At 51.6% G+C, this 57,671-nt stretch carries 49 protein-coding genes and 1 pseudogene (2 of these 50 only partly in view); 3 read left to right on the forward strand and 47 right to left on the reverse strand.

Annotated features, from left to right (window positions below; genetic code table 11):
• The 5 genes from CXIVA_RS01290 to CXIVA_RS01315 all read right to left on the reverse strand — a co-directional run.
• On the reverse strand, positions 1 to 499 hold the 5' portion of the coding sequence (locus CXIVA_RS01290; RefSeq protein WP_013976196.1) for an ATP-binding cassette domain-containing protein. The gene continues 302 nt to the left of window position 1, outside the view; the window shows 499 of its 801 coding nt (coding positions 1–499); it begins with the start codon at positions 497 to 499; its stop codon lies beyond the left edge, outside the window.
• Positions 493 to 1,434, reverse strand: coding sequence for an ABC transporter permease (locus CXIVA_RS01295; RefSeq protein WP_013976197.1), 942 nt, complete (start codon positions 1,432 to 1,434; stop codon positions 493 to 495). The genes CXIVA_RS01290 and CXIVA_RS01295 overlap by 7 nt, the downstream gene beginning before the upstream one ends.
• A 298-nt stretch (positions 1,435 to 1,732) precedes the next feature.
• Complete coding sequence (locus CXIVA_RS01305; RefSeq protein ID WP_013976198.1) at positions 1,733 to 2,779, reverse strand: ABC transporter substrate-binding protein; 1,047 nt, start codon at positions 2,777 to 2,779, stop codon at positions 1,733 to 1,735.
• Positions 2,780 to 2,798: 19 nt separating this feature from the next.
• Positions 2,799 to 3,743, reverse strand: a complete 945-nt coding sequence (locus CXIVA_RS01310; protein ID WP_013976199.1) for a GTP-binding protein — start codon at positions 3,741 to 3,743, stop codon at positions 2,799 to 2,801.
• Positions 3,744 to 3,776: 33 nt separating this feature from the next.
• The gene (locus CXIVA_RS01315) at positions 3,777 to 4,859 is read right to left on the reverse strand and encodes a CobW family GTP-binding protein (protein WP_013976200.1); all 1,083 of its coding nucleotides are present in this window, start codon (positions 4,857 to 4,859) and stop codon (positions 3,777 to 3,779) included.
• A 219-nt stretch (positions 4,860 to 5,078) separates the two neighbouring features.
• On the opposite strand from CXIVA_RS01315, the gene CXIVA_RS01320 reads away from it, so the two are divergent.
• On the forward strand, positions 5,079 to 5,717 hold the full coding sequence (locus tag CXIVA_RS01320; RefSeq protein ID WP_013976201.1) for a lactate utilization protein: 639 nt from the start codon (positions 5,079 to 5,081) through the stop codon (positions 5,715 to 5,717).
• 105 nt (positions 5,718 to 5,822) lie between these two features.
• Here CXIVA_RS01320 and argS read toward each other — a convergent pair whose 3' ends face one another.
• The 14 genes from argS to CXIVA_RS01390 all read right to left on the reverse strand — a co-directional run bounded on the left by argS (position 5,823) and on the right by CXIVA_RS01390 (position 22,941).
• Positions 5,823 to 7,589, reverse strand: a complete 1,767-nt coding sequence (gene argS, locus CXIVA_RS01325; protein ID WP_013976202.1) for an arginine--tRNA ligase — start codon at positions 7,587 to 7,589, stop codon at positions 5,823 to 5,825.
• A gap of 177 nt (positions 7,590 to 7,766) precedes the next feature.
• The gene (gene ftsZ, locus CXIVA_RS01330) at positions 7,767 to 8,900 is read right to left on the reverse strand and encodes a cell division protein FtsZ (protein WP_013976203.1); all 1,134 of its coding nucleotides are present in this window, start codon (positions 8,898 to 8,900) and stop codon (positions 7,767 to 7,769) included.
• 243 nt (positions 8,901 to 9,143) lie between these two features.
• Positions 9,144 to 10,073: a hypothetical protein gene (locus CXIVA_RS01335; protein ID WP_013976204.1), complete on the reverse strand. Its 930-nt coding sequence runs from the start codon at positions 10,071 to 10,073 to the stop codon at positions 9,144 to 9,146.
• Positions 10,063 to 11,220, reverse strand: coding sequence for a putative peptidoglycan glycosyltransferase FtsW (locus CXIVA_RS01340; protein ID WP_013976205.1), 1,158 nt, complete (start codon positions 11,218 to 11,220; stop codon positions 10,063 to 10,065). The genes CXIVA_RS01335 and CXIVA_RS01340 overlap by 11 nt, the downstream gene beginning before the upstream one ends.
• A 6-nt stretch (positions 11,221 to 11,226) precedes the next feature.
• A complete protein-coding gene (gene murD, locus CXIVA_RS01345) occupies positions 11,227 to 12,585 on the reverse strand; it encodes a UDP-N-acetylmuramoyl-L-alanine--D-glutamate ligase (protein ID WP_013976206.1) in 1,359 nt (452 codons plus the stop codon).
• A gap of 87 nt (positions 12,586 to 12,672) precedes the next feature.
• A complete protein-coding gene (mraY, locus tag CXIVA_RS01350; protein ID WP_148267832.1) occupies positions 12,673 to 13,623 on the reverse strand; it encodes a phospho-N-acetylmuramoyl-pentapeptide-transferase in 951 nt (316 codons plus the stop codon).
• 38 nt (positions 13,624 to 13,661) lie between these two features.
• Complete coding sequence (locus tag CXIVA_RS01355; protein WP_242822903.1) at positions 13,662 to 15,452, reverse strand: penicillin-binding protein 2; 1,791 nt, start codon at positions 15,450 to 15,452, stop codon at positions 13,662 to 13,664.
• 103 nt (positions 15,453 to 15,555) lie between these two features.
• Positions 15,556 to 16,050 (reverse strand): hypothetical protein, encoded by a 495-nt coding sequence (locus CXIVA_RS01360; RefSeq protein WP_013976209.1) that lies wholly within the window; start codon positions 16,048 to 16,050, stop codon positions 15,556 to 15,558.
• A gap of 63 nt (positions 16,051 to 16,113) precedes the next feature.
• Complete coding sequence (gene rsmH / locus CXIVA_RS01365; RefSeq protein ID WP_013976210.1) at positions 16,114 to 17,058, reverse strand: 16S rRNA (cytosine(1402)-N(4))-methyltransferase RsmH; 945 nt, start codon at positions 17,056 to 17,058, stop codon at positions 16,114 to 16,116.
• Between the two features lie 47 nt (positions 17,059 to 17,105).
• The gene (mraZ, locus tag CXIVA_RS01370) at positions 17,106 to 17,537 is read right to left on the reverse strand and encodes a division/cell wall cluster transcriptional repressor MraZ (protein WP_013976211.1); all 432 of its coding nucleotides are present in this window, start codon (positions 17,535 to 17,537) and stop codon (positions 17,106 to 17,108) included.
• 446 nt (positions 17,538 to 17,983) lie between these two features.
• Complete coding sequence (locus tag CXIVA_RS01375) at positions 17,984 to 19,327, reverse strand: acetyl-CoA hydrolase/transferase C-terminal domain-containing protein (protein ID WP_013976212.1); 1,344 nt, start codon at positions 19,325 to 19,327, stop codon at positions 17,984 to 17,986.
• A gap of 203 nt (positions 19,328 to 19,530) precedes the next feature.
• Entirely contained in the window at positions 19,531 to 20,409 is an 879-nt protein-coding gene (gene lgt, locus CXIVA_RS01380; RefSeq protein WP_013976213.1) for a prolipoprotein diacylglyceryl transferase, read from the reverse strand.
• 2 nt (positions 20,410 to 20,411) lie between these two features.
• Positions 20,412 to 22,370 carry a threonine--tRNA ligase gene (gene thrS / locus CXIVA_RS01385; RefSeq protein ID WP_013976214.1) on the reverse strand — a complete coding sequence of 653 codons (1,959 nt, stop codon included), beginning with the start codon at positions 22,368 to 22,370 and terminating at the stop codon, positions 20,412 to 20,414.
• 64 nt (positions 22,371 to 22,434) lie between these two features.
• Entirely contained in the window at positions 22,435 to 22,941 is a 507-nt protein-coding gene (locus tag CXIVA_RS01390) for an SEC-C metal-binding domain-containing protein (protein WP_013976215.1), read from the reverse strand.
• Between the two features lie 190 nt (positions 22,942 to 23,131).
• Here CXIVA_RS01390 and CXIVA_RS13990 point away from each other — a divergent pair, with 190 nt between their 5' ends.
• On the forward strand, positions 23,132 to 23,413 hold the full coding sequence (locus CXIVA_RS13990) for a hypothetical protein (protein ID WP_013976216.1): 282 nt from the start codon (positions 23,132 to 23,134) through the stop codon (positions 23,411 to 23,413).
• Between the two features lie 125 nt (positions 23,414 to 23,538).
• On the opposite strand, the gene CXIVA_RS01400 is transcribed toward CXIVA_RS13990, so the two are convergent.
• From CXIVA_RS01400 to CXIVA_RS01495, 20 genes and pseudogenes are all read right to left on the reverse strand, one after another.
• Complete coding sequence (locus tag CXIVA_RS01400; RefSeq protein ID WP_013976217.1) at positions 23,539 to 24,819, reverse strand: adenylosuccinate synthase; 1,281 nt, start codon at positions 24,817 to 24,819, stop codon at positions 23,539 to 23,541.
• A 153-nt stretch (positions 24,820 to 24,972) separates the two neighbouring features.
• Entirely contained in the window at positions 24,973 to 25,401 is a 429-nt protein-coding gene (locus CXIVA_RS01405; protein WP_013976218.1) for a PaaI family thioesterase, read from the reverse strand.
• A 21-nt stretch (positions 25,402 to 25,422) separates the two neighbouring features.
• Positions 25,423 to 26,460 (reverse strand): DegV family protein, encoded by a 1,038-nt coding sequence (locus CXIVA_RS01410; RefSeq protein WP_083835045.1) that lies wholly within the window; start codon positions 26,458 to 26,460, stop codon positions 25,423 to 25,425.
• A gap of 241 nt (positions 26,461 to 26,701) precedes the next feature.
• Positions 26,702 to 28,333: a chaperonin GroEL gene (gene groL, locus CXIVA_RS01415; RefSeq protein WP_013976220.1), complete on the reverse strand. Its 1,632-nt coding sequence runs from the start codon at positions 28,331 to 28,333 to the stop codon at positions 26,702 to 26,704.
• A 51-nt stretch (positions 28,334 to 28,384) separates the two neighbouring features.
• Positions 28,385 to 28,657: a co-chaperone GroES gene (locus CXIVA_RS01420; protein ID WP_013976221.1), complete on the reverse strand. Its 273-nt coding sequence runs from the start codon at positions 28,655 to 28,657 to the stop codon at positions 28,385 to 28,387.
• Positions 28,658 to 28,893: 236 nt separating this feature from the next.
• Entirely contained in the window at positions 28,894 to 29,673 is a 780-nt protein-coding gene (locus CXIVA_RS01425) for a Cof-type HAD-IIB family hydrolase (protein ID WP_013976222.1), read from the reverse strand.
• A 30-nt stretch (positions 29,674 to 29,703) separates the two neighbouring features.
• Positions 29,704 to 31,029 carry a folylpolyglutamate synthase/dihydrofolate synthase family protein gene (locus CXIVA_RS01430; RefSeq protein WP_013976223.1) on the reverse strand — a complete coding sequence of 442 codons (1,326 nt, stop codon included), beginning with the start codon at positions 31,027 to 31,029 and terminating at the stop codon, positions 29,704 to 29,706.
• 150 nt (positions 31,030 to 31,179) lie between these two features.
• Positions 31,180 to 33,198 carry a sodium-translocating pyrophosphatase gene (locus CXIVA_RS01435; protein WP_013976224.1) on the reverse strand — a complete coding sequence of 673 codons (2,019 nt, stop codon included), beginning with the start codon at positions 33,196 to 33,198 and terminating at the stop codon, positions 31,180 to 31,182.
• A gap of 129 nt (positions 33,199 to 33,327) precedes the next feature.
• Positions 33,328 to 35,567 (reverse strand): annotated as a pseudogene (locus tag CXIVA_RS01440) (DNA topoisomerase (ATP-hydrolyzing)).
• 17 nt (positions 35,568 to 35,584) lie between these two features.
• Complete coding sequence (locus CXIVA_RS01445; RefSeq protein WP_013976227.1) at positions 35,585 to 37,504, reverse strand: DNA gyrase subunit B; 1,920 nt, start codon at positions 37,502 to 37,504, stop codon at positions 35,585 to 35,587.
• A 22-nt stretch (positions 37,505 to 37,526) separates the two neighbouring features.
• Positions 37,527 to 38,201, reverse strand: coding sequence for a uracil-DNA glycosylase (gene ung / locus CXIVA_RS01450; RefSeq protein WP_041727536.1), 675 nt, complete (start codon positions 38,199 to 38,201; stop codon positions 37,527 to 37,529).
• 117 nt (positions 38,202 to 38,318) lie between these two features.
• Entirely contained in the window at positions 38,319 to 39,089 is a 771-nt protein-coding gene (gene hisF, locus CXIVA_RS01455) for an imidazole glycerol phosphate synthase subunit HisF (protein WP_013976229.1), read from the reverse strand.
• 10 nt (positions 39,090 to 39,099) lie between these two features.
• The gene (gene hisH / locus CXIVA_RS01460; protein ID WP_013976230.1) at positions 39,100 to 39,705 is read right to left on the reverse strand and encodes an imidazole glycerol phosphate synthase subunit HisH; all 606 of its coding nucleotides are present in this window, start codon (positions 39,703 to 39,705) and stop codon (positions 39,100 to 39,102) included.
• A 44-nt stretch (positions 39,706 to 39,749) separates the two neighbouring features.
• Positions 39,750 to 41,441, reverse strand: coding sequence for a HAMP domain-containing sensor histidine kinase (locus tag CXIVA_RS01465; protein WP_013976231.1), 1,692 nt, complete (start codon positions 41,439 to 41,441; stop codon positions 39,750 to 39,752).
• Positions 41,428 to 42,123: a response regulator transcription factor gene (locus tag CXIVA_RS01470; protein ID WP_013976232.1), complete on the reverse strand. Its 696-nt coding sequence runs from the start codon at positions 42,121 to 42,123 to the stop codon at positions 41,428 to 41,430. Before CXIVA_RS01470 ends, CXIVA_RS01465 begins: the two co-directional genes overlap by 14 nt.
• Positions 42,124 to 42,209: 86 nt before the next feature.
• Positions 42,210 to 44,597 (reverse strand): HAD-IC family P-type ATPase, encoded by a 2,388-nt coding sequence (locus CXIVA_RS01475; RefSeq protein ID WP_013976233.1) that lies wholly within the window; start codon positions 44,595 to 44,597, stop codon positions 42,210 to 42,212.
• Positions 44,598 to 44,749: 152 nt separating this feature from the next.
• Positions 44,750 to 45,271: a nitroreductase family protein gene (locus CXIVA_RS01480; protein WP_013976234.1), complete on the reverse strand. Its 522-nt coding sequence runs from the start codon at positions 45,269 to 45,271 to the stop codon at positions 44,750 to 44,752.
• Positions 45,272 to 45,311: 40 nt separating this feature from the next.
• Entirely contained in the window at positions 45,312 to 45,680 is a 369-nt protein-coding gene (locus CXIVA_RS01485; protein WP_013976235.1) for a nuclear transport factor 2 family protein, read from the reverse strand.
• Between the two features lie 17 nt (positions 45,681 to 45,697).
• Positions 45,698 to 46,393, reverse strand: a complete 696-nt coding sequence (locus CXIVA_RS01490; RefSeq protein ID WP_013976236.1) for an Ig-like domain-containing protein — start codon at positions 46,391 to 46,393, stop codon at positions 45,698 to 45,700.
• An 86-nt stretch (positions 46,394 to 46,479) separates the two neighbouring features.
• Positions 46,480 to 47,760, reverse strand: a complete 1,281-nt coding sequence (locus CXIVA_RS01495) for a glutamate-5-semialdehyde dehydrogenase (RefSeq protein ID WP_013976237.1) — start codon at positions 47,758 to 47,760, stop codon at positions 46,480 to 46,482.
• Positions 47,761 to 48,056: 296 nt separating this feature from the next.
• On the opposite strand from CXIVA_RS01495, the gene CXIVA_RS01500 reads away from it, so the two are divergent.
• Positions 48,057 to 49,601, forward strand: coding sequence for a sodium/proline symporter (locus CXIVA_RS01500; RefSeq protein ID WP_013976238.1), 1,545 nt, complete (start codon positions 48,057 to 48,059; stop codon positions 49,599 to 49,601).
• 95 nt (positions 49,602 to 49,696) lie between these two features.
• Here the strand turns inward: CXIVA_RS01500 and CXIVA_RS01505 are convergent, their stop codons facing one another.
• The 8 genes from CXIVA_RS01505 to rpoC form a co-directional block, all read right to left on the reverse strand.
• Positions 49,697 to 50,644: an NYN domain-containing protein gene (locus CXIVA_RS01505; RefSeq protein ID WP_013976239.1), complete on the reverse strand. Its 948-nt coding sequence runs from the start codon at positions 50,642 to 50,644 to the stop codon at positions 49,697 to 49,699.
• An 80-nt stretch (positions 50,645 to 50,724) separates the two neighbouring features.
• On the reverse strand, positions 50,725 to 52,221 hold the full coding sequence (locus CXIVA_RS01510) for a L,D-transpeptidase family protein (protein ID WP_013976240.1): 1,497 nt from the start codon (positions 52,219 to 52,221) through the stop codon (positions 50,725 to 50,727).
• Between the two features lie 156 nt (positions 52,222 to 52,377).
• Positions 52,378 to 52,671 (reverse strand): DUF202 domain-containing protein, encoded by a 294-nt coding sequence (locus CXIVA_RS01515; RefSeq protein WP_013976241.1) that lies wholly within the window; start codon positions 52,669 to 52,671, stop codon positions 52,378 to 52,380.
• 122 nt (positions 52,672 to 52,793) lie between these two features.
• Positions 52,794 to 53,981, reverse strand: coding sequence for an elongation factor Tu (tuf, locus tag CXIVA_RS01520; protein ID WP_013976242.1), 1,188 nt, complete (start codon positions 53,979 to 53,981; stop codon positions 52,794 to 52,796).
• A 121-nt stretch (positions 53,982 to 54,102) separates the two neighbouring features.
• Entirely contained in the window at positions 54,103 to 56,220 is a 2,118-nt protein-coding gene (fusA, locus tag CXIVA_RS01525) for an elongation factor G (RefSeq protein ID WP_013976243.1), read from the reverse strand.
• A gap of 16 nt (positions 56,221 to 56,236) precedes the next feature.
• On the reverse strand, positions 56,237 to 56,707 hold the full coding sequence (rpsG, locus tag CXIVA_RS01530) for a 30S ribosomal protein S7 (RefSeq protein WP_013976244.1): 471 nt from the start codon (positions 56,705 to 56,707) through the stop codon (positions 56,237 to 56,239).
• Between the two features lie 221 nt (positions 56,708 to 56,928).
• A complete protein-coding gene (gene rpsL, locus CXIVA_RS01535; protein WP_013976245.1) occupies positions 56,929 to 57,348 on the reverse strand; it encodes a 30S ribosomal protein S12 in 420 nt (139 codons plus the stop codon).
• 196 nt (positions 57,349 to 57,544) lie between these two features.
• On the reverse strand, positions 57,545 to 57,671 hold the 3' portion of the coding sequence (gene rpoC / locus CXIVA_RS01540) for a DNA-directed RNA polymerase subunit beta' (RefSeq protein WP_013976247.1). The gene runs 3,671 nt beyond the window's last position; the window shows 127 of its 3,798 coding nt (coding positions 3,672–3,798); its start codon lies off the right edge, out of view; it ends in the stop codon at positions 57,545 to 57,547.

The raw sequence follows: 57,671 nt of genomic DNA on the forward strand, positions 1-57,671 counted from the left end.
CCAGCGTAGCCATCAGCAGTGTCAGGGCCTGACGCTGTCCGCCGGACAGCAGACCCACCGGCTGTTTCATCCGGTCCTCCAGTCCCATATTCAGTTCCGCCAGGCGCTCCCGGAACATCTCTTTCTCTTTTCTGCCGACTCTGGAAAAATAGGCCCGGCTGGATTTGGCCGTGCGGAGGTAGGAAAGGGCCAGGTTTTCCTCTATGGTCATATGGGGCGCCGTGCCCTTCATGGGATCCTGAAACATGCGTCCGATCATTTTAGCCCGTTTGTGTTCGGACAGAAAGGTAATGTCCTGTCCGTCCAGCAGCACATATCCGCCGTCCGGAATAAAGCTTCCGGAAATGGCATTGAACATGGTGCTTTTTCCGGCGCCGTTGCTGCCCACAATCGTGGCAAATTCTCCGTTGTCCAGCTTCAGGCTGATGTCCCGCAGTGCCACCTTCTCGTTTACCGTGCCGGCATTAAAGGTTTTTTTGATATGGATCAGTTCTAGCATCTTTCTTCCCCTCCTTCTCTGCGGGCCCGGACCGACTGCACTTTTCTCCGGTGCAGCGCCATGGATTTTCTGATTGCAGGGACGGCAATGGCTGCCGCTACAATAATCGCGGAAATCAGTTTCAGGCTTTCTGCCGGCACATTGAACCGCAGGGCAATGGCGATAATGAACCGGTAAATCACAGATCCGATAATGACCCCTGTAATCCAGCGCACTCTTCCTCTTTTTCCAAACAGCGTTTCTCCGATAATCAGGCTGGCCAGACCGATGACCACCATGCCGGTGCCCAGGTTGACATCGGCGGATTTCTGGTACTGGGCCAGCATTCCGCCGGAAAGCGCAGTCATTGCGTTGGCCAGGCACAGACCTACCGTAATGGTCATTTTCGGGTTAATGGAAGAAGCGCGCACCATATCTTCATTATCCCCGGTTGCCCGGATGGACATGCCGAGCCGGGTTGCCATAAACAGAATCAGCAGAACCGCCACAACCGCCACGATAATAATCACTTCGATAAACTTATACCATTCCGATAAAAACGGGCTGGCAGCCACCCACTCCTTGGCTGTGCTGAAAATCGTAGGGGAATGGAACAGGCTGATGTTGGTCGTAAAGCCCATGGCCATAATATTGATTGTATACAGGCCTGTATTGGTGATAATTCCTGCCAGAATCGAAGGCACACCCAGCCTGGTCTGCAGAAAAGCCGTCACGAAGCCGGCGGCAAGCCCGGACACAATCGCCGCCAGGAGCGCAAGAAACGGATGGCCTGCCAGACACACCGTCGCGCTGACCGCGCAGCCCAGCGTAAAGCAGCCGTCTGTGGTCAGATCGGCAATATTCAGAATACTGAAACTCAGAAACAGCGCCAGGGCAACCAGGGAATAAATCAGTCCCACTTCCAGGGCGCCCTGCACAATCGCTACAGTGATCATTATTTTTTCCTCTCAATCTCTTTCATGGTTTTTTGATGATACTACAAAAGGATAACTCGCATTTCTTTCTCAGGCAAGTGCGTTTCTGAAATCCGGAGTGATTATTTCCCCGCCGGAACCTTCCTGCCGGGACATTTTCCTCCTGGAATTTTTCTCCGGGAAATCCGCAAACCAAAAAAATCCCGGAAACTTCCGCTCTGTCCGGTCTGATGCAGACCGGGCGGAGCGAAAGTTTCCGGGAGAACGGATTCCCATCAAATGCAGGCAGTCCGCCGAAACCGTTCCGGCAGTTTTCCTGTTATTCTTTCGATGTTTTTACTGTCACTACCTTTTTCCCTTTGATGGATTTGAATACCGAATAATCCAGTCCCAGGGCCTTAGCCGTATCCGTGTTTACCGTGATGATATTTCCATCCATTACAGATACCGGAAGCTCCGCCGGATCCTGGCCTTTCAGCACTTTGACCGCCATGTCAGCAGTTTTGGTGCCCAGTTCCGTGTAATCCACGCCGCAGGTCGCGTAGGCGCCGTTCCGTACAAAGGAATCCGCGCCGGCGTAATGGGGCACTTTGTGTTTGATAAACTTGTCGGCAATGGCCAGTTCCGCCTGTGCCACGGTATTGTCTGTCGGTGTGAATACCGCGTCCACTTTGTCCACCATGCTGTCCACAGCCGCAGACACCTCGTCACTGGTGGTACCTGTCTTTTCGATATACTTCACGCCTTTTTTATCCAGGTACTTCTTGGCCTCCTTAATCGGCACTTCACTGGAGTCTTCGGACTTATTGTACAGCAGGCCGATGGTCTTCGCTTTCGGATTCTGTTCAAAAATCATGTCCAGAAGCTGAGAAGCGTCCAGATAATCGCTGGTTCCGGTCACATTGCCGCCCGGTTTTTTCAGGGACTGTACCAGTCCTGCGCCCACCGGATCGGAAATGGCCGCAAACACAATGGGTGTTTTGCTGTCTTCCGCGGCATTCTGCATGCACTGGGCAGCCAGTGTGGCAATCGGAATGATGCAGTCGTAGCCGTCACTTACCACATCGGAACCGATGGTGTTCAGTGTGGATGTGTCATTCTGGCCGTTGAATTCGGTATATTTTATGGTAATCCCCTCTGCCTTGGACTTGGCATCCAGCTCCGATTCCACCGCTTTGCGGATCTGATCCAGTGACGCGTGATCCATCGTCTGCACAATGGCTACTTTGTAGGTTTTTCCTGATGTTTCCGCCGCAGCGCTTCCGTCGGACGCAGCCGATTTCTTTGATGATGCTCCGCCGCAGCCCGCCAGCAGAACTGCTGCCATGGCGCCCGCCAGTCCCAGCGCAATGATTCGTTTCTTCATTTTCCTTCCTCCTGAACTGTTAGTTAAAATAGCATACTGCTTCCTCCGGTTCCTTCGCCGGAATCACTTCCTCGGCGTAAAGCACCGGTCCTTTTCCCCTGTATTCCTTGGCAAACTCATGATGGATCTCCGCCGTCAGGTAGACCCATGATTTGTGCGGAATGGAAGAGGCGTCTTTATATTTTACCTTAAATCCGATAAACTGTATATCCTCCACACAGCAGGTCATGGCAAAACGGCCGCCCACAAACAGCGGCTTTTTCCCGAATTTTTCCTCCGGTCGGTAGACCAGGGCAAGGAAACGCACTTTCTTTCCTTCGTATTTCTTCGGATTATCCTGAATATCCAGATAAAATATGCCGTAATCCATATCCGTGATCTCAATCAGGTCCTGATTCAGATCATAGGGCAGCTCCTCCATCTCACTGTCGTCGATGGTGCCGTCTTCCCGTTCATATACGATCTGGGCCTTCCGATTGCGGGCCTTGACGGTGCGTCTGAATTTTGCCTTGGGCGTCGCATCGGTACACCGATTAAAAATGACCACATCCGCGCTGAAGAGCTGTTCCATCATCATGGTACGCATATTGTTCAGCATTACTTCAAACGTGGACGCGTCCACAGTGGCCAGCTGCTGAATGATCTCCCAGCCTTTCGGCAGTTCCATCTCGAGAATCCGGGCCGCTTCCCAGGTGCCGTTGTATTCAATAAACACGGCATCCGGCTGATACATCTGATCCAGCTTTTTCAGTGTCTCTGTGTTAAACTCCTCCGGAGATTCCAGAAGCACCACCGCCGCATTCACATTTTTGAACTTTTCTTCGTCATATTCCACTTCACCGTCTTCGCAGGCGATCACCAGACTGTTGCCTTCCGCAAAATCGGCATCTACCACCGTTTCCGTAATCAGCGTCGTCTTGCCGCTGTCCATGAAGCCGGTAAACAGATAGACTGCTGCTTCCATGTCAGTTCCTCTCTGTCCATTCGTCCAAACGACCTATGCCAGTTCGAACAATTCTTCCAGTTTCTGCTCCTCCAGATCCGTGCCGATCACTACCAGGCGTCCGGTATATTCCGGGGCGCCCTCCCGGATCTCATAATCTCCGGATACCATGTCAAAATACAGCCAGGTACCGTCTTCTGCCGGCACCATGCCCTTGGAACGAAGTACGGTGCCGTAGTCTTCGGTGTCTACAAAGGCTTTCAGGATCTTTTCTATTTTCTCTTTTGTATATTTGTGCGGCGTCTCTCTGCCCCAGCTGGTGAAAATCTCATCCGCATGATGGTGATGATGGTCATGATCATGATGATGTTCGTGCTCATGCTCGTGATCGTGGTCATGATCATGATGATGTTCATGCTCGTGCTCATGCTCGTGGTCATGATCATGATGATGTTCATGCTCGTGCTCATGCTCGTGATGATGCTCTTCCTCCCCGGCATGGGCTTTCTTAAACTCTTCCAGCATCGTCTCCATCAGGGTCTCCTGGCCTTCCACTGCGCTGAGGATCTGATTGCCGGTAAGGTCATCCCAGGGTGTGGTGATCACCGCTGCCTTGCTGTTCAGGCTGCGGATCTGCTTGACGCAGGCATCCAGGGCCTCATCCGTCAGATCCTGGGTACGGCTCAGAATCACCGTAGTTGCATTGGCAATCTGATCATTGAAAAATTCGCCGAAGGCGCGCATCTGCTTGACTGCCTTTTTCGCATTGACAACCGCCACGAGACCGTTTAATTTCACTCCGTGGCTGCCTTCCAGCGGTGTCACCGACTTCATAACATCGGACAGTTTGCCGACACCAGAGGGCTCAATGATAATCCGGTCCGGATGATAGCCGCTGATGACTTCGTTCAGGCTTCTGGAGAAGTCTCCCACCAGCGTACAGCAGATGCATCCGGAGTTCAGTTCCCGGATTTCCACGCCGGACTCTTTTAAGAATCCGCCGTCAATGCCTACCTCACCGTATTCATTTTCAATCAGTACCACCTGCTCGTCCGCCAGGGACTCTTTTAACAGTTTCTGGATCAGGGTCGTCTTGCCTGCTCCCAGAAAACCGGAAATAATATCTACTTTTATCATACGATTTATTCACTCCTTTTTCTTCTGCGGCATACACCTGCCGCAATATTAGAAATCATAGTCTGATTAGGGGTAATTGTCAAGCCGCACGCCCTTGTCCCTTCCGCAAAACCGTGCTACCATACTTCTTGGAAACACGATCCATGGAAAACCATCTGACACCTCTGACATCTATACAGCAGATCTGTCATCTTTACAGCAGAAAGGAAGGGATCCGATATGTCAGCAAAGTCTGATTTTTACCGCCGGCAGGCGGAAACCATTATCAAGCATATGGAAAAGCGAAACATCAGGGGCATGTATGCGGAAAATGCCGCCGAAGCCCGCGCCAAAGCCCTGGCTCTCATTCAGCCGGATACCACGGTGGCTTTCGGAGGATCCATGACACTGGAGGAAATCGGTCTTCTGGACACGCTGCGTGAACGCAGCGATATCCGTCTGCTGGACCGCTATGCCTGTCATACCCAGGAAGAACGGGAGCAGCTGTTCCGGGAGTCCTATTTCAGCGACTATTATCTCATGAGTTCCAACGCCATTACCCTGGACGGCCAGCTCATCAATATTGACGGCACCGGCAACCGGGTCTCCGCCCTCATCTACGGTCCGAAACAGGTGATTATCGTAGCCGGCATGAACAAAGTGGTTACGTCGCTGGAGGAAGGCATCGCCCGGATCCGCAATATTTCCTCGCCGCCCAACTGTGTCCGCCTGGAACGGAAGACCCCCTGCGCGGTAACAGGTACCTGCGGCGACTGCTACGGTGAAGACTGTATCTGCAACCAGATCGTCCGCACCAGAAGAAGCGCGGTGAAAAACCGCATCCAGGTCATCCTCATCGGTGAGCCTCTGGGCTACTGATGTTCCGGCATACCCGAAAACCAGCCGGTATGCCCCTGATTTCTGAAAAAAATCCGCCGGACAGCATGTCCGACGGATTTTTTCTTTCTGTCACGCAGGCGGAGGTTACATCCTGTCCGGTGCGGTAAATCCAAGAACATCGATGGATGTTTCCAGGATCTGTCTGGTGAGCTGCAGAAGGGCCAGATAACCTTTCTGCCGTGTTTCGTCCTCTTCTGCCAGAATCTTTGTTTCATGGTAGAAATGGTTGAAGGCATTGGCCAGCTCGTAAACGTAGGCGCACAGACGATGGGGCGCCAGTTCCTCATAGGCACTGCACATTGCGTCCTGAAACCGGGACAGCACCAGCATCAGGTCTTTTTCATTCTTTGTCTCCGGTGTGCAGAAGGCCGATTCCTCCGGGTTTTTGCCCTGCTCCGTATATTTTCTTAAAATCGACTTCATACGCACGATGGTATACAGAATATAAGGGCCGGTATTTCCCTCAAAGGAAGTGAACCGCTCCATATCAAATATATAATCCTTGGATGCCTGGTTGGACAGGTCCCCGTACTTGATCGCGGACAAAGCTACCATTCCTGCTGTTTCCTGTGCCTCCGCTTCCTCCACGGTATGGTTGCCGGCAATTTTCTGATACATTTCCTCCCGGATATCATCCAGCAGCGTTTCCAGGCGCATCACTCCGCCTTCACGGGTTTTGAAGGGTTTGCCGTCTTTTCCGTTCATGGTGCCGAAGCCGATAAAGGTAAGCTCGGTATCCGGTCCCACAATGCCTGTCTTTCTCGCACAGCGGAATACCTGGATAAAGTGCATTTCCTGCCGTTTGTCCACTACATAAATCACCTGATCCGGGTGATAATCCTCCATTCTCCAGACCAGAGTGGCCAGGTCTGTCGATGTATACAGGGCAGCGCCGTCCGATTTCAGGATCATGCAGGGCGGGATCTCTTTCGTGTCAGTCTCCTCTTTCACGTCAACCACCAGTGCCCCGTCGCTGATGCGGGCGAATCCTTCCTCCTTCATCTTCTCTGCCATGGGCGCAATGTAAGGATCCGCGTCAGACTCCCCTTTCCACAGATCAAAGGATACCTGCAGCTTTTCGTAATTTTTCTTCAGATCAGATACTGACACATTCAGGATATGCCGAAGCAGCGCGCGGTAACCTCTGCGTCCGTGCTGCAGCTGAAATGTAGCCTCCATGGCTTCTGCCTTGTAGTCCGCATCCTCTTTGGATCTGCCGGAAGCCGTCGGATAGATTTCTTCCAGTTCTGAAATGGTAAAGGGCGGTTCTTCCGGATATTCTCCGGTATAATCTGGGTCAAAATAAGGCAGATCCGGTTTTCTCTGCTTCAGTTCTGTGATAATCAGTCCCATCTGCAGGCCCCAGTCACCCAGATGCACATCGCCGATCACCCGGTTGCCCATATAGCGGCAGATGCGTTTGACGCTTTCCCCGATCACCGCGGAACGCAGATGTCCCACATGCAGGGGCTTTGCCACATTGGGGCCGCCGTAGTCGATCATAATTGTCTTCGGTTCTTTTACTTTTTCACAGCCGAAACGCCGGTCCGAAGCCATGTCCGTCATATACTGCTTCAGATATTCCGGCGCCAGCCGCAGGTTCAGAAACCCCGGCTTCACGCTTTCCACGGAAGCGAACATGGGATTGGAAGCCAGCGCTGCCGCCACATCATCCGCGATCATAAACGGCGCCTTGTGGTACTGCTTGGCTGCCGCCAGCGCGCCGTTGCACTGATATTCACAAAGATCCGGCCGGTTGGATAAGGTCACTTTTCCGTAGGACGCGTCATATCCGGCCTGCTGAAACGCCTGGGTTACCTCCCGGGCAATCAGATCCAATACTTTTTCCATAACTGTATACTCCTGTACTTGTTCTGGTTCCTGCCGCCACTCTCCCGGAATGCCGGAGGGAACATCCGCAGACCCTTCTTCCAAGGGTCCCTGTGTCTGCAACTGAAGAAAGGAGAAACACGCACAGCATGTTTCTCCTGAAATCGTTCGAAGGAATTCTGGAAACCGTTCGGGATACTATTTTCTGGGATTTTTCAGGAAGGTCGGTATGGAAATATCCTTGGCCGGTTTGGGCTGGGGAATCCTTGCGCCGATCGGTTCCGTCGGAATCGCTGTGCTCTGGGGCGCGCTCTGCTGGGGCGCAGCTTCCGGAGCCGCTGCGGCTGTTCTTCTGCCAAGGCCGGGGACATCGATTTCCTTTTCATCCGTCAGGCCGGTGGCAATGACAGTGATCTGAACAGAATCCTCTGCGGTGTCGTCGTATTTCGCGCCGAAGATGATATTGGCATCTTCGCCGGTCAGATCCTGGACATAGTTTGCCGCGTCGTTGGCATCCATCAGGGAAATATCGCCGGAGATATTGATGATGACATGGGAGGCTCCCTTGATATTGGTCTCAAGCAGCGGACTTTCCACAGCAATCTTCACTGCTTCCAGCGCCTTGTCGTCGCCGCTGGCGGATCCGATTCCGATATGTGCCAGTCCCTTGTCTCTCATAACGGTCTCTACATCCGCAAAGTCCAGGTTGATCAGGGCCGGAAGGTTGATCAGGTCCGTGATTCCCTGTACCGCCTGCTGAAGTACAATATCTGCCTTCTTTAAGGCGTCTTTCATAGTGGTGCGGCGGTCAACAATCTCCAGCAGCTTGTCATTGGGGATCACAATCAGTGTATCCACCGAATCTTTCAGCTTTTCGATGCCGGCCAGCGCGTTTTTCATACGTGCCTTGGCTTCGAAACGAAACGGCTTGGTTACCACACCGACGGTAAGAATGCCTTTTTCCTTTGCCATTCTGGCTACCACAGGGGCACCGCCGGTACCGGTACCGCCGCCCATACCGCAGGTGACGAATACCATATCCGCGCCTTCAATCGCCTCAGCCAGTTCGCTGCTGCTTTCCTCGGCTGCCTTCTCGCCCACTTCCGGTCTGGCGCCGGCGCCCAGGCCGTTGGTCAGTTTTTCTCCAATGGGGATCAGTGTCGGAGCCTTGCAAAGAGCCAGGGCCTGTTTGTCCGTATTCACACCGACAAATTCCACACCGCCAATATTTTCATCTATCATACGGTTCACGGCATTGTTGCCGGCACCGCCAATACCTAACACAATGATCTTGGCATTGGATTCCGTCTGAATGTCTGTAATTTCCAGCACGTCTGTTTCCTCCTTCTATATCCTGAAAACGAAATAATTCAGCTTGCAGTTCCGCATTTTTAAGCGAAAACAGTCAAGATAATAATATAATCTTTTCCCTGATTATTCAACATATAATTTTACTTTTCCCAAATATATCCGCTGCTTTCCGAACCTCCGGCACATAAATTGCATTCGGAGGAACCAAATGCCTGCTGCCGGCGGAAGCGCCGGAAAAAAGCCGGCATTCCGGCAGGTGTTCCGTCAGTTTTCCTGTCCGTCGGCGCCGGAAGACTCTGCCGTGCGTCCGGTGCCGGTCTTTGCGGCACTTTTTCTGCTGCTGTCTGCAGTACCTTTTTTGCTGCTGCCCGAGGTGTCTTTTTTGCTGCTCTCTGCCGTGCTGTCCACCGTGCTTTTCCCCGACCAGACCGTCAATTCTTTTTTCTTGAAATAAATATCTGTGGTGGCTTCTGTCCATGTCTCCATGTGAAGCGTTCCCGTCAGTTTTCTTTTTCTGATCTTCGGCAGGATATTCTGTACCCGGACAATCTTCTCATTCAGATAAACCGTATCTCCCAGATCCACCTGCACTTTTCCGTAATCCAGCAGATAGGTGCCGTCCGCTTTTACCAGCACCGCATCCGGCATGATCTTATATTTTTTCATCAGGCGGGAGATGCTCAGCAAATCGTTCAGGGCCTCGTTGTTGCTGATTTTCAGCTTTTGGTACAGGGTACCGCCGGAAAACTTCAGTCCCGCGATGCGCATGGTCTGGTCCAGCGGCTGATCCGTCCGCAGCAGGACCAGGCCTGTTTTGTCAATATAGGCAAAGGATTTGCCGGAGGAAAGCGCCACGTAACCGATGGCCTCTTTTTCATCCACCGTAATCACCAGATCATGGGGCGTCTTCATGCTGACTGTCACGCCGGAAGCGTAGGGCATCTGCGCCGGACTGCCGAACCGGTACCGCAGACAGACAAACAGGGAATTCCAGGAGGTCTTCCCGGTCATCACGGCCTTCTCCACCGTCTTGTCCGAATACAGCGTATTTCCCTTGACAGTCACGGATTTCACAGTAAAAACCTTCAGCACAATAACCGTCAGCGCTCCCAGAATAACCAGGATGATGATCAGCGCCATCCGGCGAATCCGATGTGCCATTTTTTTCTGTGCGGATGTTTTCTTAGTGTTCATAATGTACCGCCGATTCTTTTGCATTCTCTCCTGTGTGCAGCGGGATGGACCTGGAGACTCCAAGCACCAGCCCCATCTCCGCCAGCAGCATGATCACCGAGGTTCCTCCGTAACTGATAAACGGAAGGGTTATGCCCGTATTGGGAATCGTATTGGTCACCACGGCAATATTCAGAATCACCTGCAGCGCGATGTGCCCCATGACGCCGATGACCATCAGAGAGGCGAAGAGATCTCTGGCATTGTTGGCGATTACCATAAACCGCCAGATCAGCAGGCCGAATAAGAGCAGCACGCCGATGGCGCCAAACAGGCCAAGCTCCTCCGTAATAATGGTAAAAATAAAATCATTCTGCGCTTCCGGCACATAGTTCATTTTCTGGATGCTGTTGCCAAGGCCCTTTCCGAAAAGCCCGCCGGATCCCAGCGCATACAGTCCCTGCAGCGTCTGATAGACGTCATTGGGATACTGATCCGGATGGAGCCAGGCCTTAATACGGACGCTCCGATAGCCGGCCAGCAGCGTAAAGATCCCCGCCGCCCCGGCTCCGGCCACAATCAGGCCAAGAAAATGCGAATACTTCGGACTGACTACAAACATCATAATCACGGCAATGCCTGCAATGATAATCGCTGTACTTAAGTTGGTGGCCGCAATCGGAATCAGCACCGGAATCAGATAGGCCAGCACCTTCAGCACCGTGCGGAAACTGCTGATCTGCCTGGGAATTCTGCACAGTACCGACGCCAGAAAAACAATCACAGCGATTTTCGCGAACTCGGAGGGCTGAAAACTCACGCCGCCGATGTTGAGCCAGCGCTGGGAATTGTTGTAGGAAGTACCCGCTACAATTACCGCAAAGCACAGCAGAATCGAGAAAATATATGCTCCTTTTGCGATCCGTTTCCAGAACGTGTAGCGAACCTGGGAGAAAAAGAGCATAAAAACCAGGCCGATGAGCACCGAGCGCAGCTGCCGCTTCAGATAAAATGCCGCGTCGTGAAACTGGCTCATGGCCTCATAGGAGCTGACGCTGTACAGCATGACCAGACCGAACCCCACAAGGAAAATGATAAGAAACAGCAGGCTGTAGTCAAAAAATCTGGAATTGTTCACCGGGTTCCGCAATCTGCGCAGAAAATTCATGATCCATTACTCCTTTAACGCATGCACCATTTCCTTAAACATACGTCCGCGAACTTCATAATTCGGGAACATTCCCCAGCTTGCACAGGCCGGAGACAGCAATACAGTGTCTCCATTTTCTGCCGACTGATAGCAAATGTCAACCGCTTCCTGCAGAGAATCCGCGAAAACATAATCCGTAAAGCCCAGTTCCTTTGCCTCCTGTGCAATTTTCTCAGCAGTCTGGCCCAGAAGTACCAGTTTCTTCACTTTGCCGTCAAAGCTCCGGATCCATTCTTTGTAATCGGACTGTTTGTCGTATCCGCCGGCAATCAGAAGAGTCGGCCGGTCCATGGCCTGAATGCCCTTGATGGCCGCATCCGGATTGGTGCCTTTTGAGTCATTGTAAAAACGGATGCCCCGTTTTTCCGTTACATATTCAATTCTGTGCTCCACTGCCTGAAAGCTGCGGAGTACCGAGGCGATGGTATCAAAGGAAACCCCTGCGGCATGCGCCATGGCAGCTGCCGCCATGGCATTCTCATGGTTGTGACGGCCGAGAATATTCAGTTCGGTGGTTTCCACGATCCTGTTTACGGTTCCCTGTTCCGCGCAGCAGATCGTATCTCCGTCCAGATAATACCCGTCCTTCAGCACACGGGCGCTGGAAAACCAGATGATTTTCGCCTGCAGCGCATGGGCCCGGTCCCGGAGGATTTCGTCCTCATAATTCAACACACAGACATCCTCTGCTGTCTGATTTTTCGCAATGTTTAATTTTGCCCGGATATAATTTTCCATCGTATGATGCCGGTTCAGGTGATCCGGTGTAATGTTCAGCACAGCAGCCACATTGGGATGAAACTGATCAATGGTCTCCAGCTGAAAACTGCTGATTTCCGCCACGGTCACGGTATCATCGGTGGAATCGGACACTTCACTGGTATAGGGGATTCCGATATTTCCCACGACTTTCACATCTGCTCCCGACGCTTTCATAATCTCTCCCAGGAGTGAGGTTGTGGTGGTTTTTCCGTTTGTTCCGGTAATGGCAAGAATTTTACCCTTCTGACAGCGGTACCCTAATTCAATCTCTCCCCAGACCGGAATGCCCCGCTCTTTCAGCCGGAGCACCAGCGGAAGATCCGTAGGGATCCCGGGACTCAGCACCGCCAGCTGAATTCCCGCTGTCTGTTCTTCTGTAAGGCTTCCCGTGACCAGCTCCGGCTGTCTGCCGTCAAACTGCCCCAGGACCTTTTCGGTATCCAGTTCTTTATTTTCATCAAAAAGAAGCACCTGCGCCCCTTTGTCCAAAAGCAGCTTTGCCGCCGCAATTCCGCTGATGCCGGTTCCGTATACCATTGTCTTCCGATTGGTAAAATCCATGTGTTTTTCCTCCAGTGATGCACATATAGCTGCCCCCACTCCTGCAAAAGCAGGGAATGGGGGTGTTGTCCAGTCTCTTTGTCTCTGTTACAGGCGAATCAGCGCCAGAAGGCAGAGGAGAAAGGTGGCTGCCGAGAAGACTGCCACTACCTTAACCTCGGACCATCCGCCCAGTTCAAAATGATGATGAATCGGCGCCATCCGGAAGATCCGTTTTCCTCCGGTCTTTTTGAAATACGTCACCTGAATCATAACGGACAGAATCTCAATCCAGTAAATCAGTCCCACAATCAGGATATAAATCGGCATCTGCATCATATAGGCAGAGGCCGCCACAAAACCGCCCAGCGCCAGTGAGCCGGTATCTCCCATAAAGACTTTTGCCGGATAGACATTATACATCAGGAATCCCAGCAGCGCGCCGATCACTGCCGCGCACACCGGCGCGATCCCCGCGTCAAACCGCAGGGAACAGAGCAGGAAAAACGCCGCCACCGGCAGTGTCACCGTAGAAGCCAGGCCGTCCAGGCCGTCTGTAAAATTCACGCCGTTCACCGTGCCGAGAATTCCCAGAAAAAGCACGGGAACCGCAACCCAGGAAAGGCGCAGCATATTCCCTGCCGTAAAAGGGATCCGCAGCTGCAGTGAAACATGGGCCGCCAGCAGGTAAATCAGAAACAGCACGACGACGATGATCTGCAGCAGAAATTTCTGTTTTGCCTTCAGTCCGTCTTTGTCGTGTTTCACCGCTTTCAGATAATCATCCAGAAAGCCGATGACCCCAAATCCGAGGGCTACCAGCATCACCGGAAGAATTCTGGGGTATCTGTGGGCATAAATCAGCGTAACCACCAGCATGCCCGCAAGGATCATAATGCCTCCCATCGAGGGGGTTCCCATTTTTTTCTGGTGGGATTTCAGTTCTTCTCGCTCGGTATTGCCGATTTTTAACTTCTGCAGAGCCGGAATCACAAAGGGTCCCAGAACCAGAACCACAAAAAACGCGATAAATATCGGCAGAATTACCTGAACAGTCAACATAACATACTCCTTCTCGCCGCCTGACCTGCGGCTGATTATTTTTCATCTTTCTGAATATTCATATACGGCAGCACTTCCTTGAGAATCGACTTTACAATTCCCTGGGCATAGGTACTGTGGGCCTGATCGGCTGCATTCGGCTCATCCACCACGCAGTAAATTGCCACCTGGGGATTTTTCGCAGGAACCGCGCCTTCAAAGGATACCAGATAATTTCCTCTTCCACGGGGCTGTTTTTCCGCGGTACCGGTTTTTCCGGTCATGGAATACCCCTTCACTTTCGCTGTTTTGCCGGTGCCCTTCGGGCCTGTTACTTCCTGAAGATAGGAAATCAGCTTCTTCGAAGTGGATTCGGACACTGTCTTCCGCAGCAGGGTGGCATCCTTCGTCTCCACCACATTTTCCTTGTCGTCCTCAATCTTGGATACCATGTGGGGCTGATAGTAATTGCCGCCGTTCACCAGGGAACAGTAGGCGGAAATCACCTGAACCATCGTAACGTTGAAGTTCTGCCCGAAGGAATTGGTGGCCAGATTGATCTTGTTTAATTCCTGCTCGGAATACAGCAGGGAATCTGTCCGGGCTTCCCCCGGCAGGTCAATATTCGTTTTCAGGCCGAAATTAAACACATGCTGGTATTTCGAAAAGGTCTTTGCCCCCAGCGTCAGCCCGATATCCATCAGCGATACGTTGCAGGAATCCCGCAGCGCGTGGGCAATCGTCTCCGTCCCGTGGCCGGAGCGGTTATCACAGTGAATCTGCTCCCCGCTGATGGTCTTTACCCCGCTGCAGTAATAGGTCTCATTGCCGGTAAGCTTTCCGGATTCCAGTCCCGCTGCCACCGTAAACGGCTTAAATGTGGATCCCGGTTCGTAAGTGGTGGTCGTGCAGAAATTCTGCCAGATATCGTTGAGGGCTTCCAGCCGCTCATCATCGGACATCTTTTTGATCTCGCTTTTGGAATAGTAATCCGTCAGGCTCCAGGGATCGTTCAGCGAAAACGACGGATAGGAAGCCATGGCAAGCACTTCCCCGGAATTCGGATCCATCAGAATAACGCCGATATGCTTCGCGGCGTTTGTATGACTGCTGTTGGAAGAATACTTTCTGGCAAACTCCCTGATCTTATCTTCTACAATGGACTGAATATTCACATCAATGGTAGAGACGATGCTCTCTCCGTTGGTGGCCTCTTTGACGGTTGTCTCATAGGTGGAGTCATCGTTCAGATAGCCGTAGGACCTTCCGTCCGTACCATTCAGCGTATCATTGTAATAATCCTCCAGTCCCCCGATTCCTTCATTGCCTGCTGTCGTAAATCCCAGGACAGAGGCAGCCAGCGTATCATAGGGATACTTGCGGATATATTCCTTTTCAAACCATACGCCTTTGATATTTGCTCCGGTTTTCTCATCGTTCTGCAGTTTTTCAAACTTAGACACCTTGGAATAGGCCAGTTTCTTTGCCAGCTTGTAATATTTTGTGGTTTTGTGTTTTTCGATATAGGACTTTACTTTCTCCCTGTCAATACCGAAACACTCTTTCAGGGCGTTCAGCGTGGGATCCAGATAGGTGTCCTTGCTGGTGATGACACTGCAATCCAAAATGACATTGTAGACGTCGGTACTGGTTGCAAGGACCGTGCCCTTGCGGTCTACAATGTCACCTCTGCGGAATGGAATTGTGGTACTGGAGTACTCCTGCTGACTCAGTACAATTTTTTCATAACGGTCTCCGCTGCGCAGCTGTATAAAAGCAACTCTTGCCAGCAAAAACACCATAAGCACAACGATGGCAACAAAAACAAGAAACAGTTTCTTCTTCATACGCTGTGCTAAGTGAAATTTCTTTATTCTTTTTTTTCTTCGGGCCATAAATCTTGCGTCCTGTTCTGATCTTTCCTACGGATTGTCGGATACGCGGGTTCCGTCAGTCAGAAGACTTTTCCAGCTGGGTCATATAATCCTTCTGGTTCACGGAAAAGTACACCACCTGTTTGCTGCTGGGATAGGAAAGTCCCAGTTTTCTGGCTTTTTTCTTTACACTGTTGAGATTAACGGATGTCTGGAGCTGCTTCTCCAGCGCGTCATTGTCCGCTTTCCGGCTGCTGACTTCTTCCTGCAGCGCAGACACCTGCTGCATGCTGGCGGTCACTGCCGTGCGCCTGCTGACAAGGACGGAACATCCCACCACACAGATCAGCACAACAGCCGCAAGAAACAGCAGATAGCTCCGGTTAAACCGCAGCGCATGCTGCTGGTTGCGCCGGGCAATATTCTGCCGGGCGCGGATCTGTTCCTGCTGTCTGCGGGTGCGTCTGGGCGGTTCCGGTTTTTTCTCCGGTACCGGTTCCAGCCTCGGCGCCGCGCTTCCTTCCGTATAAACCATTCGGTATTTTGGTCTGCTCTTCCTGCTGTCAGCCATTGTCCTTCTGCTCCTGTGTGTGATACTTCCTATTATGTAACGACCTGTAACAAATCCATCCTTCTATACGGATGCTTTTTCGAACACCCGCAGTTTCGCGCTTTTGGCGCGCCGGTTCGCTTTCATTTCTTCCTCTCCCGGAAGAATCGGCTTCTTTGTCAGCATCCTTCCCTGGGACACCTTTCCGCATACACATACCGGAAAATCCGGCGGGCATGTGCAGGGGTTCTCGTTTCTGCGGAAATTCTGCTTCACGATCCTGTCCTCCAGCGAATGGAAGGTGATGATGCAAAGCCGTCCGCCCGGTTTCAGCAGCTGAATCATGCCGTCAATGGACTCTTCCAGGACTTCCAGTTCGTGATTCAGTTCAATCCGAATCGCCTGATAGGTCCGTTTCGCGGGATGTCCGCCATGCTCCCTGGCTTTGGCGGGAATCGAACGCCGGATCACCGCATTGAGCTGTCCGGCTGTGACAATCGGCTCTTTTTCTCTCGCCTGCACAATATTCTTCGCAATGGATCTGGCAAAACGTTCTTCCCCGTATTCACGAATGATCCGGCACAATTCGGCCTCGCTGTATCCATTGACAATGTCCCGGGCCGTAAGGCTCTGTCTCTGATCCATGCGCATATCCAAGGGCGCATCCTCTTCCCGGTAGGTAAAGCCCCGGGACTGTTCATCCAGCTGATAGGAAGATACCCCCAGGTCCAGAAGGATTCCGTCCACCGCCGGGATTCCCTCCCGGGATAAAACCTCCCCCATTTCATGATAATTGCTGCGGATGATCCGCACCTTATCCCGGAAAGGTTCCAGGCGCTGTGTGGCGGCGCGGATCGCGTCTGCGTCCTGATCAATGCCGATCAGTCTGCCCCGTTCGGAAATTCTGCGGCAGATCTCATAACTGTGACCGGCACCGCCCAGCGTCCCGTCCACATATATGCCGTCCGGGTCTGTCAGCAGCCACTCCATACATTCTTCCAGCAATACCGATTTGTGTTGAAATTCCATCCTGTGTCCTTCTATGCCAAAACAGCCGCGGATGCCGCGGCCGTCGGTTAAATTCCGAGTCCCAGTTCCGCCATATGCTCCGCAATCTCATCCATATCTTCGTATTCGTTCTCTGCCATCCAGCGGTCCGCATCCCAGATCTCAATCCTGTTGCGGACTCCGGCCAGCACGGTGTCTTTCTTCAGTCCGGCAAACTCCCGCAGGACGCCCGGAATCAGGACTCTTCCCTGCTTGTCCACTTCACAGGAAGCGGCTCCCGCGAAGAAAAATCTGGAAAATTTGCGGGCTTCTTTTCCCGTGGTTATGATCTCGTTGAAATGTTCCTCAATCTGTTCCCACTCACTCATGGGATAGACATAAAGGCAGTGATCCAGACCTTTGGTCATCACAAACTCGTCACCCAGCTGATCCCGAAATTTCGCCGGCACGATCAGACGGCCTTTGGGATCAATGGTATGATTGTATTGTCCCATAAACATCGAGATCACCTTCTTTCCGGAGCGTACGGCTGATGCGGGTGAAAGTTATGCACAATTTTATCCACTTTATCCACTTTCCACCCTTCGGCACCACTTCAAACCACTTTTGTAACAATTCTACCCCGAATCCCCTGAAAAAGCAATGTCTTTTTCTCTTAAGAAAATCGAAAAAAATGCCCGATTTTCAACGGTTTGCCATTTTTCTGACACGAATGTATCCGGACTGTAGCCCGCAGCTTTTCAGGCTTTCCATACCACAAGCTGTAATTTTTGTAACATTTTGTACGGAATTCTTAACAATTTGTCCGCCCTGTGTGGAGGAAGGTGGGGGGATTTTGCAGATTTTCCCCTGAAATTAAAAAAAGCATATCCGGGAGCGGCCTGTACCGCTCCCGGATATGCTTTTCACGGGAAATGATATCAAAGTGATTTTTCTTTTTTGTTTTTTACAATCCGCGCTTGTTGGAAGGCCGCCAGATTTTCTGTTTCTCCGCCTCCCGGATCAGCTCATCCCGGAAATCCGGATGGGCAATGGAAATCACACGTTCTGCCCGCTCCCAGGTGGGGATTCCCATCAGGTTCACCACACCATATTCCGTGGCCATAAACATGGTCTGTGTCCGGGGTGTGGTAATCACGTCACCACCGGTGAATTTCGGGATAATATTGGAATGCACCACCCCCTGCTTGTCAGTATGGGTGGAAGGCATCGCCAGGAACGCCTGGCCATGGTCCGCTTCACAGGCGCCGGTTACAAAATCAAGCTGTCCGCCGGTACCGCTGATGTGACGGGTTCCCGCTGTTTCGGAGCATACCTGTCCATACAGGTCCATGGCGATGCATCCGTTGATGGAAACAAAGTCATCCAGCGCTTTGATGGTTGCTGGACTGTTCACATAGGACATGGGGGCGGACATGATGTCAATATTGTTATCCAGGAAATCATACAGTTCCCGGGAACCGTTGCAGATAGAGAACACGCCCTTGCCCCGGTTGATCTTTTTCTTCTTATTTGTGATCTTCCCTGCCTGATACAGTTTCAGATAGCCGTCGCTCATGAGTTCGGTGTGCATGCCCAGGTCTTTCAGATCCGATTCCGCGATCAGTCCGCCCAGCGCGTTCGGCATACCGCCGATCCCGATCTGCAGCGTGATCCCGTCATACAGGTAGGGGAAAATATTTGCCGCAATGGCCCGGTCAATCTCACTGGCTTCGCCGCCCGGAGCCGTGCCGATCGGATGATTGTTTTCCACCACATAATCCACTTCGGAAATGTGGATATGATCCCCTTCCATGCCGAAAATTCGGGGCATCGTCTCATTTACTTCCAGAATAATATGATCTGCCGCATCCAGCATCTCCTGCATACAGCAGTTGGTCAGTCCATAGCTGAAATATCCGTGGTCATCCATTGGCGTCACAGTGATCATGGCCACATTCACCGGAGCCAGTCCCTTCTTATAATAGGTGCCGTTGTAGCGGAACAGCATCGGATTGTAAAAGGCCAGTCCCTGATCCACATATTTGCGGTCCAACCCGGAACAATGCCAGGCATTGTAAGTAAACGCCCGGTGCTCCGGATCACATTCCGCCACCTGCACCGGCTTCATCGCAATGGCGCTGCGGATCTTGACATCCCGCAGTTCCTCTTTCCTCGCTGCCAGCGCCGCATCCAGGGCTTCCGGGAAAGAACAGGTCTGACTGTAATCCACCCAGTCTCCGTCTTTTACAAGTTTTACCGCTTCTTCCGGGGTGACAAGTTTCTGCTTATATTCGTCAAAAACGCTCATTCCTATTCCTTTCTGTCTGTTTCAGACATTTCAGTTTCGCATTCAGTCAGGTGTATTATACCATCTGCTTTCGGAATATGGAATATGATTTTGCAAGATATATAATATATTTTTTCAAAAAAGAACTGCTGTCAACTGCAGCAGTTCTTATGCATTTCAAATTTTTCAGCTCTGCGTCCGGCTGTTTTCCGTCTTTCTGTTTATCAGCTCTGCGTTCCGGCCGTTTTCTGTCTTCTGTGCACCCGGCGGCCGATCAGCAGCAAAAGCACGCCAAGCGCCGCCAGAATCACGGAAAGCACCTGAGACACAGCCAGCGAAGTTCCCGGTATCAGGAGCTGGTCTGTACGCAGCCCTTCAATCCAGGCGCGGCCGATGCCGTATCCCACCAGGTACAGGCAGAACACTTCTCCGTTGAATTTTTTATGTCTGGTCCAGAGCAGCAACAGAATCAGCAGTGCCAGGTTCCACAATGACTCATAGAGAAAGGTGGGGTGCACCTGGATGTACTGTATGCCGTCAATAGTCATCTGATGTTCCGCCAGCGCCGAACTGATATCCGAAGCCCGCACTGCGCTGACCGGCAGGCGCATGGCCAGGAGTCCGTCGGTATAGCCGCCGAAGGCTTCCCGATTGAAGAAATTGCCCCAGCGGCCGATGATCTGTCCAAGGACCAGGCCGAGAACCGCCGTATCAAATACCAGCCGCATATTCAACTTTTTGATCCGCGCATACAGCCAGGCAGAAAACACTGCCCCGATTACGCCTCCGTATATCGCCAGGCCGCCCTGACGGATATTCAGAATCGACAGCGGATGATCCTTATAGAGATCCCAGGAAAAAGCCACGTAATACAGCCGGGCACAGATCACGGAAATGATAATGCCCAGGATGGCCAGATTCAGGTAGTCATCCGGTGTCTGTCCCGTCCGGCGGGCCACCGCCATCACCAGCAGCGTGGCAAGCACCATGCCGGTGGCGATGACGATTCCATACAGGGCGATTTCAAACCCGAATACATGGATACTTTTCGGCACATGCCGCAGATACAGGTGCAGATGAGGAAAAATAATCCTGTAATCCATGCCTATTTTTCATCCTTTACTTCAATCCGACGGATTTCCTTGGTGCGGATCTCCCGGCAGATTGCGTCAATGAATTCCTGCAGAGGCTTTACGCCCTCATCTCCGGCATAGCGGCTGCGCACAGACACGGTGCCGTTCTCTGCTTCCTGCTGTCCCACTACCAGCATATACGGAATGCGTTTCAGGCGGGCTTCCCGGATCTTGAATCCGATCTTCTCGGAACGGTTATCCGCTGTGGCATCGATCCCGTTCTTTTTCAGTTCTTCGCATACCTGACGGGCATAATCTGCGTATTTTTCCGAAATAGACAGCACGCGCACCTGTTCCGGGCAGAGCCAGGTCGGGAACATGCCGGCATACTTCTCAATCAGCCAGGCCAGAGTACGCTCATAACATCCCAGAGAGGTTCTGTGGATGACATACGGGCGGACTTTCTCACCGCTCTGATCGATAAAGTACATGTCGAAATTTTCGGCAATCGCACAGTCTAACTGAATGGTGATCATGGTATCTTCTTTGCCGTAGACATTCTTTGCCTGAATATCAATCTTCGGGCCATAGAACGCGGCTTCTCCTTCTGCCTCTGTAAAGGGCAGATCATTTTCTACCAGAATCCGGCGGAGCGCTCCCTGGGATTTTTCCCAGTATTCCTCATCGCCCAGATATTTTTCCCTATTTGACGGATCCCATTTGGAAAGCCGATAGGTCACATCATCCTGCAGACCCAGGGTCTTTAATACGTAATTTGCCAGATTCAGACAGTTGCTCAGCTCTTCCTCCGTCTGATCCGGGCGGATAATGTTATGTCCTTCGGAAATCGTAAACTGACGGACTCTGGTCAGGCCGTGCATCTCTCCGGAATCTTCCTTCCGGAACAGGGTGGAAGTCTCTCCCATGCGGTACGGAAGATCCCGGTAAGATTTCTGTGTGTTTTTATATACATAATACTGGAACGGGCAGGTCATGGGACGGAGAGCCATAACATCCTTGTCCTGCGGATCGCCCAGAATGAACATGTCTTCCAGGTAATGATCCCAGTGTCCGGAAATCCGATACAGGTCATTTTTGGCCATCAGCGGGGTTTTCGTTCTGACATAGCCCCATTCCCGGTCTTCCAGATCTTCAATCCAGCGCTGCAGCTTCATGATGACCTTGGTTCCGTTCGGGAGCATCAGCGGGAGCCCCTGACCGATCACATCCACTGTGGTAAACAGCTCCATCTCGCGTCCCAGCTTATTGTGATCTCTGTTGCGGCGGTCCGCCAGGTCTTCCAGGTACGCATTCAGCTCCTCTTTCTTATTAAATGCAGTGCCGTAAATACGCTGCAGCTGGGCCCGGTCCGAATCTCCCCGCCAGTACGCCATGGAGGAAGAGGTCAGTTTGAAGGCTTTGATGCCTTTGGTCCGCATCAGATGCGGTCCGGCGCACAGATCTACGAATCCGTCCTGATCGTAGAAAGAAATTTCCGCGTCTTCCGGCAGATCCTGGATCAGTTCCACTTTGTAGGGTTCATTTCTGTCCTGCATGAATTTAATGGCTTCTGCCCGCGGCAGAGTGAACCGCTTCAGTTCATGCCCCTCTTTGATGATTTTTTTCATTTCTTTTTCCAGGCGGTCCAGATCCTCTCTGGAAAAGGGTTCCGCGTCAAAATCATAATAAAAGCCCTCGTCAATCGCCGGTCCGATCGCCAGCTTGGCTTCCGGGAAAAGACGCTTCACAGCTTCGGCCAGAACATGGGAAGCGGTATGCCGAACCGTACGTAAGCCTTCCGGATCCGCAGCGGTCAGAATATTCAGGGAAGCGTCTTCGCTGATCACGGTACGCAGATCCGCCACTTCGCCGTTGATTTCTCCCGCGCAGGCATTTCTGGCCAGGCCTTCACTGATATCACGGGCAATTTCATAGACACTTCTGGGGCTGTCGTATTCTTTTACCGAACCATCTTTTAATGTAATTTTCATAGTATTCTCCTTCACGATGCGCAAGCACACAAACGCCTGTCGCATGTCAGCTCTGCCGCCGAATTCACTTGTTTCTGCCGCAGCATTTTTTGTATTTTTTACCGCTGCCGCAGGGACACGGATCATTTGGGTATACTTTCGGCGCCTTGCGGATGATGCCTGCCTGTTTCTGCTCCCGATACAGTTCGGAACGCTTTTCCTCAGAAAAGATCTCCTTCCACTGCGGCAGTTCATACAGCCAGTCTGCTTTGGCATCTACCATATTTTTATAAAGTTTTTCCTTGTCAAATTCCAGGCTGACCCGGGAATCTTCCGTCAGGTCTTCCAGGTCATTGGGCGTCTTCAGACTCTCGTCAATGCCGTCCAGGAACCCTACCATCGCCATCACATCCAGGTCAAAACGATCTGCCAGCTCTTTTACCGTTCCTTCTACAATCTCATCCGGATTGGACAGAAGCTTTTCATATACACCCTTCTCCAGCTGGAAATAACGGTTCCAGAAATCCTGAAGCGCTGTTCTATCTGCTTTCTCATTAAAGGCAATTGCCTGCCACTCCTGTAATAATCCCATAGAGGTTCTCCTTTGTGTTTGGTTTCAGTTCTGCTGTTCTGCAGTTACACAGCAAACAGTATACCGCACTTTTTTTTATTTTTCAATCCTGTAACTCCCTCTCCCGTGTCCCCGGCCGTTTTCGCCGGCACTCTCTTCTTGACAAGGGGATGCAAATCAGAAACAATAGAACAAACGGAGGTAAGAACTATTGAAAACAGTGAAACGAATCCTGGCCATTCTGGGCCTCGTCCTCATTATCGGCCTTTTTGCCGCCACAATCATCCTGGCCGTCGCCGGCAGCCCGAACACCTTTCCCCTCTTCTGTCTGTCCCTTGTGGCCCTGATTGTGGTCCCGGTACTGCTCTGGGCCTATACGTTTATCTACCGGCTTCTGTCCGGACGCAGTGACCGTCCGGAACTGCCGGCAGATCCCAAAAAAACGCCCAAAAACGAACTGCCCCCGTCAGAAGACAGGAACTCCTCTGACTGACACACCTTCTCCCCAGCGTCTGGATCCCTTTGGCCAATTGCGCAGACTGCCGCCCGGGCCGGAAAATTCCGGCCCGGACGGCAGTTTTTTCATACATCCGAAAAATCTCCGGCTCTGTATCTGTATTATTTATTGCGGTAAATAATATCCTCACGGCCCGGGCCGTTGGATACCATGGTGATCGGGAATCCGATCTGCTCTTCGATAAACTCGATATAATTGCGGCAGTTCTCCGGAAGATCTTCGTATTTCCGGATACCGGTAATGTCACATTTCCATCCGGGAAGCTTTTTGTAGACCGGTTTTGCCCGGTTCAGGCGTGGTGTGTTGGGAAACTCTGTGGTCTCTTCGCCATCAATTTCATAGGCGACGCACACCGGGATCTCGTCCAGATATCCCAGCACATCCAGTACGGTAAACGCCACATCCGTAGCGCCCTGCAGGCGGCAGCCGTATTTGCTTGCCACGCAGTCAAACCATCCCATACGTCTGGGTCTTCCGGTTGTGGCGCCATATTCTCCGCCGTCACCGCCGCGGCGTCTCAGTTCCTCTGCTTCGTCACCGAAAATCTCGCTGACAAAGTCCCCGCCGCCTACTGCGCTGGAGTATGCCTTGCATACCGTAATAATCTGCTTGATTTCGTAAGGCGGGATACCGGCTCCGATGGCGCCGTAGGCTGCCAGTGTGGATGAGGATGTCACCATGGGATAGATGCCGTGATCCGGATCTTTCATCGTGCCCAGCTGGCCTTCCAGAAGAATCTCTTTTCCTTCTTTTCTGGCCTGTGCAAGATAAGAAGACACATCGCAGACATAGGGCGCGATCATCTCACGGTATTTTTTACAGGTTTCCACGATGCCGTCCACGGTCAGCAGCGGTTTGTGGTACAGATGCTCCAGGAGGACATTCTTTCTGTCACATACGGTCTGCGCCTTTTCCCGGATCAGATCGTCATCAAACAGTTCGCATACCTGGAATCCGATTTTCGCGTATTTATCGGAATAAAACGGGGCAATTCCGGACTTTGTGGATCCGAAGGACTTGCCGCCCAGACGTTCCTCTTCATACTGATCAAACAGGACATGATAGGGCATTACCACCTGTGCCCGGTCAGAAACCAGGATTCTCGGTTTCGGCACACCGCGGCTGACGATATCATCCAGTTCTCCGATCAGTTTTTCAATATCCAGCGCTACACCATTGCCGATGATGCTGGTTGTGTGAGAATAAAAACACCCGGAAGGAAGTGTATGCAGGGCAAATTTACCGTATTCGTTGACAATTGTATGTCCCGCATTGGCACCGCCCTGAAAACGGATAATAATATCCGCTTTTTCCGCAAGCATGTCTGTGATCTTGCCTTTTCCTTCGTCTCCCCAGTTCGCGCCTACCACTGCTTTAACCATTAAAAAGTTCCTCCTTTTTGCTTCTCGAGCTTCGTGTGATTACACTGCTGTCTGTAAATAACAACCTTTTCTTCTCACGTTTTCCCGCGGCGGAAAAGATCTGTGTCTGTACTGCCGGCCGTCATGATTTGCTTCCGGTTTACGCCGAATGCCTTATTCTGCCAGCAGTTCCTTGTCTTCAAGAACCGACAGATGAAAAAACGTGAATGTGGCAAAGGCTATGATTTTGTCATTTTCATTGGTAAGTACCACTTCATATACACCGGTTTTTTTCCCGCTTTTGATTTCCCGGGCTTCTCCGATTAACTTGCGGCAGTTCATGGCCGGATTCAGATAGTTGATGGTTCCGGACAATGTGGTCACCCGATAGCCCCGTGTCGTGGCAGCCGTGCCTGCAATGGTATCGCACATGGAAAACAGTACGCCCCCATGGGTGGAACCGATGGGATTTCCGTGGCGGGAGGGATCCAGCTCCAGCTCACCCCTGGCATACCCTTCGGATGCCTTCGTAAGCTTCATCCCCACCAGACGGATAAAGGCGTTGTTTTCTACACGCTCCTTCATTAATTTGTCAAAATTCAATTTGATTACCTGTTTCCTTTATTACTTCTGTCCTGCGGCTTCCCGGGCGGCTTTCATCTCTTCTTCCGCTTTTTTCATGTTTTCCGCGGCTTTTTCCACACGCTTTTCCGCGCGCTCTACCCGTTTGGCTGCTTTTTCTTTTTCTTCGGTTTCTTTTTTGTCTGCTTTGTCCAGTTTTTTCTGTGTTCTGGAATCCAGCGGAATTGCCTTCGTGGCCGTAACCGCCAGTGAGCCGGGTCCGATATGGCAGGAAATGCTTAAAGACAGCGGCTGCATGACAATCTCATGATTGGGGAATACCTGCTGTACTTCTTCCTTGAACTTCAGCGCCGCATCCAGATCATGGGTATAGGACATGGAAATATGGATGCCTGTCCCGTCTGCCGAGCCGAATCGGTCTCTGCAGTCGTCCTGGATCTGACGGATCATAATGCTTTTCGCCTGTTTCACCGTTCTGGCCTTGGCGAAAGCGTCCAGCTTCTCTCCCTGAATCTGCAGGACCGGTTTCAGCCGGAGCAGAGTCCCCAGCGCAGCTGCCGCCGGCGTAATGCGGCCGCCCTTCTTCAGGTACTGCAGCGTATCTAACATAATATAGATACTGGATTCCATCTTGTTTTCCATCAGGGCGTCATAGATTTCCTGCCCGCTTTTGCCTGCTTTCGCAAGCATCAGGGCATCCAGAACCGACTGGCGCTGGGTCACGGAAATCCGCTGATTGTCCACCACAAACACCTTTCCGTCATAGTCCTGTGCCAGCATAGTTGCCGTCGAGCAGGTACTGGACAGCCCGGAAGACATGGGAATGCAGATCACCTCATCGTGGGTCTCCAGCAGTTTGTCCCAGGTATCCGTAAAGTCTGCGGGCGATGGTGCGGATGTATGAATGTCCGCGCCTTCGGTGAGCCGTTCATAGAATTGCTCCTGTGTCAGCGTAATATCCTCCAGGAAAAGCTCCCCGTTAATAAAAAAGGGCATAGGCATCACCGTAACGCCAAGTCTGCCGGCTTCTGCCTGTGTAATGCCGCTGTTGCTGTCTGTCAAAATCGCTATTTTACTCAAAAAACCACCTGTTTCCTTCGTAAGTGTGCGAAGCAGTTTCGCATCAATTCCTTCTGTGTATCCCTGTCTGCAGGCATACACAAAAGATACTAACATAAATATTTGTAAGATACAAGCCAGACTTCACCCTTCCGCACGCCCTTCCCGGCACAGGAAAACCCCGGATCTGTCCCCTGAGGATGCAATCCTCAAAGGGCAGATTCGGGGTTTTTCGTATCTCATTCAGCGGACAGCGGATGCATTACATCATTCCCATGCCGCCTGCGCCTGCACCGCCGGCCGGCATAGCCGGAGCCGGTTCCGGAATGTTTGCTACGACAGACTCTGTCGTCAGAAGCGTGGATGCTACGCTTGTAGCATTCTGCAGAGCTGTTCTTGTTACCTTAACCGGATCCAGAATACCTGCTTCGATCATGTCCACGTATTCTTCCGCAGCTGCGTCGAATCCGATTCCCGGTTTGGATTCTTTTACTTTGTTAATAATTACAGCGCCTTCCAGGCCTGCATTTGCCGCAATGTAGTACAGCGGAGCTTCCAGCGCCTTGCATACTACTTTCGCGCCGGTCTTCTCATCACCTTCCAGTGTGTCTACCAGTTCCGCAACTTTCTTGCTTGCATGAATGTAGGCAGATCCGCCGCCGGCGATAATGCCTTCTTCTACCGCTGCTCTTGTGGCTGCCAGAGCATCTTCCATCCGGTATTTGCTCTCTTTCATCTCTGCCTCAGTTGCTGCGCCCACACGGATGACTGCTACGCCGCCGGCCAGTTTTGCCAGACGCTCCTGCAGTTTTTCCTTATCGAAATCAGAGGTGGTCTCTTCCAGCTCGCCGCGGATCTGGGCGATTCTTGCCTGAATGGCATCTTTGTCGCCTGCGCCGTCAACAATGACAGTTTCTTCTTTTTTCACTTTTACGGATTTTGCGCTGCCCAGCATGTCGATGGTAGCTTCTTTTAAATCAAGGCCTACTTCTTCGGAGATTACCGTACCGCCGGTCAGGATTGCGATATCCTGCAGCATCGCTTTTCTTCTGTCGCCATAGCCCGGTGCCTTTACGCCTACAACGGTCAGGGTGCCCCGGAGTCTGTTGACAATCAGAGTGGTCAGTGCTTCGCCTTCAATATCCTCCGCAATGATCAGGAGTTTCTTGCCGGCCTGGACAATCTGCTCCAGAAGAGGAAGCAGATCCTGGATGTTGGAGATCTTCTTGTCTGTGATCAGGATGTAGGGATCTTCCAGATTTGCCTCCATTTTATCCATGTCTGTTGCCATATATGCGGAAATATAACCACGGTCAAACTGCATACCTTTTACCAGATCCAGCTCGGTCTGCATGGTTTTGGACTCTTCAATTGTAATAACGCCGTCATTGGTTACCTGCTCCATAGCGTCTGCAACCATATTGCCCACGTTTTGGTCACCGGCAGAAATCGATGCAACTTTTGCGATATGATCTTTGCCGTTTACGTGCTGGCTCATCTCTTTGATGGCTTTTACCGCAACTTCTGTTGCCTTTTTCATGCCGCGGCGCATTACGATGGGATTTGCGCCTGCTTCCAGGTTTTTCATGCCTTCTTTGATCATTGCCTGTGCCAGGACAGTTGCGGTAGTGGTACCGTCGCCTGCTGCGTCATTGGTCTTTGTGGAAGCTTCTTTTACCAGCTGCGCGCCCATGTTCTCGAAATTATCTTCCAGCTCGATGTCTTTCGCGATTGTGACACCGTCGTTTGTAATCACCGGTGTGCCATAGGGTTTGTCTAATACCACATTCCGGCCTTTCGGTCCCAGGGTGACACGTACGGTATCTGCAAGTTTATCTACACCAGCCTGCAGTGCAGCTCTGGCTTCTGCTCCATATTTCAGCTCTTTTGCCATTGTATATTACCTCCGAAAAAAAATATAGAAAAAAATCAGATATGTCTGTCATTACTCTACGACTGCAAGGATATCATCCTGGCGGACAATGATGTACTCTTCCCCTTCCAGTTTGACTTCGTTGCCTGCATATTTGGAATAAATTACTTTATCTCCTGCCTTTACCTGCATTTCCACATCTTTGGTTCCAGGTCCCACGGCGATGATTTCTGCTTCCTGGGGTTTTTCCTGGGCTGTACCGGTAAGGATAATGCCTGATTTGGTCTTTTCTTCTGCTTCTAACTGTTTTAATACCACTCTGTCAGCTAAAGGTACTAACTTCATTCTGCTGTCCTCCTTATTTCGAATAAGATCTGGTTTGATTTGTTAGCACTCATTTTATCTGAGTGCTAACCAACTGAGACTATATTAGTTTTTTTACCATTGAGAAGCAACTTTGCATATTACGGTATATTCCTGCTTTTTATGCTCTTATATGAATTTTTCTTCTGTTTTCTCTTATTTTCTCTTTCTTTCTCCTTCTATTCCTCTCCGCGCTGCATCCGGAATCTTTCCGCATGTCAGATCAGCTGAAAATGCTGCAGGGCATGATAGATCCCCGCCTCATGGATATCATCCGTGATATAATCCGCTGCTTCCAGCGCCGGTGTCCGGCTGTTGCCCATGGCAATTCCGTATTGGGCGTACTGCAGCATCTCCACATCATTGGCGCCGTCGCCGAAGCTGTAGGTCTCCGTCTGGTCAATTCCTGCCGCCCGGCAGACTGCGCGGATCGCGGTTGCCTTGCTGTATCCCTTCGGCACCAGCTCCATAGCCGCGCCGTCATGATCCAGGATGTGATAATCTTCTGATAATTCTTCCGCTGCCTCCCGGTAATTCAGGCCGCGGATTGCCGCGGAAAATTTCTGGCATTCCCAGTCGGCACTGTTTCCGCGAATCGGACGGATAATCGGCGCTTCCTTATGGTAAAGCCATGCGCCGTAGGGATCCCGGCAGATCATGTCTTCATCCATATAAAGCCAGTGCCGCCCCTCCATAATCAGCGGAAGCTCATGCCGGTAGCAGATATCCACGGTTTTTTCCGCCAGTTCCCGGCTTAACTGATGATAAACGATATCCTGCCCGTGATAAATCACATGGGTCCCGCACCCGCACAGAATCCCGTCAAACTCCATAGAAAGAAGGTTCGGATCATGAATATAGGCCTTGGTCCTGCCGGAATTCAGGAATACCTGATGTCCGTTTTCCTTGGCCTGCCGGATTCCTTCCCTTGTACTGTCTTCGATTTTGTGTTCCCTGTCCAGCAGGGTTCCGTCAATGTCAAAAAAAATTGCTGCCACAGTTCTCCCCTGTATGATTTTTCTTTCTGTTTATTTTCGGTCCCGATTTCTTTCCGCGTACCGCTGATACGCCGCCCGGATGTCCTGCAGATAACTCAGGGATCCGAAGGCCAGCACACAGCCCGTGCTTCCGGCGGCTTCCACCGCCTGTTCCACCGCCTGATCCATGTCCGGGCAGTAGTTCGCCTGAAAACCGACAGCCCGGATCTTCTCCGCCAGAACCGCTCCGTCCAGCCCCCGGTCATTCTGCGGCGTCACGGTATAAATCCGATCTTTTTTCGAAAACATGATGCGAATGATTTCTTCGTATTCCTTGTCTTTCAGCACACCGAAAATATATACCGAAGGCTCATGCCGCCGTACACTGTCCAGCGTTTCCCGCAGCCGGGCGGCCGCGCCCCTGTTATGGGCCCCGTCCAGCACGAAATCCGGATATTCCCCGATCCGTTCCAGACGGCCGGGGCAGCGGGCCTGTTCCAGTCCTTTGCGGATGACCTCGTCATTCAGCAGGTAGATGCTGCCGCTCAGCCTGCGTTTCAGAACATTCAAGGTCTCAATGGCGCAGACCGCGTTTTCCACCTGAAAAGTGCCGCTTAAAGGCAGATCATACTGCCGGCTGCGGGCCTTCGGATACTGAAAGGCACAGCCCTCCCGGTCCACGATCACATTGGCGGCTTCCGACAGTTCCGCCACCGTCAGTTCACAGCCTTTTTCCTTTGCAGTCTGTTCAATGACTCCCATTGCGTCCGGATGCTGCCGGACCGTCACCACCGGGCAGCCCGCTTTGATGATTCCGGCTTTGTTTGCCGCAATTTCCTGCAGTGAGTCTCCCAGCATTCCCATGTGATCCATGGAAACGGAAGTAATCACACTGACCAGCGGCTGCTTCACAATATTCGTAGCATCCAGCGTACCGCCCATTCCGCTCTCAATCACCGCGCAGTCACAGTGTTCCCGCAGAAAAATCATCCAGGCGGCCACGGTCTCCATTTCAAACGCAGTGGGATGCGGCAGCCCCTCTTCTTCCATTTCACGGCAGCAGTGTTCCACTTCTGTCATTACCGCCGCAAATTTCTCCTTTTCCAGGTTGTTTCCATTGATCTGAAACTGTTCCAGATAATCAAAAACGGCCGGTGAGGAAAAACGGCCCACACGGTACCCCGCTTCCTTTAACGCAGAGGCCACCTCCGCCCCCACGGATCCTTTGCCGTTGGTGCCGGCAATATGAACGGTGCCGATGTGATCCTGGGGATCCTTCAGCCGGCGCGCCAGTTCCCGGACGCCTTCCAGTCCCGGAACGCTGCCTCTCTGTTTCCGAATCTTCGTCAATACTTCCATTGTTTCACAGTAATTCATCTGTCTTACCCCATCTGTTGTTCTGCCTGTCTGTTCTCACAATTTACGTCCGACAATGTTCTTTTCTGCTCCCAGTGTACCATAGATTATTTTTTTCTCCATAGTATTTTATAAAAAAGAGCCGGTGCAAAAGCACCGGCTCGGATAATTTTACAGATGAATGATCCCTGCTCCGAACAGTGGAGTAAATACCAGGGATACAATTGTCATAAGTTTGATCAGGATGTTGATGGACGGGCCTGAGGTATCCTTGAACGGATCACCGACGGTATCACCAACGACAGCTGCTTTATGAGGCTCGCTGCCTTTTCCGCCATGGTTTCCTGCTTCAATGTATTTCTTGGCATTGTCCCATGCACCGCCTGCATTTGACATAAAGATCGCCATCATTACACCGGTAACAAGAGCGCCTGCCAGAAGGCCGCCTAATGCCGCGGAGCCCAGAAGCACGCCTACAATAATCGGAACCACGATGGCAATGATACCAGGCAGAAGCATCTGCTTTAAGGCAGCCTGTGTGGAAATTGCCACGCAGTTTTTGTAATCCGGTTTGCTGGTGCCTTCCAGAATTCCCTTATCTGCATGGAACTGTCTGCGGACTTCCTCAATCATCTTGTATGCTGCCTTTGACACTGCTTCCATCGTAATGGAAGAGAACAGGAACGGAAGCATTGCGCCGATGAACAGACCTACAATAACTGCAGGCTGAAGGATGGAAATGGCACTCAGTTTTACAGCCTGGGAATAAGTAACAAACAGGGACAGCGCTGTCAGCGCTGCGGAGCCGATGGCAAATCCCTTGCCGATGGCTGCTGTTGTGTTGCCGATGGAATCCAGCTGATCCGTAATGTCACGCACGCTTTCATCCAGTCCGGACATCTCTGCGATACCGCCGGCATTATCCGCAATCGGGCCGTAGGTATCTACTGCAACGACGTTGCCGGTGGTCGCCAGCATACCGACTGCCGCAAGGGCAATTCCGTATACGCCTGCAAACGCATAAGCAACGATGATGCCTGCCGCGATGAAGATAATCGGCAGTGTTGCGGACTGCATACCGGTAGCCAGACCGCTGATGATATTGGTTGCTGCGCCGGTTTCCGACTGTTCCGCGATTTTGTGTACATGTCTGTATTTATCTGAGGTATACCATTCGGTAATCTGGCCGATCAGGATACCTACAATCAGACCTGCGATAATTGCGCCGGCCGGTTTGAAGGTGCCCAGAATCGCACGGCTTAAGAGGATCGCTACCACAACTGTGATGATATTCGCGATATTTGTGCCCATATTCATGGCTTTGTGAGGATCTTTGCCTTCTTTGCCCCGTACCAGGAACACGCCCAAGATGGACGCCAGGATGCCGACTGCCGCAAGAAGCAGCGGATACAGCGCGCCGGCAATCACGCCGGAACCCTTTGCCGTCTCGCCAAAAGCGAGGATACCAAGAGATACCGCGGATACTACGGATCCAACATAAGACTCAAACAGGTCTGCGCCCATGCCGGCCACATCGCCTACGTTATCTCCTACGTTATCGGCAATAACCGCAGGGTTACGGGGATCATCCTCCGGGATACCTGCTTCTACCTTACCTACCAGGTCAGCTCCCACATCGGCTGCTTTTGTATAGATACCGCCGCCTACACGGGCAAACAGCGCAATGGAGGAAGCGCCTAAGCTGTATCCAAACAGAATGTCTGCATTGCCGGTAATAAAATAAATCATGCTGACGCCAAACAGGCCCAGTCCCACGACAGACAGACCCATAACAGCGCCGCCCCGGAATGCTACCTGCAGAGCCTTTACCATACCGCTCTCTTTTGCTGCGTTTGCCGTGCGGACATTTGCTCTGGTGGCTACGTTCATTCCCGCGTAACCGGTCAGTGTGGAGAACACAGCGCCGATAATAAAGCATACTGCCTTGCCCCATCCGCTGGCTGCGCCTTCTGTTGCGCTGATTCCGAAGCCGATGGCCAGGAATACCACGATGATGAAGATAATGAGCATCTTGTACTCGGAAAACAGGAACGCCCGGGCTCCTTCATGAATTGCGGCCGCGATTTCCTTCATTTTGTCATTGCCTTCGTCCTGTTTCTTTACGAAACGGGAAAGCCCGAAAGCAACGAGAAGAGCAATCACGCCGATGATTGGAATTATCCAGATCATAAAACTACTCCCTTCAACTTGTTTCTTGTTTCTTTTTTCAGACACACATAGTCTATCCGTGATAATAGCATAGAGCATCCGCAAGGTCAAGTTGATTCTTTATAGAAATTTTATGATTTGACACCCGACTCATCGCCTGGTTCCCCGGGTATCCCTGCGGGAAAGATGCAGACGGTTCAGGTTCACCTCCCGGTCCTTAATCCGGACCACCTGTATGTCATCCGGCTTTACCAGGTAGGCAGACGCCAGTCTTTCCCCTTCTTCCGTCTTCATTCCCCGGACGCCGATGGCTGTTTTTTCTTTTCCGGAATGTCCATGGCATGGATCCGCAGGAAGTAGTTTCTGTCTGACTGAAGCACCAGGGAATCCTCCTCCTCCACTGTGCCTGCATAAATCAGTTCATCCCCTTCGGACAGTTTGGTGGCGGCAGTGGTGCGTTTGGATACATCAAATTCACTGCCGTCCACCAGTTTGACCATTCCGTTCCGTGTGGCAAATAACAGTTTCTTTTTCCGGATTTCATTGAAACATCCCACATACAGGATCTCTTCTTCCGCGCTGGAATAATTGGTCAGGTTGTCCACAGGCGTCCCCTTGTCCCGGAACTTGCCAAAGGGCAGATCCAGCACTTTGAGCATATGCATGCTGCCCCGGTTGGTGAAGATCATAATCCGGTCCGTATTCATACAGGGCAGGACACAGCGGTGATTCTTGTCTGCCGCTTCCCGGTTCCTCTCATAGGTCGCCTTATCCACCGTACGGACATAGCCGAACCGATCCATCAGGAATGTGACTTCCATCTCTTTCGGCCCTTCTTCCCGGTAGGCCGTCTCATCCAGATCCGCGATCACTGTTTTGCGGGGAACCGCGTAATCTTTCCGGATCTTTTTCAGATCTTTGATGATGACCTTGGCCATCTCTGTCCTGCTGCCCAGCACTTTATTGTAAAACGCGATCTTCTGCAGGGTTTCTTCATGCTCTGCTTCCAGTGCCTCCAGTTCCAGACCGATCAGGCGGTACAGGCGCATCTGCAGAATCGCAGTGGCCTGACGCTCCGTAAATTTCAGGGCTTTCGCTTCCTTTTCATGGGCTTTGACCCGGAACCGGATTCCATCCGTGACCCCATGGATCAGGCAGTTCTTCGCCTGTTTCATATCCTTGGAGCCCCGCAGGATTTCAATGATCAGATCAATCACATCCACTGCCTGGATCAGGCCTTCCTGAATCTCCTTCCGGTCCATTTCTTTCTGCAGCAGATTCTGGTATTTTCTGGTATTCATCTCATACTGGAACTTCACATGATGGCGGATCACATCCAGAAGTCCCAGGGTTTCCGGACGCCCCTCCGCCACTGCCAGCATGTTTACGCCAAAGGTATCCTCCAGCCGTGTCTTCTTATATAAAAGGTTGCACAGATTTTCCGCATCTGCCCCCCGGCGCAGTTCGATGACGATGCGAATGCCGTCTTTGGAAGACTGGTTGGAGATATCCAGGATATCCGTGGTTTTCTTGCTTTCCGCCAGATGGTACACATCGTTTAAGAATTTGCCGATATTGGCTCCCACCATCGGATAGGGGATCTCCGTAATGACCAGATTCTGCTTGCCGCCTTTGAGCTGCTCGGTCTCCACCTTTCCCCGCAGGCGTATCTTACCCCTTCCGGTGGAATAGATCTGTTCCAGATCGGACTTGTTGGCCACAATTCCTCCTGTGGGAAAATCAGGTCCCGGTATAATTTCCAGCATTTCCTTTACGGAAATATCCGGATTCTTCATATAGGCAATTACCCCGTCAATCACTTCGCCCAGATTATGGGGCGGCACACTGGTAGCCATGCCGACGGCAATGCCTTCCGCACCGTTGATCAGCAGATTCGGCACCCGCACCGGCAAAACAGAGGGTTCTTTCTCTGTGGCGTCAAAATTCGGTACAAAGGTCACCACATCTTTATCCAGGTCACCCAGGTACACTTCCTGGGTAATCTTCTGCAGGCGGGCCTCCGTATAGCGCATGGCCGCAGCCCCGTCTCCCTCCACAGAGCCGAAATTCCCGTGGCCGTCCACCAGCGGAACGCTGTTTTTAAAGTCCTGGGCCATCACAACCAGGGCGCCGTAGATCGAGCTGTCCCCGTGGGGATGAAATTTACCCATGGTATCCCCTACAATTCTGGCACTTTTCCGGTAAGGACGCTCATTGCGCAGTCCCAGCTCATACATATCGTACAGGGTTCGCCGCTGCACCGGCTTCAGTCCGTCCCGGACATCGGGAAGGGCGCGGGACACAATGACGCTCATGGCATAGTCAATATAGGACTTCTGCATAATCTCCGCATATTCTGTCTGTATGATCTGCTCTTTTGTATCTTCCATACTTACTCTCCGTCTTCCTAAATATCCAGTTCGGCATCATTCGCATGTTCATAGATAAAGGCCCTGCGTGGCGGGACATCGCTTCCCATCAGCATCTCCGTCACCTCGGAAGCCATGCGTCCGTCCTCAATGCCCACCCGCTTCATCAGGCGTGTGGCCGGATCCAGAGTTGTCTCCCACAGCTGCTGGGCATCCATTTCCCCCAGTCCTTTATACCGCTGCAGGGTAAAACTGCCTTTATGGGTTTTGCGGTAACGTTCCAGAGCTTCATCATCGTAAAGGTATTCTCCCTCGCCCCTGGCCGGCATGACTTTATACAGGGGCGGCATTGCCAGATACACATGCCCTTCCAGAATCAGTTCCGGCATAAAACGGTAAAACAGGGTCAGCAGAAGGGTGGAAATATGGGCGCCGTCCACATCGGCATCCGCCATAATCACGATCTTGTCATACCGCAGCTTACTGATGTCAAAATCATTGCCATATCCTTCGGAAAACCCGCAGCCGAAGGCATTGATCATGGTCTTGATCTCCGCGTTGGCAAGCACCTTGTCAATGCTTGCCTTTTCCACATTCAGGATCTTTCCGCGGATCGGAAGGATGGCCTGATACTTCCGGTCCCTTGCCATCTTGGCCGAGCCTCCGGCGGAGTCTCCCTCCACAATAAAAATCTCACATTTGGAAGCGTCCCGGCTTTCACAGTTTGCCAGCTTGCCGTTGGAATCAAAGGAAAATTTCTGTTTGGTCAGCAGATTCGTCTTGGCTTTTTCTTCGGATTTTCTGATTTTCGCCGCTTTTTCCGCGCAGGACAGCACGGTCTTCAAGGTGTCCAGATTTTTGTCAAAAAACAGCTGCACTTCCTCCGAAGTCACTTTTGCTGTTACTCTTGCCGCATCCTGATTGTCCAGTTTGGTCTTGGTCTGTCCTTCAAACCGCGGATCGGGATGTTTGATCGCAATCACCGCGGACATTCCGTTGCGCACATCCGCCCCGGTGAAGTTCGCGTCCTTTTCCTTCAGGATTCCCAGCTCCCGTGCGTAATTGTTCATTATCGTGGTATACGCGGTCTTGAAGCCGGTGATATGGGTGCCGCCTTCCGCATTGTAGATATTGTTGCAGAATCCGAGAATATTTTCATGAAATTCCCCGGTATACTGAAAAGCGGCTTCCACCTGGATACCTTCGGCGGATCCGGAAAAGCAGATCGGCTCATGGAGTGTCTCCGCGCTGCGGTTCAGGGCCCGCACGAAGCCTGCCAGTCCCTCTTCTTCGTGGTAGACGATATGCTCCGGCTCTTCCGGCCGCAGATCATCATACAGAATGGTCAGCTTCGGGTTCAGATACGCCGTCTCATGCAGGCGGCTCTTGATCTCATCCTCTTTGAATCTTGTTTTTTCAAAAATCTCGGGATCCGGCAGAAAATTGATCTTTGTGCCGGTTTTTTTTGTTTTCCCGATCACAGGAAGCAGTCCATGCTCCAGTTCGATCACCGGATGCCCTTTTTCATAGCGGTCATGATGCACGGCGCCGTCCCGGCTGATCTCCACATCCATATAGGTGGAAAGGGCGTTTACCACAGAAGATCCCACCCCGTGGAGTCCGCCGCTGGTCTTGTAGGCGTCGCTGTCAAATTTGCCGCCGGCGTGCAGTGTGGAAAACACCAGGCGGGCGGCTGACACTCCCTTGGCATGCATTTCCACCGGAATTCCCCTTCCGTTATCTTCTACTGTACAGGAGCCGTCTGCCTCCAGTGTGACATGGATCGTATCACAGGCTCCGGCCAGATGCTCATCCACCGCATTGTCCACAATCTCGTAAATCAGATGGTTCAGTCCCTTCCGGGACACGCTGCCGATGTACATGCCCGGACGCTTGCGCACGGCATCCAGTCCTTCCAGTACCGATATGTTGTCTGCATTATATGTTGATTTTGCCATATACTATCTCCCTGTCTTTCCTCTATCGGTCTTCAATCTGCCAGTCAATGGGTTCCAGGCCATGGGACTGCAGAAATTCGTTGGTCTTTTTGAAATGTCCGCAGCCGAAAAATCCGCGGTAAGCGGACAGGGGGCTTGGATGGGGCGCCTCCAGGATCAGATGCTTCGGATTGTTCAGCATGGCTGCCTTGCGGCGGGCCGGTCCTCCCCAGAGCAGAAAAACAATGGGGCGGTCCTGCTGATTCACCGCGCGGATCACGGCGTCCGTGAACTGCTCCCAGCCGATCCCCTGATGGGAATTGGCCTGATGCGCCCGCACGGTCAGTACTGTATTCAGCAGCAGTACGCCCTGCTTTGCCCATTTTACCAGATAGCCGTTGTTCGGTATTTTCAGCCCCAGTTCATCCTGGAGCTCTTTATAGATATTTGCCAGAGAAGGGGGAATGTCCACATCCGGTTTGACGGAAAAACAGAGTCCGTGTGCCTGCCCGTCATTGTGATAGGGATCCTGACCGAGAATCACCACTTTTACCTGGGACAGGGGCGTCAGATGAAAGGCGTTGAAAATATCATCCGCAGCCGGAAATATCTTCCGGGTACGGTACTCCTGAAGCACCGTCTGATACAGCTGTCTGTAATACGGCTTTTTAAACTCTTCCGCCAGCGGTTTCGTCCAGTCATTCGTAATGGGCGGCATAACAATCCCTCCTTGCTGCTCTGCAGTCAGATAAAACAAGGTTGCCGCTCCTTCGCGGCAACCTGTATATTATTGCAGAAAAAAAGAATTTCCGCAAGTTTTCTCGAAAATATGTTCTTACATGCACTCCCGCCGCACGGAAACACCCCGTCCGGCCAGATAGTCTTTCAGGTCCCGGATTTCCAGCTCCTTGTAATGGAACAGAGATGCCGCCAGTGCCGCATCCGCGCCTCCCTCGGTCAGGGCGTCATAAAAATGGCTCCTGGTTCCCGCGCCGCCGGAGGCGATCACCGGAATGGAAACCCGGTCCGCGATGGTTCTGGTCAGTTCCAGATCGTATCCGGCTTTCGTGCCGTCGCAGTCCATGCTGGTCAACAGGATTTCCCCGGCGCCCAGCCGGTTGGCTTTTTCTGCCCACTCCACAGCATCCAGACCGGTATTGATCCTTCCGCCGTTAATATACACTTCCCAGCCTTCTCCTTCGGGTCTGCGCTTGGCGTCAATGGCCACCACCACACACTGGCTGCCGAATTTCTCCGCGGCATCCGCAATCAGCCGGGGATTGTGGATGGCGGAAGAATTCACTGACACTTTGTCCGCACCTTCCCGCAGAATCGCCCGAAAGTCCTCGACCGTGCGGATTCCGCCGCCTACCGTAAAGGGAATAAATACTTTTTCCGCCACCCGGCGCACCATATTCACCACTGTGCTTCTGGCATCCGAAGTCGCGGTAATATCCAGGAAAACCAGCTCGTCCGCCCCAGCCTGGTCATAGGCCGCCGCGATCTCCACCGGATCGCCGGCATCTCTTAAATTCACGAAATTTACTCCTTTTACCACACGTCCGTCATTGACATCCAGACATGGAATAATGCGTTTTGTAAACATAACAGCCTCCCTACAGCTCTGCGAAATTTTTCAGTATTTTCAGTCCGGTCTTACTGCTTTTCTCCGGATGGAACTGGCAGGCAAAGACATTGTCCTGCTCCACCGATGCGTGGATATGAGTGCTGTATTCCGTTGAAGCACGCACAATGGCCGGATCCGCCGCCTTCAGATAATAGGAATGCACAAAGTATACATACGGATGGTCCGCAATGTCCCGAAACAGTCTGCCGTTTCCGGTCAGTGTCAGATCATTCCAACCGATATGAGGAATCTTCAGCCCTTCCTGATCCGGAATCCGCAGAATATGTCCCTTCAGGATTCCCAGTCCCGGTACTCCCGGGCTCTCCTCGCTGTCCTCAAACAGCACCTGCAGTCCCAGGCAGATGCCCAGCAGCGGTTTCCCCACCCGGCAGATTTCCCGGATCAATTCATCCAGATGCCGCTCCCGGATATGCCCCATGGCATCCCCAAAAGCGCCGACCCCCGGCAGAATCAGCTTCTCCGCCCGGCGGAGCCGTTCGGGATCTCCGGTCACCTCCACCTCTTCCCCCAGATACTTCAGGGCTTTTTCCACACTTCTGATATTGCCAGCGTCATAATCGATTATTCCTATCATTTTTCCTGTTTCCTCTTCCCGTTTCTTGTTTGTTTCTCTGATACTTATTTCCTGCTCAGTTCCAGCCAGAATTCCACACCGTCTTCGTGATTGATTACGCCGCATGCCTGATGCAGGGAGTCCATGATCGCCTTTACGATGGACAGACCGATTCCGCTGCCCCCGTAGGCCCGGGTATGGGCTTTGTCGACCTTGTAAAACTTGATCCAGATCCGTTCCAGATCTTCTTCCGGAATCCTCGGCCCGGTATTAAACACGCTGATCCGGAGGATGTCATTTTCTTTCCGGGTATAAAAGATACGGATCTGTTTTTCTCCGTCACAGTGGTTGATTGCGTTGCTCATATAGTTGGTAATGACTTCCTCCACTTTGAACTCATCTCCCCAGACATATTCCGGTGTTTCACAGGAAAGCACCAGGGAGATTCCCTGCTGATCCCGCAGGATTTTCGTGGAATTGGATACACCGCGGATCAGCTCGGTAATGTCAAAGCGTTCCATGTGGATCTGTTCATTGCCGAATTCCAGCTGATTCAGGGTCAGAAGTTTTTTTACCATCCGGTTCATCTTATCTGCTTCGTCAATAATCACTTCACAGTAAAATTCCCGGCTTTCCTGATCGTCATTGACGCAGGCCTGCAGTCCTTCCGCATACCCCTGAATCAAGGCCAGCGGCGTCTTTAACTCATGGGACACATTGGATAAAAACTCTTTCCGCATCTCATCGATCTCTGTCTTTCGCTCAATATCGGTCTGGAGTTCCGCGTTGGCGGACTTCAGTTCCGAAATGGTCTGTTCCAACCGGGAAGAAAGTACATTCATATGTTCTCCCAGCTGGTCGATCTCATTCCCTTCCGGTACCCTGCCGCCCATTTCCTCTGTTTTCCACTTTTTCAGCAGTCTGCCCGGTCTGACCCGCATGCGCTGTCTGCGCCATTCTCTGTCTTTCCAGGCATCCTTCCGATACTTGGTCTCAAAATCCAGATCCACCATCCGCTGAGAGATATCTGTCAGCACCCGGATCGGTCCGGTAATCCGGTTTGTCATAAACCAGGCGGCAATCACGCCTGCAAGAATTGCGACAATACCCGCAAAAATCAGAAAACGGTTGGAGATCGCCGCGCTTTCCCTGATGCTTGCCAGCGGCGTCTTGATCAGGACCTGTTCGCCCTCGGCTGAGGATAAATTTCCCGTCAGATACAGATACTTTTCTCCCAGACGCCTGTCATTTGCCCGGAGAATCGTGTAATAGTCTCCCTCATACAGGATATCTGTCTTGCCATTGTATTTCTGAAAAATAAAATCTTTAATATCTTTCTCTGCCATGGAGGAATCCCGGGCACTGGTGAGCATTTTGCTGAAATCCGGGCTGACCACAACAATCGTCAGGTTGCCGTTGGACGTCAGCCGTTCAAAGACATCCGAATATTTTTCATCAAAGATTTCGCCGTTTTCCGCTGCGTCTGAGAGTTCGCTGTAAGCGGATTTCAGTGTTTTCAGCTTCTGGGACTGATAATAGCTGCCAAGCACACTGAAATTCAGAAGCCAGCAGATCATGACCGCGCCGGCGATCAGCAGGCTGACAAGCAGGATCATCTCTCCCCGGATCGACAGACTGCGGAACCGTCCTCGAAGTCTCTGTCCCGGCTTCTTCCGCTGTTTTCTTTCATAGGTCACCCGGATTTTTTCTCTGTCCGGCGGCAGCGTCTCTTTTGTCTGCGGTTTATTTCTTTTCATGCTGTTCCGCTGCCTCAAATTTATAACCCATACCCCAGATGGTTTTGATGTATGTTCCCTTTTCCCCCATTTTATTTCTCAGTTTTTTCACATGGGTGTCAATGGTTCTGGCATCGCCGAAGTAATCGTAATTCCATACGGAATTCAGGATCTTTTCCCTGGACAGGGCAATGCCCGCATTTTCCATAAAATAGGTCAGAAGTTCAAATTCTTTAAAGCTCATATCCACCGTCTGCCCGTCAATTGTCACGGTATGGGCGGCCTTGTTCAGAACAATTCCGCCGGCTTCCAGCGTCTCATCCGGGTCCAGTTTGTTGGATCTGCGCAGCAGCGCGGATACCCGCGCCACAAGGATCTTCGGGCTGAAGGGCTTGGAGATATATTCATCCGCTCCCATGTCAAATCCGTTCAGCTCATCGCTCTCGTCGCCTTTGGCCGTCAGCATGATAATCGGCACTTTGGAGGATTCGCGAATTTCCCGGCAGACGCCCCAGCCGTCAATCTTCGGCATCATAATATCCAGAATCACCAACGCGATATCTTTTTCCGAATAGAAAAGATCCAGTGCTTCCTCGCCGTCACCGGCTTCTATGACCTCAAAATTGCTCCGCACAAGAAAATCCCGCACCAGTTTTCGCATTCTGGCTTCGTCATCTACGACTAATATCTTTAATTTATCCATGTTTGCCTTTCCTTTCTTCCCGGTTTCCCCTGGAACTCTGCTATAATACCACAATTCTATGACTGAACTGTGTTCTCCCCAGTCTGTCATCCGCGGCCGAACCGTTCTTTCAGAAGTTTTATAAGAAGATCCAGTTTTTCAGCTGCCAGGCTGAAATACCTGAGAATGGGCTCAGTTGTAATCGCAAATATGATAAACAGCATCAGGCACTTAGCCGAAATGGATGTAATGCCGAAGAATTCCGGAAACAGCCACATGGAAATCACCCAGCCGAATACCAGGGCCAGCAGTGTAAGCAGATGCTGCTTTTTCTTCATGTCCATGATTCGGATCAGAATCATAAATCCTACAATGGCCACAATAATGCTGCAGGATGTGGAAAGACTGCTGCTGTCCAGATGGAAGACCTGGGCAAAAATCACCAGTCCGCTGACCACAAGGAAATCCGTGATTCCGGCCGGAAGGGACTTCAGCAGAATATTGTGCAGAAACCCGCCCCGGATGGGCTCGTGATTCGGCTCCAGTGCCAGGACAAAAGATGGGATTCCAATGGTAAACAGACTGATCAGTGTGATCTGCGAAGGATTCAGCGGATAATTCAGCATCAGAATCACGGAAAAAACTGCTAACAGCAGAGAAAAAATATTTTTCACCAGATACAGACTGGCGGCCCGCTGGATATTATTCACCACACGGCGGCCTTCATCCACAATCGAAGGCATATGGGAAAAATCCGAATCCAGCAGTACCAGCTGGGCGGCCTGGGATGCCGCTTCCGCGCCGGAAGCCATGGCGATGCTGCAGTCGGACTGTTTCATGGCGATGATATCATTCACACCGTCGCCGGTCATGGCAACCTTTTTGCCGCTGCGCTGAATCGCGGCTACCAGTTTTTTCTTCTGTTCCGGCGCCACACGGCCGAATACGGTATATTTGGAGGCGGCTGCGATCAGTTCGCCCTCATTGCGAAACGCGGAAGCATCCGCGTACTTCTCCGCGCCTTCGATGCCCGCCCGCCGGGCTACCTGGGATACGGTCAGGGGATTATCTCCGGAAATCACCTTTACTGCCACGCCCTGCTGCCGGAAATAACGGAAGGTATCCGGCGCGCCCCTGCGGATGGGGTTTTCCAGCGCGATCAGCGCCAGAGGCAGAATCTCCCGCTGCGTTCCCTCCGGATCATTCAGCCCTTCGCCGGCGGGCAGATAGGGATACAGAGCAAATGCCAGAACACGCCGGCCGGCAGATGCCTCCTGGTTCAGTATGTCCTGAAACTCCCCGCAGCGGCTGCCCAGCACATACTCCGGCGCGCCAAAGACATAATTGGCCTCTCCCATCCTGGCGGCTGAATACTTGTATTTCGAAGAAAAGGGACAGGTCTGCGACGCCCTGCGCCCGCTCGCCTTGGAAAAATATGCCCGGACCGCACGCATGGTATCATTTTCATCCTGCATGGAAGCCGCATAGTCGGCAAGAAGCACCTGCAGGTCGGTATCTTTGATTTTCGGATATAAGGAATGGCAGGCAGAGACTTTCATGTCTTTCTCTGTAATGGTGCCGGTCTTGTCCACACAAAGCACATCCACCCGGGCCAGGGTTTCGATGCATTTCAGGTCGTGTACCAGCACCTGACCGGCAGCCAGCTTCATTGCGCTCAGTGCCAGGGCCACGCTGGTGGTCAGATAGATTCCCTCCGGAATCATGCCGATCAGCGCGGCCACTGTGCCGGTAACATTTTCGGAAAAGCCCAGGCCGGAAATCTTCATCTGCTCCACAAACAGAATGATGCCCAGCGGAATAATCAGTATGCCGAAAAACTTCAGCATTTTATCCAGTGTCCGCAGGATCTCCGACTGCTCCTCCTGGTTCATCTGCGTCGCTTCCATCGTCAGCCGGGCCGCATAGGTCGCCTCGGAAACGGCGGTGACTTCTGCTACGCACGCACCGGAAATGATGATACTGCCGGCCAGGAGTCCGTCTCCCGGATTCTTGGGAATTTCGTCGGATTCGCCGGTAAGAATGGATTCGTTGACATGCAGGGAACCCTTCACCAGACGGCAGTCCGCCGGAATCTGCATCCCGGATTTCAGGACCACCGATTCGCCCAGTACGATATGGGTGGAACGGATCTCTCCGACTTTTCCGTCACGGATCACGGTGACCTGCGGTTCTGTCATCAGGTTCATACGGTCCAGCACTTGTTTGGAGCGCAGTTCCTGAAAAATGCCAATGGCGGAATTGGCCGCAATGATCAGCAGAAAGCTCAGATCGGAGAAGGCTCCCGCAATCACCAGCAGAATGGCCAGAACCACAAATACCATATTAAAATAGGTCAGGAGATTGGATTTGATAATCTCCCGGACACTCTTTGTTCCGTTTTCACAGCGGGAATTCACTTCCCCCTGTTCCACATGTTTTCGTACCTGCTCAGCCGTCAGGCCAAGGCAGCCTTCTGTAATATTTCTTTCATTCATGCCCCTCATTGTAACGTCACAGTCAGGAGGCGTCAAGAATACCGGGGAAAAAAGAAGGCGCAGGCCGGATCGGAATGTCCCCATTCCGGTCCGGTCTGCGCCCCGGTTCCCGAAAGCGCGCCAGACGTGGCTTTTGGTGCGGATCCAGCCGTTTATTTCAGATAAGATACGGCAATCCGTTCTGCCGGAATTTCCCGGCTGCTGTAGGTTTCGGTGGTCTGACCCACCGCGATGCCGCCATAAGGCTTAAAGCCTTCCGGCAGATGCAGGCGGGCCAGCAGGTCCCCATTCTGATTCAGTCCGGCGACCGCGCCGTAGATATCCACCTGGCCGACGCCCTGTTCCACGGCCTCCAGTGCCATATTGTGAATAATCATCGCCGCATTGGCGCTGGGTACATTTCCTTCCTCTTTTCCGGATACCAGAATCAGGGTGGGCGCGCCGTACAGCGGATGCAGCGACGGATCTCCGAAGAATTCCGCGCCATTGGCATCGATCGCTTTTAACAGTTCTTTCTCTGTAATTACGGTCAGCTGGTAGCAGTCGTATTTGCCCATGCCTACCGGCGCCTCGTTTGCCGCCTTCAGAATCGCTTTCAGCTGTGCTTCTGTCACCGGTTCGCCTGTGTATGTGCGGATTGATTTTCTGTTGTTGATTGCCTGTGATACATCCATGGATTGCTTCCTCCTTCTTACAAACGCAATGCTTTATTCATTAAAACAGTCCGTTTGCATGCACCGGCACCACTTTGCCGATATCATGCTCCACACTGTCCCAATGCTCTGCCAGTTTGCCGTCCTGAATCCGGTACAGATCAAAGACCTTGTTCTCCATTCCGTTGGCCCCCATGGTGCACTTGAAAAATACGCACACCAGGTCCCCGTCTTCCAGAATCTGCTTGATTTCCATATGGGGCTTCATGGCCAGGAATTTTTCGCAGAATTTCAGGAACCCCTGTTTTCCTGTTTCAGCCACGGCATTGTGCTGAATATAGTCATCTCTCATGTAGGTGTCAATATTGGACACATCCCACCGGTTGAATACTTCGTCATAAAACTTCAGGACCAGTTCCTTATTCGTCATCTGCTTTTTCCTTTCTTCTATCTGGATTTCACCGCCTTCACGGTGCTGTAGTTGCTGTAATAATTATGTCCCTTATAACGGACGTAGGACCGCATGCGCAGATAATAGGTATGTCCGCGCAGAAATCCGTTCCACCAGGCGGTATCCGTATATTGATTTTTCCCCCGTTTATTCCGGTAGCTTTTGCTGTAGGCCAAGCTGGTCAGCTTTTTGTTTCGGTAGATCTCTATCCGATAGCCTGTCACGGTTTTGTCATATTTCCAGCTGGCTTTGATCTGCTTCTTCTCCGGGGAACGGACAGATTTCCAGCGGACGGCTTTCGGCACGACATCCACTGTCACCCGGACGGGAAGGGCTTCCCTGTACCGGGACGTGGCGCCGCAGCTGACGGTGATCACGGTCCTGCCATATCGCTTTACGTTCACCTTTCCTTTGGAGGATACCGAAGCAACCTTCGGGTCACTGGAATGGTAACGCAGTTTTCCATTGCCCGTGGAAGCGGCCTTCAGGCTGAAATCTTTGCTGGTTCTCAATTTGCGGTAAGATCTCCGGGAAATCCGTATGGTCTGCGCTTCCTTCACCGGCGCCTGCGAAACGGTCCGGCTGCTGTCCGACGGCAGCGGCTGCCCGGAGGGCTCTGCCGCAAAAAGGCAGGCCGGGCTTACAGCGGCAGTCAGTGTACATATTCCAAGGGCGGCAATTATCTTTTTCATATTCTCTGATTCCTCTCTGGCATTCCCTGCTGCAGCCGTGCCCGGAAGGCAATCTGCAGGATTGTGTCTGCAAATCCCGGGATTCCCTACAGATCTTTAAAGTGGAAGTGTTTTTTCCCTGTGGCATACGCGTCCACAGTCTGTCCGCTGCCGAACAGCTTGTATTTGTATGTGACAAGACCTTCCAGACCCACTGGTCCCCTGGCATGCAGCTTGCTGGTGCTGATTCCCACTTCCGCGCCGAATCCGTAACGGTATCCGTCCGCAAACCGTGTGGAACAGTTCTGATATACGCCGGCAGAATCCACTAGCTGCATAAACCGGGCAGCTGTCTCACTGTTTTCCGTCATAATCGCGTCCGTATGATGGGAACCGTAACGGTTGATATGCCGGATCGCCTCATCCGCATCATCCACAAGCCTGACGGAAATCATCAGGCTCAGGTATTCCGTGGAAAAGTCCTCTTCCGAAGCCGAATCGCAGGAAATGATCTTCTGTACTTCTTCGGTTCCGCGGATTGTCACATGCTGCGCATCGTAGGCTTCTTTCAGCCGGGGCAGGAATTTCTCCGCAATCGCCCGGTGCACCAGCAGTGTCTCTGCCGCGTTGCAGGCTGCTGTATACTGAACCTTGGCGTCTACAACCGCCGGAAGAATTTTATCAATATCCGCGTCCTTATCCACATAGATATGGCAGATGCCGTCGGCATGCCCCATGACCGGAATCCTGGTGTGATTCATGATATACTGCACAAACGCGTTGGATCCTCTTGGGATCAGAAGATCCACATATCTGTCGCACTCCAGAAGCTCCCGGATCTCTTCCCGGGCTTCGATCTGGTACAGACAGTCCGCCGGAAGTCCTGCCCCGGAGGCTGCCTCATGAATGATCGAAAAAAGGGTCTTGTTGGTATGCAGCGTCTCACTGCCTCCCTTTAACAGCGCGCAGTTGCCGCTTTTCATACACAGCGTGGAAATCTGCACCAGGGCATCGGGCCTTGCCTCAAAAATCACGCCGATCACACCGATCGGGCAGGTTTCCCGGACTAGCCGCAGCCCCTCATCCAGTTCCCGGTTCAGCAGAATGCGTCCGGTGGGATCCGGCAGGCCGATCAGGTCTGTAATCCCCTGGATCACATCCGCAAGCTTATGTTCGTCAAATTTCAGCCGTTTAATAATCGCCGGAGCGACCCCGGTTTCCTCTGCCGCCTGCATATCCAGACGATTGGCGGAAAAAATCTCCTCTTTGTGGGCTGTCAGTGCCTCCCGGACCGCCTGCAGGGCTTCGTTGCGCAGCTGCGCGGGTGTGGCTGCCATAATCGGGCTGTCCAGCTTCATCTGCGCGGCGGTATCTTTTATTTTACTCATGGTTTCTGCTCTCCGTTCTGCATCCGCGGGACGCCCGGCACGCCTGGCTCCCACGGTTCCTTATACTTACTGTGGATTAAGAAAATCCTTATGCTGTAGATTCCGTAAATCCTTATGCTGTGGATCCAGTAAATAGTACTATATTTTCCATTCAATGACCATATATCCTGTAAATTTTACTATATTTTCCAGATATTGACAATTCCCTGCATGCAACTGGAAATTGCCTATTTTTCCCTGCTATGGTAAAATAGTCCCGTTATTCTATAATTCAAAAAGGGAGAGGAACTTAAATTATGACTGGAAATGTTGTAGGCATGCTCATCGTCATGATCATATATATGGTATTTATGGTCCTGGTCGGTGTCTATTATGCCAAAAGGAACAATGACGTAGGAGACTTCTACCTGGGCGGACGCCAGCTCGGCCCTCTTGTCACCGCCATGAGCGCTGAGGCCTCGGATATGAGCAGCTGGCTGCTGATGGGTCTGCCCGGCGTCGCCTATCTGACCGGATGCGCCGAAGCGACCTGGACTGCCATCGGTCTTGCCATCGGCACCTATCTGAACTGGCTGCTGGTATCCCGGCGTCTTCACCGCTATACGGTAAAGACCAACTCTATTACCATCCCCCAGTTCTTTGAAAACCGCTTTCATGATAAAAGCCACAGCCTGATTGCCATTTCCGCGATTGTAATCGTCATCTTTTTCGTGCCGTACACGGCATCCGGCTTTGCCGCCTGCGGCAAACTGTTTTCCACCATGTTCGGCGCCCCTTATCTGCCCGCCATGGTCATCAGCGCCGCCATCATTGTCATCTACACTGCGCTGGGCGGTTTTCTGGCTGCCAGCTTTACGGATCTGATCCAGAGCATCATTATGACCGGCGCCCTGGTCGTCGTCCTGCTCTTCGGCATCCATACCGCCGGCGGACTGGACGCAGTCATGGCCAATGCCCGCTCCATGGACGGCTATTTAAGCGTCCGCTTTATTCACAATGTAACCACCAAAGCGGCAGACCGGTATTCCCTGCTGACCATCTTTTCTCTGCTGGCCTGGGGCCTCGGCTACTTTGGCATGCCTCATATTCTGCTTCGCTTCATGGGCGCGGAAAATGAGAAAAAACTGAACATCTCCAGAAGAATCGCCACGATCTGGGTGGTCATCTCCATGTTTATCGCTATTTTCATCGGTATTATCGGATCCGCCATGACAAAGGCGGGCGCCATTGAAACCCTGTCCGGATCCGGCGAATCGGAAAAACTGATCATCAAGGTAGCCATGCTGTTAAGCCACCACGGACTGCTTCCCATTCTGGCTGCCGGGCTGATCCTTTCCGGTATCCTGGCCTGCACCATGTCCACCTCCGATTCCCAGCTTCTGGCTGCCTCCTCCAGTGTATCGGAAAACATTCTCCATGACTGGCTCGGCATCAATCTGACCCAGAAAAAATCCATGCTGATGGCACGGATCACCGTACTGATCATTGCAGTCATCGGTGTTGTACTGGCCCGGGATCCCAACAGTTCCGTATTCCGTATCGTCCAGTTCGCCTGGGCCGGCTTCGGCGCCTCCTTCGGCCCCGTCATGCTCTTTTCCCTGTTCTGGCGCCGCACCACCCGCAACGGCGCGCTGGCAGGCATGATCGCCGGCGGTGCCATGGTATTTATCTGGAAATTCGGCATCGCCCGTCTGGGCGGCGGCTGGGCCATCTATGAACTGCTTCCCGCCTTTGCAGTTGCCTGCGCGGCCATCCTTATTGTCAGCCTGGCAGGAAAGGAACCGGAAGAAAGCATCTTAAAAACCTTTGACGCGGTCAGCGCGGAGGGAAAAAAGGCCTGAATTCCAACTTTTGGTCTCTTTCGCTGCTGTACACCACAGTCGTGAGAAATAGGAAAAAGCCAGGCGCGGCCGCGCCTGGCTTTTTCCTGTTTCTCTTACTGCTGTCTGAGATATACGATTTTACGGCTGTCACCGCGGATTTCCAGAAGTTCATGTTTCTGAATAAACTTGGACAGCGTCGCGTAACCGAATTCCTTTACTTTAAAATTCGGGAACCGGGAATGGATCTTCTGCCCCAGCACTGCCAGTTCCATGCCGGAACTTCCGGCAGAACGCACCAGTTCACAGGCGTAGCTCTTGACCTTGTCCTTCAGGCCGCGGTTTTCTTTCAGATGAACAAAATAGCTGTTGCCGTTTTTCTTCAGAACCAGACTGTCCACATCCTCGATAAACGTAGACAGCTGACTGTATCCGTAATTTCTGACATCAAAATCCGAATATTTCTTCTGCAGCTGGGATCCGATCTCCCCTAATCCGGTTTCTTTCCCGCTGTTATTGTTCTCTGTAATGATTTCAATTATGGCATTTTCCACCATACCCTGATCAATGGCATCGGAATTGGATCCGGAACCGGATCCTTTTTCCTCTTTGCCCTGCTCTTCATCCGGCTGGCTGTACAGCAGTTCCAGATCACGGAACAGGCTGCAGGCATTCCGGAAGGACCGGGGCGTTTTCTTTTCCCCCATGCCGATCACTTCCTTGCCGGACTCCCGGAACCGGCTGGCCAGCCGCGTAAAATCACTGTCACTGGATACAATGCAGAAGCCATCCACACTGTCTGTATAAAGAATGTCCATCGCGTCAATGATCAGCGCGGAATCTGTCGCGTTTTTGCCTACCGTATTGGCAAACTGCTGAATCGGTGTCAGGGAATGCTCAATGAGCTTGGTACGCCAGCTGGAGGCCTGATTATTGGTCCAGTCCCCGTAGATCCTGCGGTAAGTCACGACGCCGTATTTGGTCATTTCATCCAGGATACAGGATATGTATTTTGCCGATATATTGTCGGAATCAATTAATACCGCAAATTTCTTTTCTTCCATAGTTTCTACTCTCCTTTGACTGCTTTCTCCGCAGCCCTGCCTGAGGCATCCGGCTTCTGCCCATTTACCGCCGGATGTGATCAGTAATGGATAAACACCGCCTCGCGGTAATTCACCAGTTTGTAAATATTTGCAGCATCTGAATTGGAGAGATTCAGACATCCGTGGGATCCCCTTGACTTGTAGTAACTGGGCGACCAGCTGCCCCAGCTCTGCCACGGCGCAGCATGGAATCCCGTTCCTGTCCAGGTAATGCGTACCCAGTACTGAACCGGCGTCTTGTAATCCGCTCCTACCAGCGTTCGGTGCATCTGATGCTCTTTCACATAATAAGTTCCGGTGGGTGTCGTCCTTCCGGTAACCGGTTTGCCGGAAATCGTCCGGCAGCTGTAGGACACCTTGCCGTTGCGGAACACATAGACCATCTGCGCGCTGAGATCGATCTCCGTATAGTTCTTCGAATCCCAGTCCCTGCTGTGGTTCACATAATCTTTCCGGTAAGCGGTATTGACATACAGAACTTTGCACTGGGTTGTCAGCGCTTTTCTGTTACTGTCGGAAGGATCCTTCTGATAAGCTTCCACCGCGACGGAATCCGCTTCTTTGTCCAGGGCGGCTTTCACCTGTTCCACGGTTTTTTCATAATCCATCTGCCATCCGTAGTCGCCGCCGCTGACCGTGACTTTTTTGCCGGTATGGCTTCTGATTTTCCGGGTTTTTCCCACGGTTTTATACTTCAGGCAGAGTTTTTCCACCCAGTTCCGCATTGCCTGGGTGTCATAGGTCACTGCGCCGTCTTTCCAGACCAGCCACTTGCTGATCTCTTCCGGCGTCAGTTCTTCCGTGGTATTTTCCCCCATATCCCAGGTAACAAACCGCAGTGCCGCCTTATTGTACCGGGTCAGCCGGCTGGTCAGAGCTTTGTCTTTGGATGTAAGTTTCGGTTTTTTATATACATCCGGGTACTTGCTGCTGTTGCGCAGATCAATCGAAGTGTCCACATCCTCCAGTGCCTGAACCACTGCCTTGGTCATTTCCCCGCGAATCAGCGCATTTCCTTCCTCTTCCTTCTGAATCACCATTTGTTTCCGGTCGGAAGAATATACGATGGACGCGGATTTCGGTTCCTGGATCGGATAAGAACTGCTTCCGTTCAGGATCTCGGATTTGCCGATGATTTTTCTTACTTTTTTCCTGCTGTAAGAGGGGGTTCCCACCGCATCATAGGTATAGTTCAGCATTCCTCCGGGTAAAGTCAGCTGTCCATGCTGCCGGGCAAAAAGCTTCTGCACCGATTCATCAAACGACAGCCGATAGTCGATCGCGTCTCCGGAAATCTTCAGAGAGCCCCCGTCTCTGCCTTTCACAGTCAGTTCATAGGAACCCATCTGTTTCTTAATGGTCTTTACCGATTCCGAAAGGCTCATGCCGGATACGTCAATGCCGTTGATCTTCGTATTCTGGTACCAGCGGTTCCGGTACATTCCCTTGGAATATGCCGCAATTCCAAGGATACATGCCGCCACTGCGGCAATCACGATAAATAGGGTCAGTTTTAATTTTTTTCTCTTTTTCATAGTTACACCTGTCAGGATTCTACAGTTACAATTTTCACATTCAATGATGCAGTTTTAGAGTTTACCAACTTCAATGATGTAATTTCAAAGTTTACAGACGCTGTGAAATCTAATTATAACAGTAAAGCGCCAAACACGCAACTTTCTATACTAAAATTATCCGTTTTCTTCTTCTCCCCCGTCTTTCAGCTCGTTCAGACGCCTGCGATATGCGCCGCAGTAGACAACTGCCACAAAAAAAACTGCCACTGCGCATCCGATAAACAGATAGCCGATGATTTCAAATACCCGTCGGTTCTGCAGTACAACCAGGCCTGCGCCGGAAGCGAACAGACCGATGACTGTGCGCATATACGCCAGGAACGTACGGCTTAACGCCAGTCTGGTTCGGTCATAGGCCAGATAATCCCGCAGGATCATTTCATCATGAAACTCCTTATATCCCTTCATTTTTCTCCACTCCGTTTCCTGGCATCCAGTGTCTTCCCATTCAGGCCGTAAAAAAACAGCCACTTAGAAATAAGCGGCTGTTTTTTCAGCTGAGAACCTAAATTCCAGCAACAGATTTGTTATTACTCGATGATTGTAGCAACACGGCCTGATCCTACAGTATGGCCACCCTCACGGATAGCGAAAGTAAGACCCTGCTCCATAGCTACCGGATGAATCAGATCGATGGTCATCTCTACGTTGTCACCAGGCATGCACATCTCTGTACCTTCCGGAAGCATGCATACGCCGGTTACGTCAGTTGTTCTGAAGTAGAACTGCGGACGGTAGTTGTTGAAGAACGGTGTATGACGGCCACCCTCATCTTTGGTCAGTACGTATACCTGAGCGGTGAATTTGTGATGGCAGGTAACTGTTCCAGGAGCAGCTAATACCTGTCCACGCTCGATCTGCTCTCTCTTGATACCACGAAGCAGCGCGCCGATGTTATCACCAGCCTGAGCCTCGTCTAACAGCTTACGGAACATCTCGATACCGGTAACGGTAGTCTTCTGTGTCTCTTCTTTGATGCCGACGATCTCAACTTCTTCGTTGATATGAAGAGTACCACGCTCTACTCTACCAGTTGCAACAGTACCACGACCGGTAATTGTGAATACGTCCTCGACAGGCATCAGGAACGGTTTGTCAGTATCACGCTGCGGATCCGGAATGTAGGAATCTACTACATCCATCAGTTCCATGATCTTGTCGCCCCACTCGCCGTTGGGATCTTCCAGAGCTTTCAGTGCGGAACCTTTGATGATCGGGCAGTCATGGAAGCCATACTCTTCCAGTACTTCGGTAACTTCCATCTCTACCAGCTCGATCAGCTCTTCGTCATCTACCATATCGCATTTGTTCAGGAATACGATGATGTAAGGTACACCTACCTGACGGGACAGAAGGATGTGCTCTTTGGTCTGAGCCATAACACCGTCAGTAGCAGCTACTACCAGGATTGCGCCGTCCATCTGTGCAGCACCGGTGATCATGTTCTTTACATAATCGGCATGGCCAGGGCAGTCAACGTGAGCGTAGTGACGTTTCTCGGTCTCATACTCTACGTGAGCGGTGGAGATTGTGATACCACGTTCTCTCTCTTCCGGAGCTTTGTCGATGTTCTCGAAATCTACTACAGAGTTACCTTCTACTCTTGCTGCAAGAACTTTTGTGATAGCAGCTGTCAGAGTTGTTTTACCATGATCGACATGACCGATGGTACCAATATTACAATGGGGTTTGGATCTCTCAAATTTCTCTTTTGCCATTAGTTTTGTCCTCCTTAATACTATGCCTGCGCATATTAAGATTCTGCTGCAACTTTACTCATATAGATTGATTATATTAAAGTTACATTTGTATTTCAAGCATTATTTTATCAGGCAGCGCTTATTTTGCAGCGTTGCTGACAATTTTTTCGGAAACGGATTTCGGAACCGGCTCATACTTCTCAAAGAACATAGAATAGTTGCCTCGTCCCTGGGTCTTGGATCGCAGATCCGTAGCATATCCGAACATCTCGGACAGCGGAACGTAAGCTTTGACAATCTTGCCGTTTCCTACGTCATCCATGCTTTCAATCCGGCCGCGGCGGGAGTTGACATCACCGATTACATCGCCGAGATACTCTTCCGGCATGGTGATTTCCACCTTCATGATCGGCTCAAGGATAGTCGGGTCCGCTTTCTTCATTGCTTCTTTGAAGCACATGGAACCTGCGATATGGAACGCCATCTCGGAAGAATCGACTTCATGGTAAGAACCGTCGTATACTACCGCATGGATACCAACTACAGGGAATCCTGCAAGAATACCTGCCTGTGCTGCTTCTTCGATACCTTCACCGACTGCAGGAATGTATTCCTTCGGGATGGAGCCACCCACAACTTCCGACTCGAACTTGAATGTCTCCTCACCGTTGACATCCATCGGCTCGAAGCGGACTTTACAGTGACCGTACTGACCACGTCCACCGGACTGTTTTGCGTATTTGTATTCCTGATCCACTGCCTTGGTGAAGCTCTCTTTGTATGCTACCTGCGGTGCGCCTACATTTGCTTCTACCTTGAATTCACGCAGCAGACGGTCAACGATAATATCCAGATGAAGCTCACCCATGCCGGCGATGATTGTCTGACCGGTCTCTGCGTCTGTATGCGCACGGAAGGTCGGATCTTCTTCTGCCAGTTTTGCCAGGGCTTCTGCCATCTTGCCCTGACCTGCTTTGGTCTTGGGCTCGATTGCAAGCTCAATAACCGGTTCCGGGAATTCCATGGACTCCAGGATAACCGGATGCTGCTCGTCACAGATGGTATCACCGGTTGTGGTGGATTTGAATCCGACTGCGGCAGCAATATCACCGGAATATACTTTATCCAGTTCGGAACGTTTGTTGGCATGCATCTGAAGGATACGGCCGACACGTTCTTTTTTGTCTTTGGTTGCATTCAGTACATAGGAACCGGAATTGCAGGTACCGGAATATACACGGAAGAATGCCAGTTTACCTACAAACGGGTCAGTCATGATCTTGAACGCCAGAGCGGCAAAAGGCTCGTCATCGGATGCGTGACGCTCTACCTCGTTGCCGTCCAGGTCCACGCCCTTGATTGCCGGGATATCAACCGGTGAAGGCATGAATTCGATGATGGCATCCAGCAGCTTCTGTACGCCCTTGTTCTGATGGGCGGAACCGCAGCATACCGGAACGCCTTCGTTAGAGATGGTCGCTTTGCGGAGCGCCTTCTTCATATCGTCGATGGAAGGTTCCTCACCCTCCAGATACTGAAGCATCAGCTCTTCATCAAAGTCACAGATCTTCTCTACCAGCTCGGTATGATACTCAGCTGCTTCTTCTTTCATATCATCCGGGATATCAACGATGGAAATGTCCTCGCCTTTTGCATCATTGTAGATGTAAGCTTTCATCTCAAACAGATCGATGATACCGTCAAAATGATCTTCTTTTCCAATCGGAAGCTGGATAACAACAGCGTTCTTGCCCAGCTTGGTTCCGATCTCCTTTACGGTGTTGTAGAAATCAGCACCCAGGATGTCCATCTTGTTGACGAAAGCCATACGCGGAACATTGTAGGTATCTGCCTGTCTCCATACGTTCTCAGACTGAGGCTCTACACCGCCTTTGGCATCAAATACGCCGACCGCACCGTCCAGCACACGCAGGGAACGCTCTACCTCTACAGTAAAGTCTACGTGGCCAGGAGTATCAATGATGTTGATGCGGTTCTCCTGCTCGCCTGCTTTGGGCTTGTTCTGCTCCTGCAGCGTCCAGTGGCAGGTAGTGGCAGCTGATGTAATGGTGATTCCACGCTCAGCCTCCTGCTCCATCCAGTCCATGGTAGCAGTACCGTCATGAGTTTCGCCGATTTTGTAATTTACACCAGTGTAATAAAGGATACGCTCTGTCAGTGTGGTTTTACCTGCATCGATATGAGCCATAATACCAATATTTCTGGTTCTCTCTAATGGATATTCTCTTCCAGCCATATGGCATTACTCCTTCTTAAAATCTGTAATGAGCAAAAGCCTTGTTTGCTTCTGCCATCTTATGCATATCTTCTTTTCGTTTTACAGATGCGCCGGTATTGTTGGCTGCATCCATAATTTCATTTGCCAGTCTCTCTTCCATGGTCTTTTCTCCTCTTTTTCTGGAGAACATGGTGAGCCAGCGAAGGCCTAAGGCCTGACGTCTGTCCGGGCGAACCTCGATAGGTACCTGATAGGTAGCACCACCGATACGTCTTGCTTTTACTTCCAGAGAAGGCATCACATTGTTCATTGCCTCTCCGAATACTTCAAGAGCCGGTTTGCCGGTCTGTTCAGCAACGCGGTCAAAAGCACCGTAAACGATCTTCTGCGCGATACCCTTTTTACCGTCTAACATGATGTTGTTAATCAGTTTGGTAACAACTTTGTCGTTGTATAAAGGATCTGCTAATACGTCTCTTTTCTGATTATGTCCTTTACGTGGCACGTTACTTCCCTCCTTAATCATGTGGAATTCTGTTAAGCCCGGCTGTAAAACAGCTGTTCTCAACTGATCAAATTTCGATTAAATCAACGGTACTCACATGTGTCTTTCTAATGTGTTCATGCTGGACATTATTTTATCGGTAGAGATAAAAAGAATTCCAACACTTACAATAGTTCTGTTTGTGACCTATTGTTGATCTGCAGATAAGTCAGCGGAACTGATTATTTACCTGCTTTTGGTCTCTTAGCGCCATATTTGGAACGGCCCTGGCGTCTGTTCGCAACGCCTGCGGTATCCAGTGTGCCGCGGATGATGTGGTATCTGGTACCCGGCAGGTCCTTGACACGGCCGCCGCGGATCAGTACAACACTATGCTCCTGCAGGTTATGGCCCTCACCCGGAATATAGCTGGTTACTTCGATTCCGTTGGAAAGACGTACTCTGGCGATTTTTCTAAGAGCTGAGTTAGGTTTCTTAGGTGTAGCTGTCTTAACTGCAGTACATACCCCGCGCTTCTGCGGAGAAGAAAGATCGGTAGGTCTCTTTTTCAGAGAGTTAAAACCCTTCTGTAATGCTGGTGCAGTGGACTTCTTGACAGATGTCTGACGACCTTTTCTAACTAACTGGTTAAATGTTGGCATTCTGTTCACCTCCTGTAATTATTTCGTGCAGTGCCTTCTAGCGCACTATTTGATAGTATAGGCAACCACCGGGTGGTTGTCAAGATATTTTTGTAAAAGATGGGTTTTTCCCTCTGTTCCGGACAAGTGCAGATCCCCGGATTTCATCTGCTGAAATCCGGGGATCTGTGTTACGCTGCTGCGTATCTTTTTTGATTTATTCTTCTGACTCGTCATCCGGGTCTGCTTCGGTCTCTGCCTGCGCGGTTTCGATGCTGTCTGCTTCCGCCAGAGTCTCCGCTTCGGTTTCCTCTGAAACTGCCGCGGTCTCTTCTGCTGCGGTT

It is taken from the genome of Clostridium sp. SY8519 (genome assembly GCF_000270305.1).
Classification (GTDB): domain Bacteria; phylum Bacillota; class Clostridia; order Lachnospirales; family Lachnospiraceae; genus SY8519.

Excerpts from the sequence above, each read along its gene's own strand:
- CXIVA_RS01320 (WP_013976201.1), top strand. The coding sequence starts at position 5,079 with ATGTCAGCAAAGTCTGATTTTTACCGCCGGCAGGCGGAAACCATTATC.
- CXIVA_RS01295 (WP_013976197.1), bottom strand. The coding sequence starts at position 1,434 with ATGATCACTGTAGCGATTGTGCAGGGCGCCCTGGAAGTGGGACTGATT.
- CXIVA_RS01315 (WP_013976200.1), bottom strand. The coding sequence starts at position 4,859 with ATGATAAAAGTAGATATTATTTCCGGTTTTCTGGGAGCAGGCAAGACG.
- CXIVA_RS01310 (WP_013976199.1), bottom strand. The coding sequence starts at position 3,743 with ATGGAAGCAGCAGTCTATCTGTTTACCGGCTTCATGGACAGCGGCAAG.
- hisH (WP_013976230.1), bottom strand. The coding sequence starts at position 39,705 with ATGATAGGAATAATCGATTATGACGCTGGCAATATCAGAAGTGTGGAA.
- thrS (WP_013976214.1), bottom strand. The coding sequence starts at position 22,370 with ATGAAAATTACATTAAAAGATGGTTCGGTAAAAGAATACGACAGCCCC.
- CXIVA_RS01400 (WP_013976217.1), bottom strand. The coding sequence starts at position 24,819 with ATGGTTAAAGCAGTGGTAGGCGCGAACTGGGGAGACGAAGGAAAAGGC.
- murD (WP_013976206.1), bottom strand. The coding sequence starts at position 12,585 with ATGGATTTTACCAATCGGAAGACAATGGTATACGGAACCGGCATCAGC.
- rpsL (WP_013976245.1), bottom strand. The coding sequence starts at position 57,348 with ATGCCAACATTTAACCAGTTAGTTAGAAAAGGTCGTCAGACATCTGTC.
- CXIVA_RS01360 (WP_013976209.1), bottom strand. The coding sequence starts at position 16,050 with ATGGCTGACAGCAGGAAGAGCAGACCAAAATACCGAATGGTTTATACG.
- CXIVA_RS01355 (WP_242822903.1), bottom strand. The coding sequence starts at position 15,452 with ATGAAGAAGAAACTGTTTCTTGTTTTTGTTGCCATCGTTGTGCTTATG.
- groL (WP_013976220.1), bottom strand. The coding sequence starts at position 28,333 with ATGGCAAAAGAGCTGAAATATGGAGCAGAAGCCAGAGCTGCACTGCAG.
- CXIVA_RS01495 (WP_013976237.1), bottom strand. The coding sequence starts at position 47,760 with ATGAGTAAAATAAAAGATACCGCCGCGCAGATGAAGCTGGACAGCCCG.
- CXIVA_RS01445 (WP_013976227.1), bottom strand. The coding sequence starts at position 37,504 with ATGGCAAAATCAACATATAATGCAGACAACATATCGGTACTGGAAGGA.
- tuf (WP_013976242.1), bottom strand. The coding sequence starts at position 53,981 with ATGGCAAAAGAGAAATTTGAGAGATCCAAACCCCATTGTAATATTGGT.
- CXIVA_RS01420 (WP_013976221.1), bottom strand. The coding sequence starts at position 28,657 with ATGAAGTTAGTACCTTTAGCTGACAGAGTGGTATTAAAACAGTTAGAA.
- rsmH (WP_013976210.1), bottom strand. The coding sequence starts at position 17,058 with ATGGAATTTCAACACAAATCGGTATTGCTGGAAGAATGTATGGAGTGG.
- mraZ (WP_013976211.1), bottom strand. The coding sequence starts at position 17,537 with ATGTTTATGGGACAATACAATCATACCATTGATCCCAAAGGCCGTCTG.
- CXIVA_RS01485 (WP_013976235.1), bottom strand. The coding sequence starts at position 45,680 with ATGACGAATAAGGAACTGGTCCTGAAGTTTTATGACGAAGTATTCAAC.
- ung (WP_041727536.1), bottom strand. The coding sequence starts at position 38,201 with ATGCCGCCCATTACGAATGACTGGACGAAACCGCTGGCGGAAGAGTTT.
- CXIVA_RS01390 (WP_013976215.1), bottom strand. The coding sequence starts at position 22,941 with ATGGGATTATTACAGGAGTGGCAGGCAATTGCCTTTAATGAGAAAGCA.
- CXIVA_RS01375 (WP_013976212.1), bottom strand. The coding sequence starts at position 19,327 with ATGAGCGTTTTTGACGAATATAAGCAGAAACTTGTCACCCCGGAAGAA.
- hisF (WP_013976229.1), bottom strand. The coding sequence starts at position 39,089 with ATGTTTACAAAACGCATTATTCCATGTCTGGATGTCAATGACGGACGT.
- CXIVA_RS01335 (WP_013976204.1), bottom strand. The coding sequence starts at position 10,073 with ATGAACACTAAGAAAACATCCGCACAGAAAAAAATGGCACATCGGATT.
- CXIVA_RS01435 (WP_013976224.1), bottom strand. The coding sequence starts at position 33,198 with ATGATCTGGATAATTCCAATCATCGGCGTGATTGCTCTTCTCGTTGCT.
- CXIVA_RS01490 (WP_013976236.1), bottom strand. The coding sequence starts at position 46,393 with ATGAAAAAGATAATTGCCGCCCTTGGAATATGTACACTGACTGCCGCT.
- CXIVA_RS01500 (WP_013976238.1), top strand. The coding sequence starts at position 48,057 with ATGACTGGAAATGTTGTAGGCATGCTCATCGTCATGATCATATATATG.
- CXIVA_RS01305 (WP_013976198.1), bottom strand. The coding sequence starts at position 2,779 with ATGAAGAAACGAATCATTGCGCTGGGACTGGCGGGCGCCATGGCAGCA.
- CXIVA_RS01505 (WP_013976239.1), bottom strand. The coding sequence starts at position 50,644 with ATGGAAGAAAAGAAATTTGCGGTATTAATTGATTCCGACAATATATCG.
- CXIVA_RS01475 (WP_013976233.1), bottom strand. The coding sequence starts at position 44,597 with ATGAATGAAAGAAATATTACAGAAGGCTGCCTTGGCCTGACGGCTGAG.
- fusA (WP_013976243.1), bottom strand. The coding sequence starts at position 56,220 with ATGGCTGGAAGAGAATATCCATTAGAGAGAACCAGAAATATTGGTATT.
- CXIVA_RS01430 (WP_013976223.1), bottom strand. The coding sequence starts at position 31,029 with ATGAATTACTGTGAAACAATGGAAGTATTGACGAAGATTCGGAAACAG.
- CXIVA_RS01340 (WP_013976205.1), bottom strand. The coding sequence starts at position 11,220 with ATGAATTTTCTGCGCAGATTGCGGAACCCGGTGAACAATTCCAGATTT.
- CXIVA_RS01480 (WP_013976234.1), bottom strand. The coding sequence starts at position 45,271 with ATGGATGTATCACAGGCAATCAACAACAGAAAATCAATCCGCACATAC.
- CXIVA_RS01465 (WP_013976231.1), bottom strand. The coding sequence starts at position 41,441 with ATGAAAAGAAATAAACCGCAGACAAAAGAGACGCTGCCGCCGGACAGA.
- argS (WP_013976202.1), bottom strand. The coding sequence starts at position 7,589 with ATGGAAAAAGTATTGGATCTGATTGCCCGGGAGGTAACCCAGGCGTTT.
- CXIVA_RS01510 (WP_013976240.1), bottom strand. The coding sequence starts at position 52,221 with ATGAAAAAGAGAAAAAAATTAAAACTGACCCTATTTATCGTGATTGCC.
- CXIVA_RS01470 (WP_013976232.1), bottom strand. The coding sequence starts at position 42,123 with ATGGATAAATTAAAGATATTAGTCGTAGATGACGAAGCCAGAATGCGA.
- lgt (WP_013976213.1), bottom strand. The coding sequence starts at position 20,409 with ATGGATTACAGGATTATTTTTCCTCATCTGCACCTGTATCTGCGGCAT.
- CXIVA_RS01515 (WP_013976241.1), bottom strand. The coding sequence starts at position 52,671 with ATGAAGGGATATAAGGAGTTTCATGATGAAATGATCCTGCGGGATTAT.